This is a genomic window from Cloacibacillus sp. An23 (assembly GCF_002159945.1).
Lineage (GTDB): Bacteria > Synergistota > Synergistia > Synergistales > Synergistaceae > Caccocola.
Genome location: NZ_NFJQ01000001.1, coordinates 226834 through 282692, shown reverse-complemented (window position 1 = coordinate 282692; position 55859 = coordinate 226834). Strand labels below are relative to the sequence as shown.

General features: G+C 61.4%; 54 protein-coding genes and 1 riboswitch (1 of these 55 running past the window's edge). Of the genes, 29 read left to right on the top strand and 25 right to left on the bottom strand.

From position 1 onward, the window contains the following. Window positions 1–2409, bottom strand: partial view of a cation-translocating P-type ATPase gene (locus B5F39_RS01390; RefSeq protein WP_087363075.1) — the 5' portion only. 240 nt of this gene lie to the left of the window's left edge; only the first 2409 of its 2649 coding nucleotides appear in the window; its start codon is at window positions 2407–2409; its stop codon lies off the left edge, out of view. Between the two features lie 530 nt (window positions 2410–2939). On the opposite strand from B5F39_RS01390, the gene B5F39_RS01385 reads away from it, so the two are divergent. Both B5F39_RS01385 and B5F39_RS01380 read left to right on the top strand, forming a co-directional pair. Then, window positions 2940–3719, top strand: a complete 780-nt coding sequence (locus tag B5F39_RS01385; RefSeq protein WP_158095891.1) for a threonine/serine exporter family protein — start codon at window positions 2940–2942, stop codon at window positions 3717–3719. A gap of 14 nt (window positions 3720–3733) precedes the next feature. Beyond that, complete coding sequence (locus tag B5F39_RS01380) at window positions 3734–4201, top strand: threonine/serine exporter family protein (RefSeq protein ID WP_087363071.1); 468 nt, start codon at window positions 3734–3736, stop codon at window positions 4199–4201. Window positions 4202–4328: 127 nt separating this feature from the next. On the opposite strand, the gene B5F39_RS01375 is transcribed toward B5F39_RS01380, so the two are convergent. The 3 genes from B5F39_RS01375 to B5F39_RS01365 are packed head-to-tail and all read right to left on the bottom strand — an operon-like array spanning window position 4329 to window position 7569. Further along, window positions 4329–5759, bottom strand: a complete 1431-nt coding sequence (locus B5F39_RS01375; protein ID WP_087363069.1) for an FAD-binding oxidoreductase — start codon at window positions 5757–5759, stop codon at window positions 4329–4331. After that, window positions 5759–6760: an electron transfer flavoprotein subunit alpha/FixB family protein gene (locus B5F39_RS01370; protein ID WP_087363068.1), complete on the bottom strand. Its 1002-nt coding sequence runs from the start codon at window positions 6758–6760 to the stop codon at window positions 5759–5761. Before B5F39_RS01370 ends, B5F39_RS01375 begins: the two co-directional genes overlap by 1 nt. Then, window positions 6757–7569, bottom strand: coding sequence for an electron transfer flavoprotein subunit beta/FixA family protein (locus tag B5F39_RS01365; protein WP_087363066.1), 813 nt, complete (start codon window positions 7567–7569; stop codon window positions 6757–6759). The genes B5F39_RS01370 and B5F39_RS01365 overlap by 4 nt, the downstream gene beginning before the upstream one ends. Window positions 7570–7809: 240 nt before the next feature. Here B5F39_RS01365 and B5F39_RS01360 point away from each other — a divergent pair, with 240 nt between their 5' ends. The 4 genes from B5F39_RS01360 (at window position 7810) to B5F39_RS01345 (ending at window position 12899) form a co-directional block, all read left to right on the top strand. Further along, entirely contained in the window at window positions 7810–9147 is a 1338-nt protein-coding gene (locus B5F39_RS01360) for a D-serine ammonia-lyase (RefSeq protein ID WP_087363065.1), read from the top strand. Window positions 9148–9338: 191 nt separating this feature from the next. Further along, window positions 9339–9471: riboswitch (cobalamin riboswitch) on the bottom strand. A 137-nt stretch (window positions 9472–9608) separates the two neighbouring features. Then, window positions 9609–10085 carry a transcriptional regulator NrdR gene (nrdR, locus tag B5F39_RS01355; RefSeq protein ID WP_087363063.1) on the top strand — a complete coding sequence of 159 codons (477 nt, stop codon included), beginning with the start codon at window positions 9609–9611 and terminating at the stop codon, window positions 10083–10085. Further along, window positions 10078–12198 (top strand): anaerobic ribonucleoside-triphosphate reductase, encoded by a 2121-nt coding sequence (gene nrdD / locus B5F39_RS01350; protein ID WP_087363061.1) that lies wholly within the window; start codon window positions 10078–10080, stop codon window positions 12196–12198. The genes nrdR and nrdD overlap by 8 nt, the downstream gene beginning before the upstream one ends. A 14-nt stretch (window positions 12199–12212) precedes the next feature. Next, window positions 12213–12899 (top strand): anaerobic ribonucleoside-triphosphate reductase activating protein, encoded by a 687-nt coding sequence (locus tag B5F39_RS01345; RefSeq protein WP_087363059.1) that lies wholly within the window; start codon window positions 12213–12215, stop codon window positions 12897–12899. 431 nt (window positions 12900–13330) lie between these two features. Here the strand turns inward: B5F39_RS01345 and B5F39_RS01340 are convergent, their stop codons facing one another. The 3 genes from B5F39_RS01340 to B5F39_RS01330 all read right to left on the bottom strand — a co-directional run bounded on the left by B5F39_RS01340 (window position 13331) and on the right by B5F39_RS01330 (window position 17340). Beyond that, window positions 13331–15940: a YadA-like family protein gene (locus B5F39_RS01340; protein WP_087363057.1), complete on the bottom strand. Its 2610-nt coding sequence runs from the start codon at window positions 15938–15940 to the stop codon at window positions 13331–13333. Window positions 15941–15974: 34 nt separating this feature from the next. Beyond that, window positions 15975–16433, bottom strand: coding sequence for a hypothetical protein (locus B5F39_RS01335; protein WP_158095890.1), 459 nt, complete (start codon window positions 16431–16433; stop codon window positions 15975–15977). A 388-nt stretch (window positions 16434–16821) separates the two neighbouring features. After that, a complete protein-coding gene (locus B5F39_RS01330; RefSeq protein ID WP_087363053.1) occupies window positions 16822–17340 on the bottom strand; it encodes a sigma-70 family RNA polymerase sigma factor in 519 nt (172 codons plus the stop codon). A 328-nt stretch (window positions 17341–17668) separates the two neighbouring features. Between B5F39_RS01330 and B5F39_RS01325 the strand changes: the two genes are divergently transcribed. The 8 genes from B5F39_RS01325 to B5F39_RS01290 all read left to right on the top strand — a co-directional run bounded on the left by B5F39_RS01325 (window position 17669) and on the right by B5F39_RS01290 (window position 25243). Then, a complete protein-coding gene (locus B5F39_RS01325) occupies window positions 17669–18814 on the top strand; it encodes an ABC transporter substrate-binding protein (protein ID WP_087363051.1) in 1146 nt (381 codons plus the stop codon). Between the two features lie 175 nt (window positions 18815–18989). Beyond that, the gene (locus tag B5F39_RS01320) at window positions 18990–19883 is read left to right on the top strand and encodes a branched-chain amino acid ABC transporter permease (RefSeq protein WP_087363050.1); all 894 of its coding nucleotides are present in this window, start codon (window positions 18990–18992) and stop codon (window positions 19881–19883) included. After that, a complete protein-coding gene (locus B5F39_RS01315; protein WP_087363048.1) occupies window positions 19880–20941 on the top strand; it encodes a branched-chain amino acid ABC transporter permease in 1062 nt (353 codons plus the stop codon). The genes B5F39_RS01320 and B5F39_RS01315 overlap by 4 nt, the downstream gene beginning before the upstream one ends. Beyond that, window positions 20934–21713 carry an ABC transporter ATP-binding protein gene (locus B5F39_RS01310; RefSeq protein ID WP_087363046.1) on the top strand — a complete coding sequence of 260 codons (780 nt, stop codon included), beginning with the start codon at window positions 20934–20936 and terminating at the stop codon, window positions 21711–21713. Before B5F39_RS01315 ends, B5F39_RS01310 begins: the two co-directional genes overlap by 8 nt. Continuing rightward, on the top strand, window positions 21707–22411 hold the full coding sequence (locus B5F39_RS01305; protein ID WP_087363044.1) for an ABC transporter ATP-binding protein: 705 nt from the start codon (window positions 21707–21709) through the stop codon (window positions 22409–22411). The genes B5F39_RS01310 and B5F39_RS01305 overlap by 7 nt, the downstream gene beginning before the upstream one ends. Before the next feature lie 170 nt (window positions 22412–22581). Beyond that, window positions 22582–23895: an amidohydrolase gene (locus B5F39_RS01300; protein WP_239391006.1), complete on the top strand. Its 1314-nt coding sequence runs from the start codon at window positions 22582–22584 to the stop codon at window positions 23893–23895. A gap of 38 nt (window positions 23896–23933) precedes the next feature. Beyond that, on the top strand, window positions 23934–24773 hold the full coding sequence (locus B5F39_RS01295; RefSeq protein WP_087363040.1) for a DUF3100 domain-containing protein: 840 nt from the start codon (window positions 23934–23936) through the stop codon (window positions 24771–24773). Further along, window positions 24770–25243, top strand: a complete 474-nt coding sequence (locus B5F39_RS01290; protein ID WP_087363039.1) for a DUF340 domain-containing protein — start codon at window positions 24770–24772, stop codon at window positions 25241–25243. The genes B5F39_RS01295 and B5F39_RS01290 overlap by 4 nt, the downstream gene beginning before the upstream one ends. Window positions 25244–25333: 90 nt before the next feature. Here the strand turns inward: B5F39_RS01290 and B5F39_RS01285 are convergent, their stop codons facing one another. The 3 genes from B5F39_RS01285 to B5F39_RS01275 form a co-directional block, all read right to left on the bottom strand. Then, a complete protein-coding gene (locus B5F39_RS01285; protein WP_087363037.1) occupies window positions 25334–25759 on the bottom strand; it encodes a DUF2000 domain-containing protein in 426 nt (141 codons plus the stop codon). Window positions 25760–25768: 9 nt separating this feature from the next. Beyond that, window positions 25769–26539, bottom strand: coding sequence for an AraC family transcriptional regulator (locus B5F39_RS01280; protein WP_255376000.1), 771 nt, complete (start codon window positions 26537–26539; stop codon window positions 25769–25771). 142 nt (window positions 26540–26681) lie between these two features. Further along, window positions 26682–27545 carry a M23 family metallopeptidase gene (locus B5F39_RS01275; RefSeq protein ID WP_087363034.1) on the bottom strand — a complete coding sequence of 288 codons (864 nt, stop codon included), beginning with the start codon at window positions 27543–27545 and terminating at the stop codon, window positions 26682–26684. 189 nt (window positions 27546–27734) lie between these two features. Here B5F39_RS01275 and B5F39_RS01270 point away from each other — a divergent pair, with 189 nt between their 5' ends. From B5F39_RS01270 to B5F39_RS01225, 10 genes are all read left to right on the top strand, one after another. Further along, window positions 27735–28760: a BMP family ABC transporter substrate-binding protein gene (locus B5F39_RS01270; protein ID WP_087363033.1), complete on the top strand. Its 1026-nt coding sequence runs from the start codon at window positions 27735–27737 to the stop codon at window positions 28758–28760. A 73-nt stretch (window positions 28761–28833) separates the two neighbouring features. Continuing rightward, window positions 28834–29928 (top strand): redox-regulated ATPase YchF, encoded by a 1095-nt coding sequence (ychF, locus tag B5F39_RS01265; protein WP_087363031.1) that lies wholly within the window; start codon window positions 28834–28836, stop codon window positions 29926–29928. Between the two features lie 83 nt (window positions 29929–30011). Further along, on the top strand, window positions 30012–30848 hold the full coding sequence (locus B5F39_RS01260) for a M55 family metallopeptidase (RefSeq protein WP_158095889.1): 837 nt from the start codon (window positions 30012–30014) through the stop codon (window positions 30846–30848). Next, the gene (locus B5F39_RS01255) at window positions 30849–31760 is read left to right on the top strand and encodes an ROK family protein (RefSeq protein ID WP_087363028.1); all 912 of its coding nucleotides are present in this window, start codon (window positions 30849–30851) and stop codon (window positions 31758–31760) included. It abuts the gene before it with no gap. Between the two features lie 254 nt (window positions 31761–32014). Further along, entirely contained in the window at window positions 32015–33007 is a 993-nt protein-coding gene (locus B5F39_RS01250; protein ID WP_087363026.1) for an ornithine cyclodeaminase family protein, read from the top strand. 103 nt (window positions 33008–33110) lie between these two features. Beyond that, window positions 33111–33770, top strand: coding sequence for a helix-turn-helix transcriptional regulator (locus tag B5F39_RS01245; protein WP_087363024.1), 660 nt, complete (start codon window positions 33111–33113; stop codon window positions 33768–33770). Between the two features lie 14 nt (window positions 33771–33784). Beyond that, the gene (locus B5F39_RS01240; RefSeq protein WP_087363022.1) at window positions 33785–34642 is read left to right on the top strand and encodes a DMT family transporter; all 858 of its coding nucleotides are present in this window, start codon (window positions 33785–33787) and stop codon (window positions 34640–34642) included. A gap of 180 nt (window positions 34643–34822) precedes the next feature. Further along, complete coding sequence (locus B5F39_RS01235) at window positions 34823–36151, top strand: MATE family efflux transporter (RefSeq protein ID WP_087363020.1); 1329 nt, start codon at window positions 34823–34825, stop codon at window positions 36149–36151. A gap of 6 nt (window positions 36152–36157) precedes the next feature. After that, the gene (locus tag B5F39_RS01230) at window positions 36158–36601 is read left to right on the top strand and encodes a GNAT family N-acetyltransferase (protein WP_087363019.1); all 444 of its coding nucleotides are present in this window, start codon (window positions 36158–36160) and stop codon (window positions 36599–36601) included. A gap of 32 nt (window positions 36602–36633) precedes the next feature. Continuing rightward, window positions 36634–37137 (top strand): glutathione reductase, encoded by a 504-nt coding sequence (locus B5F39_RS01225; RefSeq protein WP_087363017.1) that lies wholly within the window; start codon window positions 36634–36636, stop codon window positions 37135–37137. A gap of 71 nt (window positions 37138–37208) precedes the next feature. Here B5F39_RS01225 and B5F39_RS01220 read toward each other — a convergent pair whose 3' ends face one another. The 7 genes from B5F39_RS01220 to B5F39_RS01190 form a co-directional block, all read right to left on the bottom strand. Further along, complete coding sequence (locus B5F39_RS01220) at window positions 37209–38399, bottom strand: aminotransferase class I/II-fold pyridoxal phosphate-dependent enzyme (RefSeq protein ID WP_087363015.1); 1191 nt, start codon at window positions 38397–38399, stop codon at window positions 37209–37211. Then, window positions 38396–38890: an Lrp/AsnC family transcriptional regulator gene (locus B5F39_RS01215; RefSeq protein WP_087363013.1), complete on the bottom strand. Its 495-nt coding sequence runs from the start codon at window positions 38888–38890 to the stop codon at window positions 38396–38398. Before B5F39_RS01215 ends, B5F39_RS01220 begins: the two co-directional genes overlap by 4 nt. Before the next feature lie 152 nt (window positions 38891–39042). Beyond that, window positions 39043–40308 carry an amidohydrolase gene (locus B5F39_RS01210; RefSeq protein ID WP_239391004.1) on the bottom strand — a complete coding sequence of 422 codons (1266 nt, stop codon included), beginning with the start codon at window positions 40306–40308 and terminating at the stop codon, window positions 39043–39045. 2 nt (window positions 40309–40310) lie between these two features. Next, window positions 40311–40661 carry an arsenate reductase family protein gene (locus tag B5F39_RS01205; RefSeq protein WP_087363011.1) on the bottom strand — a complete coding sequence of 117 codons (351 nt, stop codon included), beginning with the start codon at window positions 40659–40661 and terminating at the stop codon, window positions 40311–40313. 20 nt (window positions 40662–40681) lie between these two features. Beyond that, window positions 40682–41890 (bottom strand): GNAT family N-acetyltransferase, encoded by a 1209-nt coding sequence (locus tag B5F39_RS01200; protein ID WP_087363009.1) that lies wholly within the window; start codon window positions 41888–41890, stop codon window positions 40682–40684. Between the two features lie 125 nt (window positions 41891–42015). Further along, entirely contained in the window at window positions 42016–42855 is an 840-nt protein-coding gene (locus B5F39_RS01195; protein ID WP_087363007.1) for an Mrp/NBP35 family ATP-binding protein, read from the bottom strand. 114 nt (window positions 42856–42969) lie between these two features. Further along, the gene (locus tag B5F39_RS01190) at window positions 42970–43494 is read right to left on the bottom strand and encodes a GNAT family N-acetyltransferase (protein WP_087363005.1); all 525 of its coding nucleotides are present in this window, start codon (window positions 43492–43494) and stop codon (window positions 42970–42972) included. Window positions 43495–43616: 122 nt separating this feature from the next. Here B5F39_RS01190 and B5F39_RS01185 point away from each other — a divergent pair, with 122 nt between their 5' ends. The 4 genes from B5F39_RS01185 (at window position 43617) to B5F39_RS01170 (ending at window position 48577) form a co-directional block, all read left to right on the top strand. Then, window positions 43617–43814, top strand: coding sequence for a hypothetical protein (locus tag B5F39_RS01185; RefSeq protein ID WP_239391002.1), 198 nt, complete (start codon window positions 43617–43619; stop codon window positions 43812–43814). A gap of 279 nt (window positions 43815–44093) precedes the next feature. Then, a complete protein-coding gene (locus tag B5F39_RS01180) occupies window positions 44094–45722 on the top strand; it encodes an amidohydrolase (RefSeq protein ID WP_087363004.1) in 1629 nt (542 codons plus the stop codon). Between the two features lie 44 nt (window positions 45723–45766). After that, window positions 45767–47341, top strand: a complete 1575-nt coding sequence (locus B5F39_RS01175) for an AbgT family transporter (protein WP_087363002.1) — start codon at window positions 45767–45769, stop codon at window positions 47339–47341. 105 nt (window positions 47342–47446) lie between these two features. Next, a complete protein-coding gene (locus B5F39_RS01170) occupies window positions 47447–48577 on the top strand; it encodes a C45 family peptidase (protein WP_158095888.1) in 1131 nt (376 codons plus the stop codon). A gap of 92 nt (window positions 48578–48669) precedes the next feature. On the opposite strand, the gene B5F39_RS14535 is transcribed toward B5F39_RS01170, so the two are convergent. The 7 genes from B5F39_RS14535 to B5F39_RS01135 all read right to left on the bottom strand — a co-directional run bounded on the left by B5F39_RS14535 (window position 48670) and on the right by B5F39_RS01135 (window position 54675). Continuing rightward, window positions 48670–49098 carry a TOBE domain-containing protein gene (locus B5F39_RS14535; protein WP_087362999.1) on the bottom strand — a complete coding sequence of 143 codons (429 nt, stop codon included), beginning with the start codon at window positions 49096–49098 and terminating at the stop codon, window positions 48670–48672. 102 nt (window positions 49099–49200) lie between these two features. Further along, window positions 49201–49800, bottom strand: a complete 600-nt coding sequence (locus B5F39_RS01160; protein ID WP_087362998.1) for a hypothetical protein — start codon at window positions 49798–49800, stop codon at window positions 49201–49203. A gap of 124 nt (window positions 49801–49924) precedes the next feature. After that, window positions 49925–52006: a heavy metal translocating P-type ATPase gene (locus B5F39_RS01155; protein WP_087363165.1), complete on the bottom strand. Its 2082-nt coding sequence runs from the start codon at window positions 52004–52006 to the stop codon at window positions 49925–49927. A gap of 55 nt (window positions 52007–52061) precedes the next feature. After that, window positions 52062–52523: an MOSC domain-containing protein gene (locus B5F39_RS01150; RefSeq protein ID WP_087362997.1), complete on the bottom strand. Its 462-nt coding sequence runs from the start codon at window positions 52521–52523 to the stop codon at window positions 52062–52064. Beyond that, complete coding sequence (locus tag B5F39_RS01145; RefSeq protein WP_087362996.1) at window positions 52504–52989, bottom strand: iron-sulfur cluster assembly scaffold protein; 486 nt, start codon at window positions 52987–52989, stop codon at window positions 52504–52506. Before B5F39_RS01145 ends, B5F39_RS01150 begins: the two co-directional genes overlap by 20 nt. Window positions 52990–53012: 23 nt before the next feature. Further along, window positions 53013–54194, bottom strand: coding sequence for a cysteine desulfurase NifS (nifS, locus tag B5F39_RS01140; RefSeq protein WP_087362995.1), 1182 nt, complete (start codon window positions 54192–54194; stop codon window positions 53013–53015). 13 nt (window positions 54195–54207) lie between these two features. Further along, window positions 54208–54675 (bottom strand): Rrf2 family transcriptional regulator, encoded by a 468-nt coding sequence (locus B5F39_RS01135; protein ID WP_087362994.1) that lies wholly within the window; start codon window positions 54673–54675, stop codon window positions 54208–54210. Between the two features lie 274 nt (window positions 54676–54949). Here B5F39_RS01135 and B5F39_RS01130 point away from each other — a divergent pair, with 274 nt between their 5' ends. Then, on the top strand, window positions 54950–55216 hold the full coding sequence (locus B5F39_RS01130) for a hypothetical protein (RefSeq protein ID WP_087362993.1): 267 nt from the start codon (window positions 54950–54952) through the stop codon (window positions 55214–55216). A gap of 86 nt (window positions 55217–55302) precedes the next feature. Here B5F39_RS01130 and B5F39_RS01125 read toward each other — a convergent pair whose 3' ends face one another. Continuing rightward, on the bottom strand, window positions 55303–55812 hold the full coding sequence (locus B5F39_RS01125) for a zinc ribbon domain-containing protein (RefSeq protein ID WP_087362992.1): 510 nt from the start codon (window positions 55810–55812) through the stop codon (window positions 55303–55305). Window positions 55813–55859 lie beyond the last annotated feature (47 nt).

Below are 55859 nucleotides of genomic sequence, written 5' to 3'. Positions count from 1 at the left end.
GAGCGAGTGGAATATCTCCACCATCGAGAGCGTGAGGAAGGCCATCGTCGTCCCGTCGTGGCTGTTGGTGAATTCCCATGTGCCGCTTTCAACATAGTGGCCGACTATATACGACACCATGACGAGCGCCGTTACTATCGCGCCCTGGAAGAATACGTCGAAGCCCATGCCTCCCGCGAATATCCCTTCGCGCGGGTCGCGCGGCGGACGCTTCATTATGTCCGGCTCGCTCTTTTCCATGCCGAGCGCGAGCGCCGGGAAGCAGTCGGTGATGAGGTTTATCCATAGCAGGTGTACCGGCTCGAGTATGGTGAAGCCTATCAGCGTCGCGAAAAATATCGCGAGCACCTCAGCGAGGTTGGATGCGAGCAGGAACTGTATCGCCTTGCGGATGTTCGCGTATATGCGGCGGCCCTCTTCCACAGCGGAGACTATCGTCGCAAAGTTGTCGTCGGCCAGGACCATGTCGGCGACGTTCTTCGTTACGTCCGTCCCCGTGATGCCCATGCCTACGCCTATGTCGGCGCTCTTTATCGAGGGCGCGTCGTTGACGCCGTCGCCGGTCATAGCCGTTATCTTGCCCTTCGCCTTCCACGCCGTCACTATGCGAACCTTGTGCTCGGGCTGTACGCGCGCGTAGACGGAGTATTTCTCTATATCCTCTTTGAACTGCCCGTCGCTTATCTCGTTAAGCTGAGCGCCCGTAATCGCCTGCGAAGCGTCGCTGATTATGCCGAGCTCCTTGGCTATCGCTACGGCCGTGTCCTTGTGGTCGCCGGTTATCATTATCGGGCGGATTCCCGCGCCGCGGCATTCTACTATCGCGGGCTTGACCTCGGGACGGACGGGGTCGATCATGCCGGAGAGGCCGATGTAGGTGAGTTCGCGCTCGAGATAGTCGGGCTCGAAATTGTCCGGGGCCTTGTCCCATTCGCGCATCGCGCCGCAGAGGACGCGCAGCGCCTTGTCCGCCATCTCCTTGTTGCTTTTGATTATCGAGGCGCGTATTTCGTCAGTCATAGGCACGGCTTTGCCGCCTACGAGCGCCGAGGCGCAGCGCTTGAGCACTTCGTCGGGCGCGCCCTTGGTGAACTGGATCATTCTGCCGTCTTTCGTTTTGTGGACGGTGGACATCATTTTGCGCATCGAGTCGAAGGGCGCTTCGCCTATGCGCGGGTATTCCTCCATGAGCTTTGTCTTCGGCAGGCCGTTTTTGTTCGCGTCGTTGACGAGGGCGCATTCCGTCGGCTCGCCTACGGCTTCTCCCGTGTCGGGGTCGATGGATGCGTCGGAGCAGAGCGCCATCGCCGTTTCAAGGATTTTTTCGTCGTCCGCGGAATGTTCGACGACTGTCATCTTGTTCTGAGTCAGCGTGCCCGTCTTGTCGGAGCAGATTATCTGCGTGCAGCCGAGGGTCTCGACGGCGGTGAGCTTGCGTATAATCGCGTTGCGCCGCGACATGTTGGTGACGCCTATGGACAACACTATCGTGACGACTGCGGCGAGCCCCTCCGGGATGGCGGCGACGGCGAGCGATACTGCGACCATGAAGGTCGATAGGACGGCGTCGCCGTTTATCCCACCGTCGGAGCCGTTCGCGCGGAAGAGGCCGACGGCGAAAATCACGGCGCATATCCCGACGACTAGGACGGTGAGGAATTTGCTGAGCTGGTTCAGCTTTATCTGGAGCGGCGTCTCCTCTTCCTTGGCGTTGGCGAGAGCGTCGGCTATCTTGCCCATTTCGGTATTCATGCCCGTGCCTGTGACTACCGCCGCGCCGCGTCCGTAGACTACCGTCGAACCCATATAGACCATATTTTTGCGGTCGCCGAGCGGCACGTCTTTTTCGCCGCCGAGATTGAGTACGTCCGCCGTTTTATTGACAGGGACGGATTCTCCGGTGAGTGCGGCTTCCTCTATCTTCATGCTTGCGCATTCGATTATCCGTCCGTCGGCTGGGACGGAGTCTCCGGCTTCGAGGAGCACCACGTCGCCGGGGACGAGCTCTTCGCTTTTGAGCGTTGTAAGCTTCCCGTCGCGCAGCGCCTTGCTCGTCGCGGCGGCTATCTCCTGCAGCGCGGCGATGGCGGCCTCGGCTTTGCTCTCCTGCACTACTCCGAGCACGGCGTTGATGACGACGACGAACATGATGATTATGACGTCGGCGTAGGACTCGCCCTCGTAAAACGCGGTAACGCCTGAAATGACCGCCGCAACGATGAGGATTATTATCATCGGGTCGGCGAGTTCGTCGAGGAAGCGTCTCCAGAGAGGGGTCTTCTCCCCCTCCTTCAGCTTGTTCCTTCCGAAACGTTCGAGGCGTTCCGCCGCCTCGCGGCCGGAAAGCCCCTCCGGCGAAGAGCCCTGCTCCCTCAGGACTTCTTCGTATGACGATAGATATTCTTTCATAAATTTTCCTCCTTCGCACAAAAACCGGGACGGTCTCCCAAGAGCACATTGTCCCACCGTCTGCGGGAAGCCGCCTCATAATTTTTACCGGGCGCCCCGCCGTAAGGTCAAAAAAAACGAGACTTCCTTGGCGCTCCGTCTCAACGGAAACGGTCAAGTAAGTCTCGTCGTTTCAAACAAGGCCAGAAATCGGCGATTTCAGGGTGTTGACCTTGCTGCGCGCCCGGCCGGGACGCGCCGCCTACTCCCTTACGTGGCGCATAGATTACTATTTTTTCTCCGCGCCGTCAAGTCTAAGCGCCGTTTACAGCGATTTAAGACGCTTCCGTCAAAAAACGACGCTGCCGAATTGTAATAAAAAGGCTGGATTTTAAGCGGGCCCGGCGAGTTTAGCGGCTGCGTGCCGAATTTTAGCGCCGGCGTTAGGACTTCCGCGTATTAACCGAAACGGCGCCTTGTGATATAACTTTACGGGAAAGCGCGAAATTCGCTAACGTATGCCGCGAGAAGCGGTGCGGGAGGAAACTTCTATGACGGTTCCGGCTCCGGACGGACAGCGCGAAAATCAGATGGACAGCCGCCTCTCCATGATAATGGACATGGGCGAGATACTCCTGACCTCCGGGGCTGAAGTCAGCCGCGTAGAGGACACGATCACGCGGCTGTGCCGCGCCTACGGCTTCGAACGCGCCGACGTCTTCACGATAACGTCGAGCATCATCGTCACAGCCGCCGCGCCCGGCGGCGGATCCTGCACGCAGACGCGCCGCATACGCGAACGCGGGACCGACCTGGGCAAGGTGGAAAAGATAAACGCTCTGTCGCGCCGAATATGCGCGGAGCCGCTCGCTCTTTCGGAGCTTGAGCGCGAAATATCGGAGATCCGCGGCGCGAAGGGGACGCCGCGAAGCGTTCAGCTCGCGATGTACGTGACGATCTCCTTCGCGCTATCGGTCTTCTTCGGCGGCTCGTGGGCCGACGGAGCGGCCTCTGCGGTGTCCGGCGCGATACTCTTCGCCGCGCTGTACGCATGTTCCGCGCTGAAGCTCAACGACATCGTTGGAACGACGCTGTGCAGCGCGGCGACAGCGCTCGCCGTGGTGCTGCTCGTAAAAGCCGGCCTCGGAGACCAGCCGGATAAAATAATGATAGGAAACATAATGCTGGTGATCCCGGGACGCCAGCTCACCAACTCGCTGCGCGACATGATAGGCGGCGACACGATAAGCGGACTGCTCAACCTCTCCGAGGCTCTGATGCGCGCCATATTCGTGGCGATGGGGTTCGCGCTCGTGGTATTCGTTATGTAGGGGGGGCGAACGATGTGCAGGCGCAGATAATCCAGACGATAATGGGAATGATAGCCTCGGCATGCTTCGCCGTGCTTTTCGGCGTGCGCGACAGAAAGCTCGCGTGGATCGCCGCCGGAAGCGGCGCGGGCTGGGCGGTGTATCTGGTCTGCGTCGGCCTCGGACACGGCATGTACTGGGGGCTTTTCTGGGCGAGCCTCTTCGTCTCCGCGCTCAGCGAAGTGCTGGCGCGAGTGGTCAGGACGCCGGTCATCCTTCTGCTGGTTCCGATGCTCATCCCGGAATTTCCCGGGAAAGACCTCTACTACACTATGTACCACTTCGTCAGAAACAACTACGACGAATTCGCCGAGACTTCCAACATGGTGCTGCTCGAAGCGGGAGCCATAGCGACGGGCATAATCCTGGCCTCATGCGCCGCGAAACTGGCGTGGAGCATAACGGCCCACGTCTCGCACAGAAACAACGGAAGATGCGGATGACGGCAAGCGTGAAAAGCGCGCGCCGCCGGTTTGCCGCAGGCTCTCCGCCTGCGTCCGTCTGAAACAGTAAAGCGCGCCCGTATGCGGGCGCGCTGTCTCATTTCGGGCTGTGTTTCGTCCGGCCCCGTTAATCCTCTTCGAGCGGGGAGAACATTTTGCCCGGGTTCATTATGCCGAGGGGGTCGAAGGCTTTTTTGACGCCGCGCAGCACTTCGAGCTCTGCGGGCGTTTTGTTCTCGAGCAGTATCTTCTGCTTGACGTGGCCTACGCCGTGCTCGCCGCTTCCGACTCCGCCGAGCGCTATCGCCTCGCGGATGAGCGCGGCGAAGAAGTCTTCGGCGTAGCGCGCCCATTCTTCGGGGCTCATGCCGTCGGGCTTGAGCGGTATAGGGTGGATGTTGCCGTCTCCGATGTGCGCGATTATGCCGATCTCGACGTTCCATTCTTCCGCGATTTTTTTGATGCGGCGCAGCATCTCGGGCACCGCTGAGAGCGGCACCATGAGGTCGCCCGACGAGCAGGCGTATGGGTCTTTTGCGCGCATTCCTTCAAGGCCGTTCTGGCGCACGTTCCACATCGCCGCGGAGTCGGTGCGGCTCTCGGCGACGAATACTTCGAACGCGCCGCCCGCGAGGCATATCTTGCCCACGGTCTCATAGCCGTCTTCGAGCTGCTCGTCGGTGTCGCCCTCGAGCTGTATCAGAAGGTACGCTTCGCTGCGTTCCTGCTCGGGCAGAGTGCAGCCGAGGTATTCCGTAGTGTATTTTACGAGCTTCCTGTCCATGAATTCGCATGATATTATGCGCCGTCCCGAGCCGATGACCTTCGCGACGCTTTCTACGAGCTGTTCGACCGTCGGGTAGCAGGCGAGAAGGTTGACCGTCCTGCCGGGTTTCGGTTCAAGGTTGACTATGAGCTTCGTCGCTACGGCGAGCGTGCCTTCGCTGCCGACGAGAAGGCTGAGCAGGCTGTAGCCCCACGTGTCCTTGCGGTAGCGGCCGCCCAGCTCGAGCACTTCGCCGGAGGGGAGCACGACTTCCGCGCCTAGGATGTGGCGGCGCGTGCTGCCGTAACGTATGACCTTGCCGCCGCCAGCGTTGGTGGCGAAGTTGCCTCCGATGAAGCTCGTCTCCGTGCTCATCGGATATCCGGCGTAGAGGAAGCCGCGCTCCGCCGCGGCGCGGCATAGGTCGTTGGTGACGACGCCCGGCTCGACGACGGCGACGCGGTTGACCGGGTCTATCTCAAGTATCCTGTTCATGCGCTCGAGCGACAGGACGATGCCTCCGGCGCGCGGCACGGCGCCGCCGTTGAGTCCGCTGCCCGCGCCGCGCGGGGTGACCGGGATGCGCTCGCGGCTCGCTATTTTCATTATCTTGGAGACCTGCTCGGTGTCAGCCGGTTTGACTACGGCCTCGGGCATGTGTCCCCAGACGCGTCCCGCCTGATCCCACGCGTAATTGTCGAGCGCTTCTTCGTCCGCCGTGACGCCGCCGGGGCCTGTGACGGCGAGCAGCTCGCCGTATATTTCCTTCGTTATCTTTCCGTATCGCGGCATTATTTCACGCCCTTGAATTTTTTGACGGCGGAGACGAGCGCGTTCAGCACTTCCATCGCGTCGCCCTGCACCGCGAGGTCGGCGACTCGGAATATCGGCGCTTCGGGGTCGGTGTTGACCGCTATCACCGTTTCCGCTCCCGACATTCCCGCTATGTGCTGCACCGCGCCGGATATTCCGAAAGCGAGGTAGAGGCGCGGCGTTACGGATTTGCCTGAGAGTCCGACCTGCGCCGAGTATGGGGCCCAGCCGAGATCAACAGCCATGCGCGATGCCCCGACGGTGCCGCCGAGCAGCTCCGCCAACTCTTCGAGCTTCGCGAAGTTTTTGGCGTTTTTCATTCCTTTGCCGCCGGCGACTATTATTTCCGCCTCCTGCAGCGGCAGGCCGACGCTCTTTTCCGCGTCGAAGCCGATGAACTTTATCATAGAGCGCATAATGTCGGAGGCGGGAGTGAAGCGCACGAGCTCGACGGCGCGCGAGCCGTCCGGCGCGAGCGGGCGCTTCGACTTCGGGCGCACGGTGCACATCTGCGGGTCGCGCCCCTTCGTCTTGATGTCGGCCATGACGTTGCCTCCTATCGCCGGGCGCGTCTGCACGAGGCGCTTGCTTTCCGGGTCGATGGCGAGCTCCGTGCAGTCGGCGGTGAGGCCGCAGCCGAGGCGCGCGCTGAGCATCGGCATTACTGTGCGTCCCTGCGTCGTGGCCGATGCTATCAGTATCGACGGCTTGTATTCCTCTATGAGTTCGGCGAGCGCCGCGCAGGCTATGTCGGCCTTGAAATGCTCAAATTCCGGCTCGTCGGCGACGTAGACCTTGTCCGCGCCGTAGGCCGCGAGCAGAGGCGCCGCCTCGGCGACGCCGCTTCCCATAACGACGCTCGCGAGAGGCGCGCCGAGCGCGTCGGCGAGTTCGCGTCCCCACGCGAGCAGTTCGCGCGACACGGGATGTATCTCCCCGCCGCGCACCTCCGCCAATGTCCAGACTTCGCCGCCGTTCATATCGCCGCCTCCAAACAGTTTTTATCTTCAAGAACTTTCATTATTTCGTCTATCGCGGATTCCAGGCCGTCCGCGGCGTTTATCCTGCGCCCGTGGCGCGTCACCTTCGGATATGTGACGCGCACGACCTGCGTCGCCGAGCCGGCGAGCCCCGTCTCCGAGCCGTCCATGCCGAGGTCGTCGGCCGTCTCCGCCGGTATCTCGGCGGCCTTAGCGCGCAGCTTGCCGCCGAGCGTGCAGAGGCGAGGGATGTTCATCTCCTTGACGGGAATCACTATCGCCGGCAGAGGAGCTTCGACAGTCTCGTGGCCGCCCTCGACCGCGCGCGTGACGCGGACGCAGTCCTCCGTCAGTTCGTCTATAGCGCTGACGTATGAGAGCACGGAGACGCCCATCAGCGCGGCGCAGGCCGGGCCGACCTGTCCCGTCTCGCCGTCGGTCGCGCGCTCTCCGGCGAAGAGCAGGTCGAACGGTCCGGCCTTGAGCAGCGCGCGCGAGAGAGTGCGCGCCGTCGCGAGGGTGTCTGCGCCGCCGAACTTCCTGTCGGAAAGCAGCAGCCCCTTGTCGCATCCCATCGCTATCGCGTAGCGCACCGCCTTGAGCGCGGCTGGCGGCCCCATGGTCACGGCCGTTATCTCGACCTCGCCCTCGGGGCGCGACTCCTTTATGCGGACGGCGGCCTCGACCGCGTGAAGGTCGAGCGGATTCAGCTCCGCCTCGACGCCGTCGCGTATCATCGTGCCGGTCTTCTCGTCTATCTTGACGGTATCGACCGCCGGCACCTGTTTTATCAATACTGCTATACGCAAAATTCTTTCCTCCCTGAACAAGCTTTTTCACGTATCCTTTTACGCGGCGTTCCGCACGCGGAAAGAATAATACACTTCATTATATCGCACAAGCCAGCGCGGCGGTACATTAAGCGCCGGAAATCCGTGAAAAGTGCGCTTCGCTCCGGCTGTCCGCGGCGTGGACGGCCCGCCGCGTGGGCTGTAATATAACGTCATGCTGCGAAATTTTTAAATAAGCAATAAGAGGAGGCGTTGGAAATGGATAAGGAACAGATCAAGAAGCTCGTCGAGGAAAACCCGGCGGTGAAAGCTCTCGCCGAAGAGCGCGAGGTATTCTGGCTCAACCCGAAGCTTGAGAAATTCGACGACGCGCGCGGATCTCTGCCGCTCTCCATGGCGGACGTCGACGACGCGGAGGCGCGGCTCGCGCGATTCGCGCCGTTTATAATGAAGAAATTTCCGGAGACGGCGGCGGCTCGCGGAATCATCGAGTCCGAGCTGCGCGAGATCCCGTCGATGAAGCGCCGCCTCGCCGGCAAGTACGGCGCGGACGTCGAGGGCCGCCTGCTGCTGAAGATGGACGGCGACCTGCCGATAGCCGGCTCGATAAAGGCGCGCGGCGGCATCTACGAGGTGCTCAAACACACGGAGGAGCTTGCGCTCGAGCACGGGCTGCTCAGGGACGGCGATTCGTACGAAAAGCTCGCCTCGGACGAAGCTCGGAAATTTTTCTCACAGTACACGATGCAGGTCGGTTCTACCGGAAATCTCGGCCTCAGCATAGGCATCATGAGCGCCGCCGTAGGCTACAACGCAGTCGTCCACATGTCCGCCGACGCGCGCGAGTGGAAAAAGGCGCTGCTGCGCAGCCACGGCGTAAAAGTGATCGAGTACGAGACGGACTACAGCGAAGCGGTCAAACAGGGGCGCGCGCTCTCCGACGCAGACCCGAAGAGCTATTTTGTAGACGACGAGAACTCGAAAGACCTCTTCCTCGGCTACGCGGTCGCGGCGAAGCGCCTTGTGCCGCAGCTCGCGGCGCTCGGCGTAACTGCGGACGCCGGTCATCCGCTCTTCGTCTACCTGCCGTGCGGCGTCGGCGGAGCGCCGGGCGGCGTGACATTCGGGCTGAAGCAGGTCTTCGGCGACGCCGTGCACTGCTTCTTCGTCGAGCCGACGCAGGCTCCGTGCATGCTGCTCGGCATGGCCAGCGGCCTGCACAGCGGCATAGCGGTCAAGGATATAGGGCTGACGGGGCTGACGCACGCGGACGGCCTCGCCGTCGGGCGCGCCTCGGGCTTCGTCGGCCGCGTTATGGAGCCGCTGCTCTCCGGCGACATGACGCTCTGCGACGCGAAGCTCTACGAATATATGCGCGACCTGCTTGAGACGGAAAACATATTCATAGAGCCGAGCTCGTGCGCCGCGTTCGAAGGACCCGCTCTTCTCGGGCGCGCGGAAGCGTGGCGCGAGTACATAGAAAAACACGGCCTTGCGGACAAAATGAAGAATGCTGCGCACATCGCGTGGGCGACGGGAGGCCGCCTCGTCCCCGAAGATATAAGGAAGGAATATATAGCGACGCGCCTGGCGTAAAGCTCTCTGCCGCGCGTGAAAGTATGGGCGGAGCGCGTCGCGCGCTCCGCCCTTCGTGTGGTGTGGCGGGAGCTGTGCTTCTCCCGTGTGCCCGGATATGTCATGGAGGCGGCAAAAAACATCCCCTTCCGCTATTCGCGAAAGGGGACGCGCCGGTGCCCGCGCCCGCACTCTCCCGTCGTTCGCGGAAACAATGCGTCGTGCCGCGAGGCTGCGTTCTGGCTCTGCTTTAGTGAAAGCATCACAGTTGCGTGACAGCTGCGGAATCTCACCGCATTCCCTGATTTGACTCTCGGAGAGAGCACCTCGCGGTCAATCTTCTTATTTTGGATTATAATACCGACGGCGGGTAAGACGCAAGCGGACGCGCCGCAGATTTCGCGCGTTCCGCTATTTACAACACTATATATAGTGTTATAATCACTTCTGCGAACTACATGTAGTGCTTGGAGGGTCCGACGATGAGATGTCCCGTGTGCGGAGCGCCGGAGACCAGGGTCATAGAGACGCGGAGCGCCGACGAGGGACGCGTCAACCGGAGGCGGCGCGAGTGCCCAGAGTGCCAGAACCGTTTCACAACATACGAGCGGCTCGAGGAAAAGAGCTTCCTCTGGGTCGTCAAGAAGGACGGACGGCGCGAGTCGTTCGACAGGGAGAAGCTCATACGCGGCTTCCAGCACGCCTGCGAGAAGCTGCCGGTGTCGCTCGACACGCTTGAAGCGGCGGCGGCGCGCATAGAAGAGGAGATACGAGCCTCGGGGCAGGGCGAGGTCGCCACGACGCAGCTCGGCGAGATGGCCTCGGACGAGCTCAAGAAAATCAACAAAGTCGCATACGTGCGATTCGCGTCCGTTTACAGGGAATTCACCGACGTCTCAAGCTTCACGAACGAGATAGCCAGACTTTTGGAGGATAAGGAGGCGCACCGCAATGGATAACGAGATAAAGACATTCGGCCGTCAGGAACGGCTTTTCAGCGGCGGCGGGGAATCGACCGACCTCGCGCTGATGGTGGACGCGCTCGCTCAGGAAGAGCGCTCGCCGTGGGACGCGAGCCGCATCCGCGACGCGCTTATGGTGGAGGCCGGCGTAGATCCGGCGACGGCGGAGAGCATAGCGCTCGAGGTCGAGGAGGAGCTGCTCAAATACGGGCGCACGAAAGTGACGACCTCGATAATCCGCGAGATGGTCAACGTCAAGCTGTTCCAGCGCGGCCTCGACGCGAAGCTCGCCGACCACTCGCGCATAGGGCTTCCCGTCCACGACCTCGAGACGATGATGTTCAATAGGAACAAGGAAAACAGCAACACGAGCCACAACCCCGAGTCTATAAACCTTTCGATCGCGGAGATGGTGCTCAAGGAATACGCGCTGACGAAGGTCTTTTCGAAGGACGTCGCAGACGCGCACCTGAAGGGCGACATACACCTGCACGACCTCGGCATGGTGAACCGCCCGTACTGCTCGGGGCAGAGCGTCGCCTACCCCGCGCGCTACGGCCTCAACATCCCGTCGATAACCAGCGTCTCGAACCCGGCGAAGCACGCCGACGTGCTGCTCGCGCACATGCTCAAGATGACCTCCGTGCTGCAGAACCACTTCGCCGGTGCGATAGGCTGGGACGCGGTCAACATGTTCTTCGCGCCCTACACGGTCGGCTGGAGCTACGAGCAGTACCGCCAGCTCGCGCAGCAGCTCATCTTCGAGTTCAACCAGCTCGCGGGCGGACGCGGCGGGCAGGTCGCCTTCACCGACATCAACCTTTACTATGAAATCCCGAACCACTTCCGCGACGTGCCCGCTATAGGGCCTGGCGGCAAATTCACCGGAAAGACATACGCCGACTACGCGCCCGAGGCGAAGATGTTCCTGCGCGCGCTCTTCGACGTCTACATGAGCGGCGACAGCCGCGGGCAGCCTTTCTTCTTCCCGAAGCCGCTGCTCCACATCACCGACTACTTCTTCAAGGAAGATGGCTGGGAAGAGTTCCTCAACCTCGCCTGCACTCTCTCGTCGGAGAAAGGCAACACCTATTTCGTATTCGACCGCGGCGGCGTCGCGAAGCTCTCCGAATGCTGCCGCCTCTCCTTCGAGCTGACGCCGGAGGATCTCGACGAGGCGAAGCACCCGTGGAAGATGCGCTACTGCGCGCTGCAGAACGTCACGCTGAACCTGCCGCGCGCCGCCTACAAGGCCGCGGGCGACGACGAGCTGCTCTTCGACATAATCGACGCGGAGATGGAGCTCGCGGCGAAAGCGCACCTTCAGAAGCGCGCCTTCATAAAGAGCATACTCGACCTCGGCGAGAAGGGGCCGCTCGCCGCGCTCTGCGTCTCGCACGACGACGAGCCGTATCTGCGTATGCGCAAGGCGAGCCACCTGATAGGCATCCTCGGCCTCAACGAGATGGTGCAGGCGATGACCGGCTGCCAGCTCCACGAGAGCGAGGAGGCGGAGAAGCTCGGCCGCGCCGTCATACAGTACATGGACCTCAAGTGCCAGCAGCTCTCCGAGCGTCTCGGCCTCAAGATAGTGCTCGAACAGACGCCCGCAGAGAGCACGGCGCTGCGCTTCGCGAAGCTCGACCTGCGCGCCTACCCGGAAGAGGCGAAGAAATACGTCAAAGGCGACCTCGAAAGCGGCGAGATATACTACACGAACAGCACGCACCTCAACTACAAGCTCGCGCAGGACCCGATAGACAAGGTCATGCGCGAAGGGGCGCTGCACCCGATGATAAAGGCCGGGGCCATCACTCACGTCTGGATGGGCGAGCACAAGCCCGACCCGAGGGCGCTCGCCTCGTTCGTCATAAAGACCTTCAAATATTCGGAGAACGCTCAGGTGGCCTTCAGCCCCGAGTTCACGATATGCAACGAATGCAGCCACATGGAGCGCGGCCTTAGCGACCACTGCGAGCTCTGCGGCTCGGAGGACGTGGACGGCATCACGCGCGTTACGGGATATTTCACGCGCATATCCTCGTGGAACGCCGGCAAGCGCGGCGAGCTTAAAGACCGCGCGCGCACGCCGGTAGGAGCGCCGAAGTAGAGCGCGCGAAAAATATGCAGAACGAAATAGATTTCGCGGCGGGGGGATACCTCCCCGCCTCTTTTTTGGACTGGGAGGCGCACGTCAGCGCAGTCATATTCTGCCTCGGCTGCAACTTCCGCTGCCCGTGGTGCCACAACGGCGGGCTCGCGCTCGGAGAGGGCGAAAGGCTCGACCTCGGTAAAATTTTGGCCGATATAAAAAGGCGCGCAGCCTTCCTCGACGGCATAGTGATAAGCGGAGGCGAGCCCACGCTTTGGCCGGGGCTTCCGGCGCTCGCGCGCGCGATAAGGGAACTCGGCCTTCCCGTCAAGCTCGACACCAACGGCTCGCGCCCAGATGTCATAGCGGCGCTGCTCGGCGAAGGTTTGGTCGAACACGTGGCGATGGACGTGAAAGCGCCGCTAGACGCCGCGGCCTACAGGCGGCTGACCGGCGTCGAAGCCGATGTCGAAAAAATCCGCGCCTCGGTGGAGCTCGTCAAAGGCCGCGCGCCCTCCTACGAGTTCCGCACGACATACGTCCCGCCGCTGCACACGGACGAAGACATGCTCGCGCTGCGCGAAGAGCTGCGCGGCGAGCCGTGGTTCGTCCAGTGCTTCAAGCCTAACGGCTGCCTCGACGCTAATTTCCTATCCGCCGCGCCCGCGCGCGCGGAAGAACTTCGCCGCCTCCTGCCCGGCGCAGAAATACGCGGCTGACGAAAGCGGACGTTTACGCAAATATTATACTTGGATTAACTATATAAAAGAGACCGGCATTTCGTTGCGCCGGGCTTGACAGACGGATCTGGATGCCGTGTCGGGGCGCGGCATGACGGCGGGGCGGTTTCTCTCATAGATGACAGGCGCGTGGAAGGGCGGGCGCATGGTGTGGAAAATTGACGGCGCGGCGTTGGGCTTGTCCTTCTTGCGGCGTTTGCTTGCCACACGGCCATGCACAGCCGCGGGGTTAGCGGCTATTTAACCGGCGGATTTACCTGTGCGGCAAAAAATCGGGCGAGCCGTCAGGCTCGCCCAGATTTTGCCATTATGCGCCCTTTAACGTCTTCGAGCGCCATTGAACGCCTGAGCCGCGCAAGCACAGCAGTTTGATGCCCTTGTACGCCCTCGTACGCCGCGTCCGCGTTTGGCTACTTCTTCGCCTCCAACCGCTTCATCAGTTCCTTTATCAGCTCCGCGTTCTGCTTCATTATCTTTTCGTTCTCGCGCAGGGCCTTTTCGCTGCGTTCGTTCTTTTCACGCAGGGTTGCCAGTTCGCTCAGAGCTTTTTCGCTGCTTTCGTTCTTCTCGCGCAGGGAGGCAAGTTCGGCCTTTATCGCCTTGTTCTCGGAGCGCGCGGTGCGCAGCCCTTCGAGCTCCTTCTGCATCTCGAGCACTTGTTTGCGCAGGCCGCCTATCGTGGCCGCCACCTTCGGCTTGTCGGACGACCTGCCGACCGCGAAGCTCACGCCCATGCGGCCCATTATGTCGCCGTCGGAGCAGAGCGACGCGCCCATGTTGAAGAGCACGTTCTCGCGCACGTAATGGAACACGCCGACCGCGACCGCGTACTCGTCGCGGTACGCACCGACCGCGGCCGAAAGCGTCGTCGGTTCGTACGGGTCGTACTGTATCGGATGCAGGCCGGACAGCGCCGCCGCGTGCGCTCCGACTACGTTGATGCGCTCGCCGAGGTCGTCCATGCGGTTATAGGCCTCCCAGAGCTGTCCGCCCGTCACAGCGTCGGTGCTTCCCGGTGCTATCGCGCCGGGCGCGAGGTTCGTTATCCTGCCGCCGCCCATATCGATGTTGCCGCCGCCGGTATTTATATCCGCGCCGCCCATGTTGATGCCGGAGCCGGAGATATTGATTTTGCCGACGTTTATATCGTTTGCCGTCACCGTGTCGAACATCGGCTTTTTATACCCGTTCTCCGCGCCGCCAAGGACGGAGCCGATCTCCCCAATCGTCGCGGCGTTCTTGTCGATGCCTGCCTTCAGCTCTGAATCGGCCTGTTGGTAGGCTTCGGTAATACTGGCTTCGAGCTTTTTATCCGCATCCTTGTATGCTTCTGTTATCTCCATTTTCAGAGCGTCGTCGGCGGCTGTGTAGCCCTCCTCGATTTCCTCGCGCAGAGCCGGGTCTACGCTGATTGTGTAATCCTTGTCGCCGTTCTGCGTGATATTGATATCGTCGCCGGCATTGACCGTCAGACTGTCGCCCGGTTTGATTGTCGAAGATGCCGGAGGAGTTCCAGCGCCGTCGCCTGTTCCCGCGCCGCCGGACTGCTGAGAATCGTCGACAGGGTTGAACGTCCAGCCCTCGGAGAGCTTGTCCAGCTCGTCGCGTATGCTGTCGAACGCGCCCTGTATCGTGGTTTCATCTCCGTAGGTTATGCCGCCGGTAAGTGCTCCGTTTTCAAATTTGAAATCTCCGCCGAAAGCGTCAGCGATGCTTGCGCCGAGGTTTGATAAATTGGTATTCGTTGTGAAAAGCTGACCGCCGTTGACAGCCTGCATACTGCCGCTTGCGATATTTCCAGCCGCGACCTTGTCTATCGTCGTGCCGTTCGTACCGCCGAGCGTAACGGCGGATTTATCGTCGCCGTCGTAGAGGACGGAGTTGTCGGAACCGCCCGCGAGAGACGATATCGCGTCGGCTACGCTGTCGTACTCATCTTCGCCGACTTTGAACTTCTCGCCCCATTTACCGCCAGTAAGCGTAGAACCGCCGAGCAGGTCGTTCAAACCTTTGAGCTGGCTCACGTTCACCGCGTCGGTGTCGGCCCTGCCTGCCATGAGGTTGACGAGGCGGCGTTGAGTGGTGCTGCTGCCTATCGATATTGTGTTCGACTCCGATGCGACGGCGTTGCTTCCTATCGCGACAGCGTTCGTAAGCCCCATGTTTACCTTTGCCTTGTAGCCGATGGCCAAACTGTTTGAAGACGCTCGGTCTACGGTCGCTTCGTTGCCGAATGCGGAGCTGTTGCCGGCTCCGTCTCTCACGCTTGCCCTGTATCCAACCGCAACGCTGTTTGCCGCCGTCTCTCCTACCTGTGAGTAATAACCGTAAGCCACGCTGTACGTTGATTTAGCCTTTGCACTTACCCCGACGGCGAGGGCGTCTGAGCCCGTTGACTCAGCACTGTATCCTATTGCTGTACTGCGTTCATTTGTAGCGCTTGACGAATGTCCGACGGCGAGGCTGTAATCTCCGGTAGCCTTGAGGTTGCGCCCGAACGCCGAGCTTTCTATGCCTTCGACTGTTATGCTGTGTCCGACGCCGGTGCTGTATCTTCCGGAGGTCGTTACGTTGTAGCCTATCGCGGTGTTGCCTTCGTCGGTTGACATACTGCCTGCCTTGACATTGTTTCCGAGAGCTGTGCTGTACTTCCCGTTCGCAATCGCCTCACGCCCGCCGGCGAAACTGTACTCTCCGTTTGCTGCGGTATTGTTGCCTCCGAACGCCATAGCTTCGCTGCCGCTTGCTGTAACGTAACGCCCGATTGCTACGCTGTAATTGCCTGTCGCTTTTGCATAAACTCCGTATGCGGAGCTGTACTCTCCCGTAGCCTGTGCATAGTAGCCGATGGAGTTGGCGTATCTGTTGGATGCGAGCGTTCCTATGCCTATCGCAAGCGAATCGAGTCCTGTGGCGTTCCCGCCTCCCTCGTCATACGAGGCCGCGCCTGCCGCGCTTGATATGGAGACGAGGCTTGCCGTAGTTATCAAAGCAATGAAGCATTTCAATGATTTTTTCATTATGCCATTTTCCTTTCTTCTGATTTTTGGCCGTTTATTTCGCCGTGAAATCTATCGCCGCGGCGTTGAGCTTCTTCAAAATCTCGCCGCTCACGTCGGCGGCGGGCGAGAAGCCGAGAGTGGTGTGCGCGGGGACCACGACGGATATTCCTTTCTTGTTCGTCTTTATCCACTGCGCGATTACATTTCTGAGCTCGTCCATAACGAGCGCGGTCACGCGGTCGTATTCTGCGGCGAAGCGCGCGTTCAACTCAGCCTGCTTGTCCGCGGCCTTCGCCTGCGCGTCCTTGTCTTTCTCCGTTTTTTTGACGAATCGTTCAAGCTCCTCTTCAAGCGATGATTTCAGATTGTCTACATATTTTTGTCCCGCTTTGCCAGGGGCGCTCGCGTCTATCACGCGCGCCACGTCGACGACGGCGACCTCCGCCAGGGCCGGGGCGGCGATAGCGCACACTGCCAACAGCAGTACCGTCACTGCCTTTATTAAACGCATTATTCTTGTCATCCTTTCAAAAAAAAATTGACGGTGCAGGAAGCGGGGGCGAAGCCCCCTGATTCCCTACCCGTCGTCACAATACGGGAGATACTGCATTGGGAAACGGCACGCGAAAGCAACGGCGTTTTCGCGCCCTTCTTCGCCCGATGTGAAATCAGTTATTGTATAGTTATTGTTGACATGCTTAGAGGAATGTAAAACGGGGGGGGGTTAGTGTAACATATCTAATAGAAATATGTCTTTTAGTTATCATTTCTCCTAGCCCGCCCTTTCTTTGGAAAATTCGCGCGGTCAGCGCTCATTTAGAGGTATTTTACACAAGCTGCAAATTTTTGCAAGACTTTGCTTTTTCGTTCGTCTCGCTTTTTTGTTTTTCTCGCGGCTTTCAGCCGCGTTCGTCGTAGAACGCGCCGCGGAGCTTCGCGCGGATTTTTTTGACGCGTGCGGCGACGGCTTGCTGCGTTACTCCGAGGCCGCGTGCTATCTCGGCCTGCGTGAAGCCTTCCATGAGCGCCTGCGTTATCTCCAGCTCCGCACGTGTCAGCAGGCGTTCGAGCGTTTCGCGGAGCTCCGTCTCTTCGTAGCGTTCTTCGTTTTTTCCGAGCGTCGCCTCAAGTTCTTCCGTCATCGCCACGCCTCTATACGCCGCATGTCTTCTCATTCTCGCCGCCGCGTCGCGCACGAAGCCCGGAAGGTTGACTTTGAGGCAGCGCGCAAGCCACCGCTTGTCCGGGCAGCGTGGTATAAGCACTATCAGCGCGAGGTTGCCCTCTTGCACTAAATCCTCAAAGTCAGCTCCGCGCCCCGCGTAGCGCCATGCGACGGAACGCACGAGCGGCGCGTAGGCCTCGACGTCTTCGTCCACGGCGCGCGCCGCGATTTGGGAATCTTCCATGAATGACATGACTGTGCCCTCCTTTGGATAAATTGCCTCCAATGGTGGGGAAGCGGCGGCAGTTTTACAAAGGCTTGAATTTTATGAAGGCGTGGAACGCGCGGTGGCTGCGGCGATGCGCTTGTGCGGTGGCCGGCGTTTACCGCCTGAGGCTCCGGGCAGAATATTTCCGGAGCGGCACAGGATGGGTATATGGAGCGTGCGGCACGTAGTTTGGCCCAGTGTGCCGGATAATTTAAAAAATACTGTAAAATATGCAGGTGCGGGGCTGAAATTTATACGGAGATACGCTATAATTTCCGACATATTCATATTTTATGGAAGAGAGGTAGTTTTTATGAAGTTGACCAAACGTTTTGCTCTAGCCCTTGCGGCGGTCCTAGCCGCGGCGGGAGTCGCCGCGGCCGCGGAGACGGTCAAGATAGGCGTATATCTGCCGATCACCGGCGGCAACGCGGTCGGCGGGCAGCTCGAGCTCGACGGCGTCAATCTGGCGCACAAGCAGTATCCTGAAGTGGACGGCAAGAAGATAGAGCTCGTCGTCGTGGACAACAAGAGCGACAAAGTAGAGGCGGCGAACGCCGTCAAGCGCCTCGTCGAACGCGAAAAGGTCTGCGCGATAATAGGAACCTACGGCTCGTCGCTCGCGATGGCCGGAGGCGAAGTCGCGGAGAAGGCCGGCGTTCCGATGGTAGGGACCTCCTGCACGAACCCGCTCGTGACGCAGGGCAAGAAGTACGTCTTCCGCGTCTGCTTCATCGACCCGTTCCAGGGCGCTGGAGCCGCGAATTACGCCGTTACGGAACTGAAAGCCAAGACGGCCGCGATGCTCATAGAAGTTACGGAAGATTACAGCGTCGGCCTCGGCAACTTCTTCAAGCAGAATTTTGAGAAGCTCGGCGGCCAGGTCGTATCCGTCATGAACTATCAGAAGGGCGACCAGGACTTCACGGCGCAGCTCACCGAGATAATCAGCAAGAACCCCGACGTTCTCTACATACCCGCCAACTTCGCGGAGGGCGCGATAATCATGCGCCAGGCGCGCGAACTCGGCGCTACCTTCAACATTCTCGGCGGCGACGCGATGGACAACCCGGAGATGGTCTCGATAGGCGGAGACTCGGTCGAGGGCTTCAGCTACACTTCGTTCGCCTATTCGCCGAATATGCCGGAGAGCCTCATGAGCGACATCCAGAAGCAGTTCACGAAGCAGTGGCGCGAGACCTATCCCGACAAGGACCCCGCGGCTCTCACCGGCTGCGGCTACGACGCCTACCTGCTCATCTATAACGCGATAAAGAACGCCAAGAGCACCGACCCAGAGAAGATAACCGCCGCCATCGCCGCGACGAAGGATATGCCCGGCGTTACGGGGACTTTGACTATCAACGCGACTCACGACGCAGAGAAGCCGATAGGCATTATCAAGGTCGAGAACGGCAAGCAGGTGTTCCACGCGATAGTGGACGCGCCCGGCAAATAAAAACGGCCCGCGGCGGGGGGAGGCCGACCGGCTTTCCCCAGCATGACGCTTTGACATTTTCCCGGCGGAGCGCGCCTTCGCCGGACTTTCGCTTTTTTTGCCGGAACCGGCGCGCCGCGTCCGATAGGACGGCGCGCGCGGGTTCCGGCTCCAGCTTCTTAAAAGGGGAGAGCCCATGACTGCAAACATGATGATCCAGCATCTTTTCAACGCTCTGATGCTGGGCAGCCTCTACGGCCTCATAGCCATAGGCTACACGATGGTCTACGGCATACTGAGGCTCATCAACTTCGCGCACGGCGATATTTTTATGATAAGCACGTACTTCGTCTTCGTCGCTATCGCCGCGCTGCACCTGCCGTGGATTCCGGCAGTGATCCTTTCTATAGCGGCGACCGCCGCGTTCGGCTTTATGATAGACAGGGTGGCCTACCGCCCGCTCCGCTCCGCGCCGCGAATATCGGCGCTGATCTCAGCGATAGGCGTTTCGTTCTTCATCGAGAACCTCTGTCTCGTTATATTCACCGGAGTGCCGAAGCCGATGCCTCGCTTCGAGCCGCTCGTCAAGGTTATTTCTCTCGGCAGCGTCAGGATACTGCCGCTCGTCATATTCGTCCCGATCATCACCTTCGCGCTCGTCGGCGCGATGCTCTGGATGCTCTACCGCACGAAGCCCGGGCTGGCGATGCGCGCCATCTCGCGCGACATCGAGACTACGCGGCTGATGGGCGTCAAGGTGGACAGGATTATAGCGCTCACCTTCGCCGTCGGCTCGGCGCTCGCGGCCTGCGCCGGCATCATGTGGGCGCTGCGCTATCCGCAGATACATCCGTTCATGGGAGTCTTCCCCGGGCTCAAGGCGTTCATAGCGGCCGTGCTCGGCGGCATAGGCTCGGTGCAGGGGGCGATGATAGGCGGGCTGCTGCTCGGCTTCATGGAGATACTGCTCGTCGCCTTCTTTCCGGCGCTTTCGGGCTATCGCGACGCCTTCGCCTTCGTCCTGCTCATCGTGATACTCTTCTGCCGCCCGACGGGGCTTATGGGCGAGAAGCTGGAGGATAAGATATGAAGAAATCAACTAAGACCGTCCTCAACCTCGCCTGCCTCGCACTGCTCGCGCTCTTCCTGAAATGGGCCGGGGCGAACCTCGACGGCTACAAGGTGCAGGTGCTGAACCTCATCGCGATAAACGCGATTCTCGCCGTCAGCCTCAACCTCATCTACGGCTTCACCGGGATGTTCTCGCTCGCGCACGCCGGGTTCATGGCGATAGGGGCCTATGTCACGGCGATACTCATCCTGCCACAGGCGCAGAAGGAAATGATGTATATACTCGAGCCTATGATGTGGCCCTTCAACGTGATGCACGCGCCGTTCTTCGCCGCGGTCGTCGCGGGGGGGATAGCCGCGGCCTTCATCGGATTGCTGATGGCGGCTCCGTGCCTTCGCCTCGGCGGCGATTACCTCGGCATAGCGACGCTCGGCTTCGGCGAGATAATCCGCGTCATCTTCACCAACATAACGCCCGTTACAAACGGCGCGCTCGGACTCAAGGGCATACCGGCCTACGCGAATCTCGGCTGGAACTATTTCTGGTGCATACTGACCGTGTACGTGATAGTCAAGTTGCTTTCGAGCAACTTCGGCAACACGTTGCGCGCCGTGCGCGACGACGAGGTCGCGGCCAAGGCGATGGGCATCGACACATTCCGCGCGAAGACCATTTCGTTCGTAGTCGGCGCGTTCTTCGCCGGAATCGGCGGCTCTCTTACCGGCAGCCTCATAACGACGATAGACCCTAAGATGTTCAACTTCCAGCTCACCTTCAACATTCTGATGTTCGTCGTCGTCGGCGGCCTCGGCTCGATAACGGGCTCGCTCGTCGGCGCGGCGGTCGTCACGGTCATGCTCGAGTGGCTGCGCTTCGTAGAGGACACGATACAGATAGGCTCGTGGGAGATAGCGGGCATTCCCGGCATGAGGATGCTGATCTTCTCGCTGCTGCTGCTCTTCATAATCCTTTACAGGCGCGAGGGCATCATAGGAGGATGCGAATTCAGCTGGGAGGGCGCGGCGCGCTTCCTGCGCAGGCTCGGAAAAGGGAAAGGGGGCGCGGCGAATGGCTGACGCGATACTCAAGACCGAGGACGTAGTGATAAAGTTCGGCGGCCTCACGGCGGTCAGCGGCTTCAGCATAGAGGCCGAGCGCGGCTCGATAAGCAGCCTCATAGGGCCGAACGGAGCCGGCAAGACTACCTGCTTCAACATAATCACCGGCTTCTACAAGCCGACCTCGGGGCGCGTGATATTCAACGGCAAGGACGTTACGGGAATGGCGCCGCACCTCGTCTGCAAGACGGGCATCGCGCGCACCTTCCAGAACATAAGGCTTTTCACTGGCGGCACTGTGCTCCAGAACGTCATGACGGCCTGCTGGGTGCGCCAGCGAGCGCCGTGGTGGAGCGCTCCGCTGCAGCTCCCGATTTTCCGCCGCGAGGAGCGCGAAATACGCGAGCGCTCGATGGAGCTGCTCGAGTCCGTCGGCCTAGGCTCCCTCGCCTCGGAGGTGGCTACGGGGCTGCCCTACGGCGCGCAGCGGCGGCTCGAGATAGCGCGCGCGCTCGCGACGGGGCCGGAGCTCCTTCTGCTCGACGAGCCGGCGGCCGGCATGAATCCGCAGGAGAGCCTCGAGCTTATGGACTTCATCAGGAGCATACGCGACCGCTTCAAGGTCACGATATTGATGATAGAGCACGACATGAAGGTCGTCATGGGCGTTTCGGAGTGGATTCGCGTCCTCGACTACGGCCAGCTCATAGCGGAAGGGACGCCGGACGAAATAAAGAAAAATCCTCGTGTCATAGAGGCCTATCTCGGAAAGGAGGCGGCGAGATGCTGAAGGTGAAGGACCTTTCCGTAAGCTACGGCGGCATACGCGCGCTGCGCGGGATCTCGCTCGAGGTGCCGGAGGGGAAGATAGTCACGCTCATCGGCGCGAACGGCGCGGGCAAGAGCAGCACGCTGCGCGCGATAGCTGGGCTCGTCAAAACGTCGGGCGGCACTGTGACGTGGGACGAGAAGCACCTGCTCGGCCTCCCGCCCGAGGACGTCCTCGCGCGCGGCGTTGCGCTCTGCCCCGAAGGGCGGCGCATCTTCCCGCACCTCACGGTGCTCGAGAACCTGCAGCTCGGCGGCTACGGCTGCAAGAACAAGGCCGAGGTCGAGGCGGGCGTCGAGCGCGCTTTCGATCTTTTCCCGCGCCTCAAGGAGCGTTCATGGCAGAAGGGCGGCACACTCTCCGGCGGAGAACAGCAGATGCTCGCGGTCGGGCGCGCGCTCATGAGCGACCCGCAGCTCATCATGCTCGACGAGCCGTCGATGGGGCTCGCTCCGATACTTGTCGAAGAAGTCTTTCACATAATCGCGCAGATAAACGCGGAGGGCAAAACCGTCCTGCTCGTCGAGCAGAACGCCTTCGCCGCGCTTCGCATCGCCGACTACGCCTATGTGCTCGAGGTCGGCGAGATAACGCTCGAAGGCACGGGGCGCGAGCTGTTGGACGACCCGCGCGTCGTCGAGGCCTATCTCGGCGGCTAAAGCCCGAGCCGCGCAAAACAGATTGACACGGAGGCGCTTTTCTTTGTATTAAGAAAGCGTCTCTTTTTTATTCTTCGCTTGAAATTTACCGATGTTTTGAATAAATATTGCGCCGTATATTGTATAATCGGGAGGTAAGTCTTTATAACATTCAGCAAGGAGCAATGCGTATGGACAAAAACGAAGTGAAGAGACTGCTGTGCGAAGCCGTGGATTCCGTCAGGGAAGAGACGAAAGCCTTCGCTGACGACATAGGCGCGCACGCCGAGCTCGGATTTTTCGAGACGCGCACCTCTGACAAACTCGCGGCGGCGCTCGAAGGGCTCGGCCTCGACGTGAAGCGCGGCCTCGCGCGCACCGGGCTGCGCGCCGACATGGAGGGCGGAGCGGAAGGGCCGAAAGTCGCAGTCATAGGCGAGCTCGACGGCATAGTCTGCCGCCAGCATCCGCTCGCCGTGGAAGAGACCGGCGCGTCGCACGCCTGCGGCCACAACCTCCAGATTTCCGCGGTCTACGCGATGGCCGCGGCGCTCAAAAAGACCGGGCTGATGAAGGAGCTCGCGGGCTCCGTCGCCTTCCTCGGACTGCCCGCGGAGGAGTTCATAGAGGTGGGCCGCCGCACCGAAATGCGCGACAGGGGCGAGCTCGTCTACTACGGCGGCAAGCAGGAGTTCGTGCGCCTCGGCGTGTTCGACGACATAGATATGAGCATGATGGTACACGCGGGCGACGACGCGCCCGAGCCGGGCTTCACAGTCCCGGACGGAGGCAACGGCTTCCGCATCTTCATGCTACGCTACGAGGGCAAACAGGCGCACGCCGCCGCGGCTCCGCACCTCGGGATAAACGCGCTCTACGCCGCGGTCGCCGGCATCAACGCCGTCAACGCGCTGCGCGAGACGTTCCGCGACGACGACCACGTCCGCGTCCACTACATCATCACGAAGGGCGGCGATTCGGTCAACAGCGTCCCAGACGACGTGCGCCTCGAAGGCTACGTCCGCGCGGGAAGCATCGAGAGGATAGACGAAACGTTCGCCAAGGTCGTCCGCGCCTTCAAGGCCGGCGGCGAAGCGCTCGGCGCGAAGTGTCACGTCCGCAGCATCGCCGGCTACCTGCCGCTCAACGCGAGCAAGGAGCTCAACAGGATATTCGCCGGCAACGCCGACGTGCTCGTCGGGGCGGAACACGTTCAGCGCGGCACGTATTTCTCCGCTTCTACAGACCTCGGCGACATAGCGCACCTCATGCCAGCGATACAGCCCTCCGGCGGCGGCACGGTAGGCGCGCTCCACGCGAAGGAGTTCGCAGCCGTCGACTTCGACGCAGCCGTCCTCGCCCCAGCGAAGGTCATGCTCATGACGCTCGTCGATCTGCTCTCCGACGGAGCCAAAGAAGCGAAGGAAGTGCTCGCGAACTTCAAACCCGTCTATACGAAGGAAGAATATCTCGCGGCTATGGACAGCCGCTTCTTCTCCGAGTAACGGAAAAATTTTTATCTCTCTAAGGAGGCGTATTCATCATGGACATCGTCGACAAGGCGATACGGAACTGGAAGCTCCACGTTCTCGCGCTGGTGCTGACGGTCGTCGCCGAACTCATCGGGGCCAAGACCTTCAAGGTCGGCCCCGGCATCCTCGTGCTCGTCCCGCTGCTTTACTCCTTCGCGCTCGGCGCGCTCTGCGGACTGCCGAAGCTGAAGATACTCAAGCGCGACGATATGTTCGAGGCGTCCTCGCTCGTCGGGGTCACATTCTTCTTCCTCATGGCGCGCTACGGCACGCTCGTCGGCCCCAGCTTCTGGAAGGTCGTCGAATCGGGCCCGGCGCTCATTCTTCAGGAATTCGGGAACCTCGGCACCGTCTTCTTCGGCGTGCCGATCGCCGTCCTGCTCGGCCTCAAGCGCGAAGCCGTCGGCGCGGCCTTCTCCAACGCGCGCGAGCCGAATATCGCTATAATCGGTGAGAAATACGGCCTCGACACGCCGGAGGGACGCGGCGTCATGGGCGTCTACGTGACCGGGACGGTCTTCGGCGCGGTATTCTGCAGCCTTCTCAGCTCCTTCGTCGCCTCCACTATGCCGTTCTTCAGCCCGCAGGCGCTCGCTATGGCGACCGGCACGGGCAGCGCAGGAATGATGACCGCGGCGCTCGCTCCGCTCGTCGAGATGTATCCGCAGATACAGGACGAACTGACGGCGCTCGCCGCCGCCAGCAACATGTTCTCCGGCCTCGACGGGGTCTATATGTGCGTCTTTATCAGCATACCGCTCGCCAACTGGCTCGTGCGCAAAATGGGCGTGACCGACCCGCCCAGCGTCCCGGCCAAGGCCGGAGCGCAGGAAGGAGGCAAAAAACAATGAAATACGGTCAGATGGCGGTATTCCTAATGATATGCGGCCTCCAGATTCTCGTCGGCAACTGGGTCGGGGCCAAGGGCTGGTCGGGCGGCGCGGCCGCGGCGGCTCAGGCCTTCGCCGCTTCGATACCGGGCTTCCTCGTCCTGCTCGGCATAATAGCGGGCGGCGTGTTCATCGCGCACATCATGCCGTGGAAAGGCCTCCCCGCAGTCGCCTACATCGTGACACTCGGCTGCGTCGTCACGATACCGGGCTTCCCGGGCTCCGAGATACTGACGGCTTACGTCTCGAAGATAAGCTTCATCGGCCTCTGCACTCCGATACTCGCCTACGCGGGGCTCGCCGTCGGCAAAGACATCGACGCGCTCAAGTCGCAGGGCTGGAAGATAGTCGTCGTCGGCCTCTTCGTATTCGTCGGCACCTTTATCGGCTCCGCCGTAATAGCGGAAGTAGTACTGCGCATAATGAACTGACGCGGAAGCGCGTTTTTTACGAAAACGCCGCAGATTTAAGGCCGCTCCTCAAAAGGCGGCCTTTTTTACTGTTCTTTGACGGCGGCGGCCTCAGCGGAGCAGAGGCAGGCTTCCGGTGAGTTTCTTTACCGTCCTGCGGGGGCCGAAGATGCCTAGCCCTATGTAGGTGAAGTCGCGCTCGGCTATGCGCGCGGTTTTTTCCGTGTATTCCTCGTAGGTGCGGCAGTGCTGCGCGACGTCGGAGAAATCCACGAAGTCCGCGTCGTTTCCGGCCTCCCGCATTTTTTCGCGCAGCGTGCGAAGAGTTTCCGTCTTAGCCTTGAGCACCGGCACTGGGATCATTATTATGCCGCCGTGTGCCGTTCCGTCGCCGTCGGTCACGTCTGGGCCGACGGCTTCCGGGTGTCTTTTCCCGAGAGTTACGCCTATTATCGCGGCCGTGTTCGCCGCGGTGCCGGGCGGGAGTGTCTCGTCTATCACAATGACGCAGCTTTTTTCTTCTATTTTTTCGTCCATCTGCAAGCCTCATTCCGAAAAAATTTTCTGGTACTGCTTCGGCGTGAGGCCGGTGAATTCGCGGAAGTAGTTGGTGAGATGGCTCTGGTCGGCGAAGCCGGCGGCGTCCGCAGCCTCGGCCGGCGTCATGCCGCCGCGCAGGAAAACTTTCGCCATTTCGAGCCGCTCGGCCTGAAGGTACCGGTATGGCGTGAGCCCGGTCTCTTTGGCGAAAGCGCGTATCATGGCGAATTTCGAGAGGTTCGTCATAGCGAGCAGTCCGTCGAGCGACAGGCTTTCCGCGTAGTGGCGTTCGATGTAGCGGCGCAGCGCCGACACCTGAGCGGACGTTTCGCGCGCCGTCTTTTCGCTTTCACTGCGCGCGGGGCGGGGCGCCAGAAGCCGCGTGAGCAGCCCGTCGAACAGATTTTGCTGTTTTTCTCCCGGCACGCCCTCCATGACCGCGCGGTGCAGCGCGTCGAGAAGCTCTCCGGCCTCCGCGCGCGGCATGACGTTCGCCGCGAATCTCGGCGTTTCTGTAAGTCCCAAGCGGGCGGCGGCCTTTTCCATCGCGGCGCGGCTTATGTTGAGCGCGCGGTATTCGAGCGGCGCGCCGCCGAGCGGGGAACAGCCGTGGCTGTCGCCCGGGTTGAGCAGCATCACGTCGCCGGCGCGAAGCTCCGCGCTCCGTCCCGCGCAGCGCAGCGCGCGCCGCCCGTCCGCGACGATGCCGGCGACGTAGTGCGCGTGGAAATGATCCGGGAAGCCGCGCCCGTTCCCGTGCAGCGAGTAGGCCTCTATGCCGAGCGCCGTGCTGAAGCGGGCCTCTCCGTTTTCGCGTTTCGCCGCCGTTTTTCACCGCCTCCAGCCTTTAGCAGTACGCGGCCTATTTTAGCGCCGCCGCCGCGGGATTTATTGAAAGATATTGCGCGCGGCCGCTCGGCTATTTGGCGAGAAGCGGCTCCGGGTCGAAGTATATGCCGCGCCACGCGGTGCTGAAATGCAGGTGCGGCCCGGTGACGCGCCCGCTGCTGCCCGAGAGCCCTATCGTCTGTCCGGCCTTCACCTCGCCTCCGGCCTTGACGGAGATCTTCGAGAGGTGGCAGTAAAATGTCGTGAAGCCCGCGCCGTGATCGACGTAGACGCAGCGCCCAGCGAAGTAGAAATCCCCCGCGAGCGTCACGACGCCGTCCGCCGCGGCCTTGACCTGAGTGCCTGTCTTGGCGCGCATGTCCGCGCCGCCGTGGCGTCCGCTGAATTTGCCGTTGAACCACCGGCTCTTGCCGTAATTCGAGGTGAATATCCCCGGCACGGGACGGACGAGCGGCAGCGATGGAGCGTGCCCCGGACGCGTACTCATCACGGCGGCGCGCCCGAGCTCCGCTTCTCGTTTTATGCGCTCCGCCTCCTTAGACGGAGGCGACGCCTTCGACGGCGCGACGGTCAATTTTTCGGCGGGATAGCTGTGCGGCAGCAGCTTCACGCGATGCGCGACGCGCTCCTCGTCTCCGCCGCCGGAGCGGAACGTAACGGCGAGCTCGGCCTCGCCGGGCTCCGTCCCCTTTACGTCGCTTCCGAGCAGAACTGAATATACCCCGTCCGGCGCGGCGGAAAGCGGCGCTTCCTGCCCGAGCCACGACACCTTTACGTCGGAGAGCGTCTCTGCGCGCGCCTCTACGCGTACAAGGAACGGCCTGCCGATTTTTACCTCTGACGGCGCTTTCACCGCGACGTCGGCGGCTCCGCAGCCCGCCGCCAAAAGCACGGCTAAAGCCGCCGCCGCGCATAATTTCATGAATTTTCTCATCGTGATACCTCCAATGTCAGCCTCAGACTATGATAGTTAAGCGGCGCGGAATTTGTCAAACGCGCGCCGCGCCGGCGGAAACGCGCTTTTTACGCCGTTTCGCGTTGGAGTGCAGGGAGGGATATAATATAATGGTAAGACGGACTACGGCGCGGCGGCCGCCGCCGTTTCGCGCGAAGAGGTGGACGGATGAAAAAAATTTTCTGTTTCATGCTTTCGGCTCTGATTATCGTTTTCTCCGCCGGCGGATGTCTTGCGGCGGAAAGGATAGCCCTTATGCTCGAAGGGGCCGACCCCGTGGCTATGCCTAATAGCTTCAACGGGATATGCTGCAGCGGGCTCGAGATGGCGCGCGAGCGCTACGGCAGGAAGATACAGACGGAGGTCTACAACGCCTACGGCGACGCGGCCCTGCTCGAGCCGCTGCTGCGCGAAGCCTCGAGCGAGTCCGACCTCGTTATAATAACGTCGTCCCTCTACGTTCCGGCGCTCAGGGCCGTCAAGGACGAATTCCCCGACTGCACCTACGTGGTCTTCGACAGCCGCGGCATGGAGGGCGTCACCAACATCGTCTTCCGCGAGGAGGAGGGAGGCTTCCTCGCCGGAGTCCTCGCCGCGATGATGACGGGCGAAAAAGACATGGCGCGGATCAACGGAGACTTCGTGATAGGCATAATACTCGGGGAGGACGTGCCTCCGGCGCGGCGCTTCAAGCTCGGCTACAGGGCCGGCTCGTGGTACACGTCGCCCGGCGTCGAGGTGCTGTGCGAATACACGGGCAGCTTCACCGACGCCTCGAAGGTAGCCGCAGCGGCGAGGAAGCTCAGCCGCGGCGGGGCCGACGTGATATTCTGCGCCGCGGGCCCGGCCTCTCTGTCTGCGATAAAGGACGCTGTTTCCGGAGGATGGTGGTGCATCGGAGTTGACAGCGAGCTTGAGACGGAATTTCCAGACGCGGTGCTCGCGAGCGTGGTGAAGCGGAGCGGGCACGTAGTCGCGCGCGTCATCGAGAACTATATGGACGGCAAGCTGCCGAAGGACAGCTTCTCGATAGGCCTCGCCGAAGGGTGCATGGACATATCGACGTGGACGCGCGAATCGAAGATGAACGTGCCGGTAGAGATCCGCGATAAAATAGACGAGATAGCCGAAAAAATAAAAAACGGCCTCATAGTAATAAACGAAAAAAGCTACGGCGGCGTCTCCGCGAGCTGAATGAGATTTGCGGCGCGCGCCGCGTTATAGTAAACTCTTACGAAAAGAAAAAATATCTGTGGAGCTGATATAGATGCTGCATTGCGGAATTATCGGGCTGCCGTTGAGCGGCAAGAGCACTGTTTTCAACGTTATAACGAGGGCCGGCGCCGAGGTGAAGCCATACGCCGGAGGCAAGACGGACCCGAACAAGGCCGTCGTCCCCGTGCCGGACAAGCGCTTCGACGCTCTTGTCGGGATACATGCGCCGCGCAAGGAGACCCCGGCGCAGGTGGAATTCGTAGACCTCGCCGGACTTTCGCGCGGGGCCGGCAAGGGCGAGGGGCTCGGCAACGCCTTCCTTTCGTTCGTAGCCGACGCCGACGCTTTGATACACGTCATCCGATGCTTCGCGAACCCGGCGGTCGAGCATCCGGAGGGGAGCATAGACCCCGTACGCGACTGGGACATAGTGGACAACGAACTTATCTTCCGCGACCTCGGCGTGATAGACAACCGCCTCTCGAAGCTGCGCGCGAAGAAGAAGCTCACGCCGGACGAAGACAAGGAAAAGGCGTTGCTTGAAAAATGCTACGACTGCCTCATGGAGGAAAAGCCGCTTTCGAGCATCGAGCTGAAGCCCGAGGAGACGCGCCAGCTTCGCGGCTTCGCCTTCGTCACGTCGAAGCCGCAGATAATTCTGCTGAACCTCGACGAGAGCCAGAACGAAGAGACGAAGATCCCGAAGTGGGATGAGCTTAAAAAGCGCGCGGAAGAGCGCGGGGCGAAGCTTTGCACGCTCTACGGCAGCCTCGAGATGGACGTCATGGACCTCGACCCCGAGGAGGCGAAGGAGTTCACCGAAGGGCTCAACATCACGGAGCCGGGGCGCGAACGCCTCATCGAAGAGGCCTACCGCGTGCTCGGCCTCATCAGCTTCTTCACCTGCGGCCCGGACGAGGTGCGCGCCTGGACGCTGCACAAGGGAGAGACCGCCGTGGACGCGGCGGGGACGATACACTCCGACCTCGCGCGCGGCTTCATCAGGGCGCAGGTCGTCGCCTTCGACGACTACATGGCGCACGGCCACTCCTTCGACGAATGCCGCAAGGCCGGGGTGCTGAGGCTCGAAGGCAAGGAATATATAGTCAAAGACGGAGACATGATAGAGATACGCTTCAACGTCTAACATTCGGCCACACGCCGCGCCGCCGCGTTTCTCACGAAACGGCGGCGCGTATTTTATTTCCGCATGAAACGGAGGCTCTTGCCGTGAAAATATTTATAAGCTCAGATATGGAGGGCTCGACCGGCGTCGTCAGCACGGCGCAGGTGACGGCGGGCCGTCCCGAATATCCCTTCGGGCGCGCGCGCCAGCTCGGCGACGTGAGCGCGGCCGTGCGCGGCGCGCTCGACGCCGGGGCGGAGCGCGTGATAATCTGCGACGCCCACTGCTCCATGACGAACCTCGACGTCGCGGAGTTCGGAGGCTCCGTACTTCTCGCTAGCGGCTCTCCGAAGGTGCTCGGCATGGTCGAGGGCGCGGAGGGCTGCGACGCGGCGTTCTTCACCGGCTATCACGCGATGGCCGGGACGGAGAAGGCCGTGCTCGACCACAGCTACGACAGACACACTATCTACGGCATCGCGGTCAACGGCGTAAAAATGGGCGAGACCGGCGTGAACGCGCTGCTCTGCGGAGCGCTGGGCGTCCCCGTCGCGTTCGTCTCCGGCGACGACGCGCTCTGCGCCGAGGCGCGCAGTCTGCTCGGACCGCAGGCGCGGCTCTGCTCGGTAAAAGAGGGGCTCGGGCGAGGCGCGGCGCTCTGCCGCACGCCGGAGGAGACGGAGGCTGAAATTTACGCCGCCGCTAAAGAAGCTGCAGAGGCTGCGCGGCGCGGCGAGCTTCGTCCGTTCACGCTTGAAGGGCCATACGTCTTGGAAATATCCTTCATGAACACGTTACAGACCGACGCGGCGGCTCTCGTCCCGGGCGCTCGCCGCGTCTCGGGACGCGCGCTGCGCTTCGAATGCGAAGAGGTATTCGAGCTGCGGCGCTTCATTTGCACGTCGTGTGACATTGCGAACGCCGCGAAGGAGAGCTATTAAATGAAGTATATCGGCCTCGACGTCGGCGGACACACGATAACGGCGGGCGCGGCCGATTTTTCGCAGAGTCCCGCGCGTCTGCTGCGCGCCGAAACCTGCGCCGCGCCGTCGCCGCGCACGGCTGAGAATCTCGTCGAGACCGCCGCCGCGCTCGTCCTGCGCCTTGCGGAAAACGGCGAAGAGTGCTTCGTCGGCATGGGGCTGCCGGGCTTCGTGGCGAAAGACCGTAAAACCGCCGCGCGGCTCACGAATTACGAAAACTGCGACGGCCTCGCGCTCGGCGCTATGGTCGAGAGGCGTCTCGCGTCCCTTGGCCTGCGCGCCGAAGCGGCGATCGAGAACGACGCTAACTGCGCGGCGCTCGGCGAGGGCATGGCGGGCGCTGCCGCAGGGATGGAGGACTACGTCGTACTGACGCTCGGCACCGGCATCGGCGCGGGCATAGTCTCGGGCGGGCGGCTCGTGCGCGGGGCGCACGGCATGGCCGCGGAATGCGGACACATGGCGCTCTGCGGCGCGGAGCTCACGGGCTGCGGCTGCGGCGGCGCGGGCCATCTCGAAGAGGCCGCATCGGCGGATTGGCTCGAACGACGCGCTAAGGCCGCCGGACTTCCCGCCGATTTCAAAAAGCTCTGGCAAATGCGCGCCGCGCCCGAAGCCAGCGCGATGCTATCTCCCGCGCTCGAAACGCTTGCGCGCGGCATAGTTTCCGTCGCCGTCGCGCTCGACCCGGAAGCCGTGATACTGAGCGGCGGAATGAGCCGCGCGGAAGGCATAGCGGAAGAGCTTGCGGAGCGCGCGCAAAAGTACCTGCCCGCGCCCTTCCGTCCGTATTTCCGCCTGAAGACCTCGAAACTCGGCGGAGACGCAGCCGTGATAGGCGCCGCCTCTCTGTACAAAAGCGCGGCGTGACGGACGCGCCGTCCCCTGAAATATTCGATGAAACGCCGCCCTTCCGCGAGAGCCTGCGCGAGAGGGGCCGTTTCCTTTTTTGCCGTAGTTTAGTAAGCGTAATAAAAACCGGCGGCGTCCGACGCGAAGGCTGCCCGTTCTGCTTTGCGCACCGTGTCCCACGCATTATACAAAATTTTGTATCATTGACAAAAAAGTTTTTCTGCGTATGCTAATGATAAAGGCTTTTTCAATCGCTGAAAGGGGCGTGCGTTATGCTTATTCTTACAAGGGAAGATATTCTTAAGGTTTTTTCGATGCGCGACGCGATAGAGGCCGACAAGAAGGCCTTCGTGCTGCACACGGAGGGCAGCGCCGTCGTGCCGCTGCGCATAAACATCGACAACGACGCGCGCGACGGGCAGATAATGTTCATGCCGGCCTACGTCGGCGGCGCGCTGAACGCGGGCGGCGTGAAGATCGTCTCCTGCTTCACCGGCAACCGCGAAAAGGGGCTGCCCGTCATCCCCGCGACGATGGCGGTCGTGGACGGCGAGACGGGCGTTGTGTCGGCGATACTCGACGGCACGACTCTGACGCAGCTCAGAACGGCGGCGATCTCCGGCGCGGCGATAGAGCTGCTGGCGAACCCGGATGCGAGCGTAGGCGCGCTATTCGGCACCGGAGGCCAGGCCCCCGCGCAGCTCGAAGCTCTTATGACGGCGCGCAGGCTTTCAGAGGTGCGCGTGTACGACGCGCTCGAGGGGCGCGCGCGGACGTTCGCGGAACAGTACGCGCCGCTTGCCGGGAAGTTCGGTACGAAGCTGATTCCAGCCGCTACGCCGAAGGAGGCGGTGACCGGCGCGGACGTAGTGACCGCCGTGACGACCTCGCGCGAACCGGTATTCGACGCCGCGGACATAAAGGACGGCTGCCACGTGACCGGCGTCGGGGCCTACACGCCCGAGATGCGCGAGATACCCGCGGAGCTTTTCGCGCGCGCGTCGCGCATTTTCGTGGACAACCGCGAGGCGGTGCTCGCCGAGGCGGGAGACTTTATAATAGCGGAGCGCGAGGGTAAATTCTCGCCCGATATGATTTCCGGCGAGCTCGGCGAGCTGATACTCGGGCGCGTCGAAGGACGCCGCTCGCCGCAGGACGTCACGATCATGAAGACAGTGGGCTTCGCGACGCTCGACGTGGTCGCCGCCGCCGAGATAGTGAAAAAGGCGAAGGCCGCGGGCGCGGGCGTCGAAGTGGCGATGTAGCGAAGGCACGGCGCCGGCGCGCCGAACTTCCGCCGCGCCGCGCGCGTGGGTATAATAGGCGGAGAGAAAGGCTCTTCGCCTTATTTTTGTATGGAGGCTTTTTATGTCAGAGATTTGTCATCCGCTGCTCGCGCCTTTCGTGCCGCTCGTCGGTATGCTCGGCGAGACGCTCGGCCCTGATTACGAGGTAATACTGCACGACCTGACGCCGGAGGGTACGAGGATAATCGCCTCCGCGAACGAGCGTCTTTCGGGGCGCGGCGCGGACGCGCCTATGTCGGACTTCGGGCGCTTTCTCATGACCAGCTCCGAGGTGGAGACGCTGGACTATATCGCTAACTACCCGGCGGAGGCGCGGAACGGGCGGCAGCTCCGTTCGAGCGTCCTGCTGATACGCGACGCGGGGCGGAAGCTCGTCGGGATGCTCTGCGTCAATTACGATACGACGAAGGCGAGGATGCTTCTCGACGCGGCTTCCTTCCTGACCGCGGTAAAGCCGCTTTCCTTCGACGGCCCCAGGGTGGAGAGGTTCGGAGGCCCCGAGGACGAGGCGTCTTTCGTCGAAGAGGCGCGCCGCCGCATGGGCCGCCCGCTCGAGTATCTCACGAGCGGGGAACGCCGGGAGTGCGTGGAATTTCTCGACGGGCGCGGCTTCTTCCGTCTCAAGGGCTCGATAGACTATCTCGCGCGCGAGATGGGGAAGAGCCGCTACACCCTGTACGCCGACCTGCGCGCCGTCAGGAAGCGCTGCGGCGCGGAATAGGGAGGAAGCGCTGCGTGGACGTCAGGACGCGGAATCTTCTGGAAATTCATCTTTCAGTCGTACTTTTCGGCCTTACGGGGCTTTTCGGCAAATTCATAAGCCTGCCCGCGCCGTACATCGTGCTCGGGCGCGTGTTCTTCGCCTCCGCGTCGATGGGGCTTTTCTTCTTTTTAAGGAAAAAGAATGTGCGTCTGGCCCGCGCCGCCGATTACGCGGCGATCGCCGCGGTCGGGGCGGTGCTCGCGCTCCACTGGACCGCCTTTTATCTTTCAGTCAAGCTCTCGACAGTCGCGATAGGCGTGCTGACCTTCGCCGCTTACCCTATTTTCGTCACTTTCCTCGAGCCGCTGCTGTTCCGTGAAAGGCTGCGCGGCGCTGACGTGCTCGCCGCGTTCGTGATGTTCGGCGGAGTGCTGCTCGTCGTGCCCGGCTTCGATGCGGGGCCCGGCATGATTGCGGGGATGATCTGGGGCATGGCCGGGAGCCTCTCTTACGCGGTGATGTCGCTGCTCAACAGGAAGTTCGTCGCGCGCTACGACGGCAGCGTCGTGGCCTTCTACGAGCAGGGGACTGCGGCGCTTCTGATGCTGCCGGTCCTGCTTTTCGACAGGCCGCACGTCACGCCGGCGGACTGGGCGCTTCTCGCCGTGCTCGGCGTCGTGCTCACAGGCGTCGCGCACTCGCTTTTTATCAGCGGCATGAAGAGCGTGCGCGCGCAGACGGCGGGCGTGATAGCGAGCCTCGAAAGCGTCTACGGCATCGCTGCGGCGGCGCTTTTTATCGGCGAGTTCCCGACGCTTCGCGAGCTCGCGGGCGGAGCGGTGATTTTAGGCACGGCACTGCTTTCGACTCTGCGATCTTCGAAGGAATAGCGGAGCTGCCGGAGGCGCGGCGGCGGTACGATTTGCGCGTTTCGCCCCTATTGAGTTTTTCGCCCGCGCTTGATATAGTTTCCTCGGATTTTCAATAACAACCTCGGGTTGAGTACCTTACCGTATGCAAGGCTGCATACGGTTTTTTTGCGTTAAAGCATATCGACGGAGGGTGCGCGGATGAACGGCGATTTAAGAAAAACGGCGCGCGAGCTGGCGGATTTCAGCCTGCCGCTGATACTGAGCGGAGTTCTTCAGCAGCTTTACAACTGGGCCGACGCCTTTATCGTCGGCAACGTCGAGGGCGAGGCGGCGCTCGCAGCCGTCGGTGCTACTGCGACCGCGGTCGGCTTCTTCGTCTATCTCATAGCCGGATTTTCCGTCGGCCTCTCCGTCATGTTCGCGCAGACCTACGGAAGCGGCGAGACGGACAAGCTGCCGCGGCAGCTCTCGACCTTCTCCGTCGTGCTCTTCGCCGTATTCTCCGCCCTCGCGGCTCTCGGCATGGCCGCTGCGCCGGCTCTGCTGCGCCTCCTGCACACGACGGAGGACACCTTCGCGATGGCTGAGGAGTATCTCGTCATCGTGCTCGCCGGCGTTCCTTTTCTTGCGCTCTACAACGTTTATTCCGCCGCGCTGCGCGGCGTCGGAGACAGCCGCGCGCCGTTCTGCGCCGTGCTCGTATCCTCCGCCGTGAACGTCGCGCTCGACCTGCTGTTCGTCGCCGTGTTCCGCTGGAGCGTCGCGGGAGCCGCCGCGGCTACGGTCGCCTCGCAGGCGGCTATGGCGGTTTTCCTCGTCTTTTACGGCGCGCGCAGGCATCCCGCGCTCCGCTTCGCGCGCGGCGGGCCTCTGATAGACCGCGCGGCGCTCGCCGAGGGCTGCCGCCTAGGCGTTCCGCCTACGGTGCAGTTCAGCGTCACGTCGGTGGGCAACCTCGTGCTGCAGAATTTCATGAACGGCTTCGGCACGCCGACGGTCGCGGCGATAACGACGGCCTACAGGATAGACACAATCATACTGCTGCCGGTAATCAACCTCGGCTCGGCTATATCGACGCTCGTCGCGCAGGCCCGCGGCGCGCGCGACACGGAGCGCGCCGGCAGGATATTGACTGCCGGCGCGGCGCTCATGGCGGCGGTCTCGGTAATGCTGACGCTGCTCGTAATCCCGACGGGGAGCCGCCTCATCGCGGCATTCGGAGCGGGCGGAGAGGCCGTCGCCATCGGGCGCGACTTTTTCCTGCGCATCGCGAGCTTCTACTGGGCATTCGGGCTCGCGACCGCCTTCCGCGGCTTTATCGAAGGGCTCGGAGACGTGCTGTGGTCGAGCGCTGCGGGCGTAGGGACGCTGGCTTTCCGCATCGCAGCCTCCTACGCGCTCCTTCCGCTCTTCGGCAACATGTCCATAGCGTTCGCCGAGGCTTTTCAGTGGCTGCTGCAGCTCGCGCTCTACGCGTCGCGCGCTGTTTATAAGAAAAAATCTCAGGATAATTACGGAAAGGCGTGAATTTTTATGGAGCTCAGAGAAATCGACGTAAAAAGAGAAATCGCCGAAGTTATGGAAATTATACGCGGGGCCTTCGCTCAGTCTCCGTGGAACGAAACGTGGGACGACGAGGCGGCGCTGCGCGAGTATATCGACGGGCTGACCGGAGCGCCCGATTCATTATCGCTCGGCCTTTACGACGAAGGGCGGCTCGCCGCCGTGTCGCTCGGGCGTATAAAACGCTGGTACTGGGGCGCGGAATACTGCATAGACGACCTCTGCGTACACCCGTCGGCGCAGGGCCGCGGCGCTGGTACGGAGCTCCTGAAGCTCATGGAACCGTGGCTGAAAGAGCGCGGCGTGAAAAGCCTTTCGCTCTGGACGAAGCGGGACGCGCCGGCCTGCGGCTTTTATAGAAAGAACGGATTTCACGAGGGCGAGGACAAGGTGATATTCGAGAAGGAGCTTTAGCGCGACGGCGCAGAATCAAAGGAGGAAACGCTATGGATGAGATAAGAAAATTCCTGTCAGCCCCCGACAAAAACGAAGATGAGTTCTGGGAAAGCGACGCGCTCATCTGGGTTGACTGGGGAGACGAGGACGAATCCGTAATCGAGTATTTCAACGACGAGCTGCCGGAAAAGGATAAAATCCGTTTCGAGTGCGTTGATTCGGACAAAGAACGCGGCGTAGACATAGTTCTTGAAAAGGACGGCGTAAAGCTCCCTATTCCCTACGAGGACGACTGCACGGACAGAGACACGACGCTGAAGAGCATTCAGGAATATCTATCGCCCGACTATCAAATCCGCTGGTACATGGGCTCGCTCGGTGGCGACACGCTCGCCTTCTGCATTCTCACAGCTTCGCAGTGGAACGAACTGGAGCGCGAGTTCGGCGCGGAGAAGGCCGCCTACTACTTCGCGCCGGTGCGTGAGGACAGCAGAATGTTCGACCTCGGCGCTGACGAGGTTTGCGACTGGCTGGAGCAGAGGGAGAAGGCGTAAATTCCGAACAGCAAAAAATGCGCCGTCCTCTGTAAAAAGGGCGGCGCGCTCTGTTTGAGTTTTTGCGGCGTTTATCTTTCCTTCGCCTTGTCTTTCTCTTCCGAGCGCAGCTTATCGACGAAGCGCGCTATGCGCGTCATAGCCTCTTTGAGTTCCTCGACGGAGTAGCAGTAGGAGATGCGCACGTGTTTGTCGCCGGACTTGCCGAAGGCGGAGCCGGGGACGACCGCGACGTTCTCGGCCTTCAGAAGCTTCTCGCAGAACTCTTCCGAGCCCATGCCGAATTCCGAAATGTCGGGGAACACGTAGAAGGCTCCGTAAGGCTCGAAGCACGGCAGCCCCATTTCGGCGAAAGCCTCCATCAGGAAGCGGCGGCGCTGGTTGTATGACTCGGCCATCATCTCCGTATCCTTGTCGCCGCTGCGCAGCGCCGATATAGCCGCGTACTGGCTCATCGTCGGCGCGGACATGATGCCGAACTGGTGTATCTTGAGCATATACTCCATGAGGTGCGCCGGCGCGCAGACCCAGCCCAGACGCCAGCCGGTCATCGCGAAGGACTTCGAGAAGCCGTTTATGACTATCGTGCGCTCGTGCATCCCGGGCAGCGACGCTATGCTGACGTGGCGCTCCTTGTAGCAGAGCTCGCTGTATATCTCGTCGGAGATGACGAGCAGGTCGTGCTTGAGTATCACCGGGACGAGCTTTTCAAGGTCGGCTCGCTCCATTATCGCTCCGGTCGGATTGTTCGGGTACGATATGAGCAGGACCTTCGTCCTCGGCGTGATCGCCGCCTCGAGCTGCTCGGGCTGGAGGCGGAACTCGGTCTCCGCCGAGAGCTCTATCGAGACGGGCCTGCCGTCGGCGAGCAGTATGCACGGCTCGTAGGATACGTAGCCCGGCTCGGGGTAGACCACCTCGTCGCCCGGGTTCAGCGTCGCGCGGAAGGCTATGTCTATCGCCTCGCTGCCGCCGACGGTGAGGATTATCTCGTTCTTCGGGTCGTAGACGAGGCCGTACTTGCGGTACATGTAGTTCGCTATTTCTTCGCGCAGCTCCGGCAGGCCTGAGTTGGAGGTGTAGAATGTGCGTCCCTTCTGGAGCGCGTAGATGCCCTCCTCGCGGATGTGCCACGGCGTATCGAAATCCGGCTCGCCGACGCCGAGCGATATGACGTCAGGTATCTCGTTCGCGATGTCGAAGAGGCGGCGGATGCCCGACGGCTTTATCCGCTTTATCTTGTCGCAGATGAAATCTCTCATGGCATCACCATCACGCGCTGGTCTTTTTTCGTCTCGGCGAAGGTCGTGCCGTGGTCCTTGTAGCGGACGAGGACGATGTGCGTCGCGGTGCTCTGGACCTCTTCCATGACGGCGAGGCGCGTGGAGACGAAGTTCGCTATCTCCTTCATCGTCGCTTTTTTGAGGATGACTGAGAAGTCGTATGCCCCGGACATGAGGTACAGCGATTCGACCTCGGGGTACTGGTATATCTTCTCGGCTATGCTGTCGTAGCCGTGCCCGCGCTGCGGCATGACCTTGAGCTCGACGAGCGCGGAGATCTTTTCGTCGTCTGTCTTGTCCCAGTCCACGAGAGCGTGGTAGCCGCAGATGATGCGCTCCTTCTCCATCTGCTTTATCTCTTTTTCGGTCTCTTCTACGCCGAGACCGAGCATCACGGCGATGTCCTTCGGCGTGTATCTCGCGTTGGCCTCGAGCAGGCGGAGTATTTCTTCTCTCTTTTTGTTGTCCATCGAATACCCTCCGAACTTAAGCGGTATAAAATACAATTCTGAACGCTGGCGCGCCGCGCGTCAAGCGGTAATTTTGAAAAGCGCGCGAAAAGCGGTATTTTTTATAAAAAGCGCCGCGTCCGGAATTTCCGGCGCGGCGGCGGCGTTTAGCGTTATTCCGCGGCGTTCAGCCGCGCGGCGGTTTTGTATAAGGTTTCGAGAGCTATGGGCAGAGCCGCCTCGTCGAGGTCGAAGGCTCCGTTGTGGTGGCCCGCCGGCGCGTCCGCGCCGAAGCATGCGTATGCCGCGAGGCCGCCGCTTTTCTGCGTCTCGCGCATGAGCCAGCAGGCGTCGTCGCTCACGGATATCCGCCTGTGAAGCCGCGTCCCGGTCACGCCTGGGACTGAGGCGGCCTCGTCGGTTATTATGCGCGCCAGCTTTTCGTCGCTTTCCGCCGCCGTCGTCTCGCCCCGCTTCGTCACGGCCAGCTCCGCGCCGTACATCAGAGCCGCCCCCTTGAGCGCCGCTTCCGCGCGCTCGTAGGCGTAGGCGGCTATCCCGTCGTTTTCGCCGCGCGTCTCTATCTTCATCAGCGCGTGCGGCGGCACGACGTTGCGCCCCTCGCCCGCGCTCAGCACGCCGACGTTGACTCGCATGACGCCGCCCGAATGCGGCGCTATTGAGTGTATCGCGAGAGCCGCCTGCGCCGCGGCGAGCAGCGCGTTGCGCCCGCGCTCCGGCTCGCCGCCCGCGTGGGCGGCCCGGCCCGTGAACTCCGCGTCGAACTTCGTCGAGCAGAGGAAGCCGCCCATGCCGCCGCATACGACGCCAGTAGGCAGGCCGAGGCCGAGATGCGAGGCTATGAAATGATCCGCGCCGCGCGCGAGCGGCGCGAAGGCGTATCCGCCGCGCACTCCCTCCTCGGCGGGCTGGAAGAGCAAACGCACCGTGCCGCGCAGATTCTGTCGTTCGTTCGCAAGCATTTCCGCGAGCGCCAAGCCTATCGCCGCGTGTCCGTCGTGTCCGCAGGAGTGCGAAAGCCCCGCGTTGACGGAGGCGAAGCCGAGCGCCGCTGGACGGTGCGAAGGTTCTGCGCTCTCCGCCGTCTCCACGCAGTCTATGTCGAAGCGCATGACTGTAAGAGGCGAGCCCTCGCCGAGCTCGGCGCAGAGCCCCGTGTATTCGCCGATGCGCGACATGGCCTCCGCGGGCGCGCCCTGCGCGAGAGCGCGCCGCTTTTCCGCCGCGGCGTCGATATCGCGCCCCATGACGCGCGCCGGCTCTATAAATTCGTCCGCGAAGCGCACGCGCCAGCCGAGCCGCTCAAGCGCCGCCGCGCAGATCGCCGTCGTGCGGAATTCAGTCCATCCGCGCTCCGGGTATTTGTGGAAGTCGCGGCGGCGCGCCGTCATTTCTTCGGTTATTTTTTGCGGAATCACCGTTATTTGAGCGCCTCGCTCCATTCGGCCTCGCGGAAGCCGGTCAGCACCCGCGTATCCGTGACGAGCAGCGGGCGCTTGACGAGCATCCCGTCCGTAGCGAGCAGCTCTATCTGCTCGTCCTCGCTCATCGCCGGAAGTTTGTCTTTGAGGCCGAGATTTTTATAGGAATTGCCGCTTGTGTTGAAGAATTTTTTCAGCGGCAGGCCGGAGAGCTTGTGCCACGCGCGCAGCTCGTCCGCGCTCGGGTTCTCCGTCTTGATGTCGCGCTCCTCATAGGCTATGCCCTTTTCGTCGAGCCATTTCTTCGCCTTCTGGCATGTCGTGCATTTGGGGTAGCAGAGCAGAAGCATGAAAAATTTCCTCCTTAAATTTAGAAATAATCGGATATATACGGCGTCTGCTGTTCTATGGCGTCTTCGAGCATGTCTATAACGCCGCCGCCGGCGCGCAGGCGCCCTATCTTCGCGAGGTAGTCCGGGCGCTTGTAGCCCATCAGCATCGTCGTCATTGTCTGTATGTTTATCTCGTCGCCGCACTGCTCGGCTATCCGCTCGGCGCGTCCCTCGCCCTCCTTCGATATGGTTAGGCGGAAGGTCCCCTGGTTGCACTCCATTATCGGGTCGGAGAGGGTGAATTTCCACTCGCGCTCGACGATGTCGGCCTTGAACGGGTAATCGGCTATGAACGACGGGAAGTCCACGATGCGCGCCATGTAGTAGGGTGAGATCGTCTCCTTTATGCTCGCGTCCTCGAGCAGGAAGGCGAGCGGCTCGTCGGTGTACGTGTCGCCCTGCACCGCGTCTATCATCGAGAAGTGCGCCGAGACGAAATTCCACAGCCCCGCGCGCGCGTCCTCGTTGTTGAAGATCATGTCCTTGATGTGGAAGATTTCGTTCGCTATCCAGTATATGACGTAGCCGTCGGGCTCGTTGCGCTCGTTGTAATAGACCGCCGCCATGATGTCGTCGGGGTCCCACAGCCAGTATTCGTTCCATGCCAGCTCGTCGCGAAGCACAGCGCCGTGCGTGCGCATCGCGTAGCGCTCGTAGGTCTCCTTGAGCTCCGGGCCGTCCGTCTTGACGCGGCGCACGTCGCCCGCGACCTGGCGGCTCTTGGGAAGCTGGTAGTCTTCTATCTCGTAGGAGATTTTGTCGGAAATTATCTCCCAGCCCTTGCGCCGGTAATAGGGGATGGAATAGGGGTAGAGGTACGAAATGTACTGCCCGCGCTTCTTCATGTTCTTGAGAGCCTGTTCGAGCAGTTTGTGCATCAGCCCCATGTTGGAATACTCTGGGTAGGTGCCGACGCCCGTCAGCCCTCCCATCTTGTACGTCCTGTCGAATACGCGCACCTGCATGGGGTAGACGGCGGCCTGCGATACGAGCATGTCGTTGTCGAACCAGCCTATCACGTCCGCCTTCTTCATCGTCGGGAACTTCGCGTGTATTATTTCCTTCTCCTGCCAGCCGACGGAATGCAGCTCCTGGTCCGTCACCTGGAACACATAGCGCAGCAGCGCGTTGTACTGCTCCATGTATTCGCTGCCGACCGGCTTCATCTTAAGATTTTTTTTATTCATCGCAAGCCTCTTTTCACGCCGTTATTTTCGCCCGCCTCAGGCGCTTTCGCGTTCGTCTTAAAATTATACACTCAGGCGGCGGATGATAAAAAATCCGGCTCGCTTGAGCCGGACGATTTTTTTCGTTATTTTTTATTCCCCGCCGATTCTATCTTTTCTATGGCTTTGTCCATAAAATCCGCCGAGTAGTATTCGATGTTGCCCGCGTCGCATAGGGCCGCGAGCTCGGGGATGATCGGGATCTCGCCGAGGAAGTCTATGCCGTACTTCGCCGCCGTCTCCGCCGTGCGCCCCTCGCCGAAAATCTTGATTTTTTTGCCGCAGTCCGGGCACTGGACGTAGCTCATGTTTTCTATCACGCCGAGTATCGGGATGTTCATCTCCTTAGCCATGCGCAGCGCCTTCTCGACGATGAGCGAGACCAGCTCCTGCGGAGAGGCGACGATGACGATGCCGTCCACCGGCAGCGACTGGAAGACCGTCAGCGGCACGTCGCCCGTTCCCGGCGGCATGTCGACGAGCAGGCAGTCCTCATAGCTCCATATTACGTCGCTCCAGAACTGCTGAACGACTCCCGCAATCGCGGGGCCGCGCCATATGACCGGCGTCGCCTTGTCCTCCATCAGCAGGTTGACGGACATTATGTCGATGCCGCCGCGCGTGCGGCAGGGCAGTATGCCCGACTCGTTCGAGGTCGCGAGCGCGTCCACGCCGAACATCTTCGGTATCGACGGCCCCGTTATGTCGGCGTCCAGTATTCCGCACTGAAGTCCCTTCTTCTGCATCGCGGAGGCGAGCAGCGCCGTGACGAGCGACTTTCCTACGCCGCCCTTGCCGCTGACGACTCCTATCACCTTTTTGACGTCGCTGAGCGGATTCGCCACTACGCGAAAATCCGGCTTCTCAGCCTCGGAGCATTTCTGCTGGCAGCTCCCGCAGTCGTGGGAGCAGTTTTCCTGAGCCATAGAGCGCATCTCCCTTTTATCTCAAATTCAACGGACGCCCTTCCTCATGCGTCCGGCATATACTACGGATGAATATTAGCCGCGCGCGGCTAAGCTGTCAAATATAGTCAGAGGTTACAGCGCGTACTCGTAAAGCAGGAAATCCGCGACGCCCGTGTCTTCGTAGAAAAGCTTTATCGTCTCCACGTAGCGGAAGCCCTCCGATTCGTAGAGCCGCAGCGCAGGGACGTTGCCCGAAAGCACGTCGAGGCGCAGCGCCTTCATGCCGCGCGCCCGCGATTCCGCTATCGCCCTTCGCACGAGCTCTCGCGCGAAGCCGCGCCCCTGAAACGCAGGGTGTACGCCGAGCGCGTGGACGACGGAAAATTCCCCGCGCGCGGCGGGAACGCGCCACGGCGCGCCGTCGTAACCCTCAGCGCCATCGCCGTTTATCGCCATCGCAGCCGCCGGTTCTCCTCCGTCGAAGCCGAGATACATTTCGCCGCGCCCGACCGACGAACGCAGGAAATCGTCGGAGGGATAGACGTATTTCTCCCATTTCGGATGAAATTCCGCCCCCTCCATAGCGTCTATGAGGCTGTGGTAAAAAGCGCGCACCGTCTCAAATTCCCCGGCCCGCGCGGCGCGTATCGTAAGCATCCGCTCGTCTCCTTCCCTGCGGCGCGCTTATGCCGCGCCGCGGCGTTTGTCTCTTCGTATTATAACGTTCCGCCTTGTACGCCGCGCGCTGCTGTGGTAATTTATCCGCGCTTGCGAGCGGCATGAAGAGCTTCCCTCTGCCCTACGTCCTCACGAACTGCCATAATTCGCTATGCGCCGTCGGCGGCACGATCAACGAGGACGACCATGCGTTCGGCCTCTTCGCGGCGGGAAAGTTCAGCTGCGGCTTCGTGCCGGCGCATCTCGCGGTCATTCATTCCTACTTGAGGGAGACGGCGGCGGGGATAAAACGCGGATAACGGTGAGAATGCCCGAGGTGAGCGAAGAAGACAGAAAAATCTTGTCCGACAGATGCCTTATAAATTATTATAAGAATAAAAAATAAACTTTATATAAATAAAACATTTGTATAAAGCTATGATATAAAGATAAAATAGTGGTTTTCCCTTATTATCGCCGGCGATTGGCATAAAGTGTTAGACATTTTCGCTGAACCTCTTTATACTACCGGTGTCGTGTTTACGTTGATTCATTATCGGCACGTTTTTTTATTTTCATCGGCAAAAGGGGACTGGTACATGAGAAAGCCTGACGCAGCATTTGTGAACGGAAAGGTCTACACCGCAGACGGGGACTTCTCCGTCGTTTCCGCGTTCTGCGTTTCCGGCGACCGTTTCGTCGCCGCCGGAACAGACGAGGAGATACGCGCGCTCTGCGCGCCGGAGACTAAGATAGTGGATTTGAAGGGCCGCTGCGTCCTTCCCGGGCTCATCGACTCGCATCTGCACGTCAACAACACCGGCGCTATGAAGATGGAGCTGAACCTCGTCGGCAAAGGGCGTGAAGAGATCGTCGCGATGGTCGCGGAAGCCTACGGGCGCGCGAAGCCGGGCGAGTGGATAGTCGGACGCGGCTGGCTCAACGACGAGTGGAGCGACGCGTCGTTCCCTACGAAGGAGGAGCTCGACGCCGTCGCCCCGGACATCCCGGTTTATCTCAAGCGCGCCTGTGGGCACGCCGCGTGGGTGAACAGCGCGGCCTTCGCCGCGGCCGGAGTGACTTGCGAAACGCCGGACCCAGCGGGCGGCGAATACCTGAGAGCCGGGGACGGTTCGCTGCTGGGCACGGTGACGGATCAGGCGCAGGATCCTTTCAACAAAGCGATCCCACCGTACAATAAAGAGCAGCTTCAGCGCATCGTGCTGCTTGCGCAGGAGGGCTTCGTATCGGCGGGGCTGACGACCGTCCACGACGCCGGGACGGCCGAGGAATGGATACAGGCGTGGGAGGAGCTCTACCAGAAGCGCGAGCTTAAGATACGCATCTACGCGAGCATGCGCGTCGTCGGGCGTCCGAACTACGAGGAGCTGATGGAGGGCTCGCTGCGCTATTTCCAGAAGGGGCTGCGCATAGGCATGTACGGCAACAGGCTGACTGCGCGCGCTTACAAGATATCCGGCGACGGCTCACTCGGCGCCAGAAGCGCGTGGATGCTCGAGGACTACGGCGACCGTCCCGGGCATCGCGGCAACGGCAAGTGGACGGACGAGCAGCTTTACAACGTCCTCTACGAAGCGCGCCGCGCAGGCTTTCAGATATGGATTCACGCAATAGGGGACGCGGCGAACCGCCAGGCGCTCGACGTGTACGAGCGGCTGCTCTCCGAGATCCCCGACGGCGACGCGCGGCTGCGTATAGAACACGCGCAGATACTTTCACCGCACGATATACCGCGTTTCAGGAAGCTCGGCGTCATACCGACGCATCAGACCGTATTCCTGCGCACCGACAAGAAGGTCGCGGAGGCGCGGCTCGGCGCGGAGCGCATGAAAGGGGCGTATGCGTGGCGCACTCTCATCGACGGCGGCAACGTCGTGCCGAACGGAACGGACTCGCCGGTCGAAAGCTACAATCCTTTCCTCAGTATGTACTGCGCGGTGTCGCGCAAAGACGAGCACGGGCAGCCTGAAGGGGGCTGGTATCCGAGCGAGGCGATGACGAGGGAGGAGGCGCTGCGCTCTTACACGACGTGGGGGGCGTACGCCGGATTCGAGGAGAAGCTGAAGGGCAGCATCGAGCCAGGCAAGCTCGCTGACTTCGTCGTGATAGACAGGGACTTTATGACCTGCCCCGAAGACGAGATAAAGGATATACGGGTACTGCGCACCGTCATCGGCGGCGAGACCGTTTATGAAAAGGCGCTCTAATAAAGGCGCTGAAGATTTTTGTGTGTCGGAAGTGAATTATTCAAATGGGACAATCTGTAACTAGCGAGAAAAAAAGCCTCTTCTTCCGTTTTATCAACGGCGTCGAGGTGGTCGGCAACAAGTTGCCGCATCCGTTCTATCTGTTCTGCATACTCTGCGTCATCGCTGTCGCGCTTTCGGTGATATTCGGCGGCGCTTCGATAAGCTATATGTCGGCGTCCAGCTCCGGCGGCGGCGAGAAGATGGTCACCGCCACGGTGCGCAATCTCCTGAACAGGGAGACCATCACATATGTCACCGAGAATATGTATAAGATATATTACAACTTCGCGCCGATGATGATGGTCGGGCTGCTCATGCTCTCTATCGGGCTGGCCGACCAGGTCGGATTCTTCAGCGCGCTCATACGCCGCACGATACTCGGCGCTCGTCCGTCGCTCGTCTTCGCCGTCGTTTCGTTCATCGCCATCAACGCGCACATCGCGTCAAACGCGGGCGTCCTCGGCTGCACGACGGTCGCGGCCGCCGTCTTCGCCCTGCTCGGCTACAACCCGTGGCTCGGCATCATACTCGCTTACGCGGCGGGCAACGCGGGAATGGCTGCGAGCATCTTCGCCGGCAACCTCGACGTGCTCATCAGCGGCATCAACGTCTCGGTCTGCACCTCGCTCGGCATCGACCCTTCGACGGTGCACGTACTCGAGCATTGGTACTTCCTTATCGCCAGCCTTGTAGTCCTGACCGTGGCGTACACTCTTATAACGACGAAGTTCGTGCGCGGCTTCATAGGCGAGCCGAAAGACCTGAGCCTCGTGCTCGGCAAGGAGACAGAGCACGAGCTGACGCCGGTCGAGCGCAGAGGGCTGCGCAACGCGGGGATAGCCGCCGTGCTTTTCTTCGTAGTGCTTTTCGCGCTCTGCTTCCCGCAGGATTCGTTCTTCCGCGCGGCGGACGGCAGCATAGTGCCGAACTCGCCGCTGCTTAAGAGCGTGCTTACGCTGCTCTTCCTCTTCTTCCAGATCACGGCGATGGTCTACGGACGCACGACCGGCGCCATCGCGAAATGGAACGATATGCCGAAGATGATGTCGAAAAGCATAGGACTCGTCACGAGCTTCATGGTCATAGCGCTTCCCGCGTCGCTCTTCATCTACCTCTTCAACGCTTCGAACATTCCGACCGTGTTGGGGGCGACCGGCGCGCAGTGGCTTAAGGAGGCCGGCTTCAACGGGCTGCTGCTGCTCATAGTCGTCGCCGTCATGACATGCTTCCTCGACCTCTTCATGACCTCCGGCTCGTCGAAGTGGATGATACTCGCGCCGATACTCATACCGATGTTCTACGCGGTGGACATAAGCCCCGCGCTGACGGCGCTCGCCTACCGCATAGGCGACTCCGCGATGAACGCGGTCGCGCCGATATCGTCCGACGTCGCGCTCATCGTCGGCCTTCTAGTCGCATACAACACCGACAAGGACAAGACGCCCGGCATGGGCACGGTCTTCGCCGGCTGTATGCCATACGCGATAGTCACGATAGCCATTCAGATAATACTGCTCTGCGTCTGGTGGGTGTTCGAGCTGCCGCTCGGCCCGGGCGTGACGCTGTTCGTCAAATGAGCGGTACTGGGGTAAAATAATCAGGCCGCCCCGCTTCCACGCCGGCGCCATGCGCGCGGACGGAGCGGGGCTTTTTCCATATTTTGCAAAAAGGAGATGCGGCAGATGGCTTATATGCCTTTTTTTACGATTCAGGGGAGGACTCCGCGCGAGCGCGGGGCGGACTACGGCTCGCAGTGCCGAGAGCTTATCGGCGGCGTTCTCGAACGCTACATGACCTTCTTCAACAGCGGCCACGCTGCGGTAAGCTGGGACGACGCGCGCGAGATATCTAAGAAGTTCCTTCCGTTCATAGAGGCGTACTCGCCGGAGCTTCTCGAGGAGCTCCGCGGCGTGGCCGAGGGCTCGGGAGCGTCTTTCGACGACCTGCTGACGCTCAACTCGCGCTCCGAGGCTATGACGCTCGTGCGCCGTCCGGCCTCGGACGAGGAGGAGCTTGACGGCTGCTCGAGCGTCGCGGTGCTGCCAGAGGCGTCGGCTGACGGCCATACGATTCTCGCTCAGAACTGGGATACATATACGTGGCAGGAATACGGCACCGTCATTTTACAGGTACTTAAAGACGGCGGCGCCGACATGATGATAGTGACGGAGGCCGGACAGCTCGCGCGCTACGGCATGAACCAGGCCGGGCTCGCGCTCGGCGTCAACAGCCTGCACAAGACGAGCAACACGAAGGTATTCGGCGTCCCGTCCGTGTTCGTCCGCCGCAAGTTCCTCGAGCAGGACCGCTATGTGGACGCTGTGAACAAGATATTCGGCGCCGAGGCGATGCTGCCGATGTACTACGCCGCCGCTTACGGCGCGGGAGACGCGATGGGCTTTGAAAAGCTCGCGCGCGGGCAGCTGGTGCTCTATCCTGAGAACGGCCTCATCTCGCACAGCAATCACATCAAGCATCCGAAATACGGCTATCAGGTGGACGCGCTCGGCGGGACGCTCTACAGGGACCGCCGCATACTGCGCCGTCTCGCGCCGAAGGCCGGGGCGATAACGCGCGCGGATATAATAGAGGCATTCAAGGATCATTTCGGATTCCCGTTCAGCGTCTGCCGCCACGGCGACGAGCGCAAGAAGGAGCTGGACAAGATAAGCACGCTCGGCTGCATCGTCATGGACGCGACGGACAAGCGTCTCTGGGCCTGCAAGGGGACGCCGTGCTGCGGCCAGTTCCGCGAGTACGCATGGGACCGTCCCGCAAAGCTCGCTCAGTGGAGCGGCGCCGTCGAGTGGTGATTGAGCCGAAGGCGTGAAAAAGCGGCCCTGGCGTTACGCCGGGGCCGCTTTCACTATAGCGCGCGGCCTGCGCCGCGTCGCAGAAGGCTTGGTTATTCCGCCACGCCGACCATGATGTCCGAGGCTTTGATCACGGCGCGGACTTCCTTGCCGGGGACCAGGCCGAGGCGCTTGGCGCTCGACATCGTGATGATGGAGACGATCTTCTCTCCGCCCTCGAGCTTTACGTCCACTTCGCAGTTCACCGCTCCGTCCCTGACTGATTCGACGACGCCCTTGAGCTGGTTGCGGGCCGAGAGCCTGAGTCCTCCGTCGCCCTCGCCGATCATTACGTTCGACGCCTTGATTACAGCGTAGGCCTCGGCGCCTTCCTTGAGGCCGAGGTTCTCGCAGCTCGTCTCGGTGATTATCGAGGTGAGCGTGGTGCCGTCCGCGAGGCGGAGCGAAACTTCGTCGTTGACCGCGCCTTTTTTGACTCCGGCGACGGTCGCTTTAAGCTGGTTGCGTGCGCTTAGATTCATTTGTAATTTCTTCCTTCCACATAAAATTTTGCAAAGCCTATATTATGCTGGGATTGTAACGGGTCAAGTTTTTGCTCAATAAAAACGAGATATTGTCTAAAATCAGCGCGCCGCTTTCTCGGCGGCCTGCTCTTCGAGCATTTTTATGCGCAGCGGATATTCTTTAGCCGCGAGGTCGCTTTCGGGATGCGGCAGCCCGCTGAGCGTCTCCAGCGATTTCAGCGCGGCCTGCGCGCTGGTGTGGCGCACGGCGAAGGCCTCCGCGTCTAGCGACGCGGCGCTGAGTTCTCCTGCCTCGAGCGCCTTTTCGCGCGCCGGGCGGATGTGGTTCATCGTTTCGCCGTTCGTCAGAGCGTAATGTACTAGCCCCAGCTCGTACCATAGCGAGTACATCGTCTCGGGGCGCAGCGCCTGTATGTTCGAGTAGGTGTCGAGGTCCACGTATATGCTGTTGATGTAGGTCCTGCCGTTCACCTCCTGCGTCGCGAAAGTCTTCATTTCCTCGTCGGAGAGTCCGATGCCCCACGGGCGCAGGCAGGTCGTCATGCGCGCGTCGCCCGACTGGCGCAGTATCTCGCCGTTGAGCCTCACGAAAGCCGCTATCTTCGCCGTGCGTATCTCTATCGCGCCGGCTACGGCCTGGTTAGGCTTTATCTGAGTTACCGGAATGTGTGAGAATTTGATTGTGTAGATTTTGCTCATGATTCCCATCCTTATGTAAAAGTCAAACAGCGTTTGATTATAGCAAAAATTCCGCGCCAGTAAAGCGCGCGAAAAAGGCGCGGCTTCGTCCGCCGCGCCCCGCTTTTCTTTGCGCTTCGCCGCGTTATTTCAGCCGAGCGGCCCGCGTCGAGTTCAGTATAGCCATCAGGGCGACGCCGACGTCGGCGAAGGCCGCCTCCCACAGCCCAGCGTGGCCCGACGCGCCGAGCAGCAGGAATACTCCCTTGACGCCGAGCGCGAGCGCGACGTTTTCCCATACTATCGCCCGCGTTTTGCGCGCTATGCGCACGAGGACTGCGGCCTTGGCTGGAGAGCCGCCGAGTATCACCGCGTCCGCAGTCTCGGCCGACGCCTGCTGGCCGAAGCCCCCGGCTTCGAGTCCCTCTTCCGTAGCCGCTATGACGGGGCCGCGGGCTATACCGTCTCCCACGTAGAGCGCTTTTTCCGCGCCGCCGCAGAGCTCCGCGAGAGCGGCCGCTTTTTCGCCGGGGCGCAGTCCGGCGCGCCAGCCGTCGAGGCGGAGCGCGCGCGCGGCGCTTTCGGCGGCCTCGGCGCGGTCTCCGGTCAGCATGTAGACTCCGTTCATGCCTAGCTCGCGCAGCTTTGCGACGGCCTCCGCCGCCTCGGGGCGAAGTTCGTCATCGGCCGTTATCGCGCCTATACACAGACCGTTTTGAGCGACGTAGGTGACTGTCGCCCCGCCTCCTATCACCGGCGCCTCGACGCCGTGCTCCTCGAGCAGCGCCTTGCTGCCCGAGATTATCGTGTCGCCGCCGGCGCGGTATATCATGCCCTTGCCGGGTATCTGCGTTATCGCCGCGCCCTCGGGGGCGAGGCCGGCTCCCGCGGCTTCGGCTATCGCGCGCCCGGCCGGGTGCGTAGAGCCGCTTTCGGCGAGAGCCGCCGCGGCGAGCACGTCTCCGGCGGAGATGCCGCCGTATGGGATTATCCCGGATATTTTGAAATTTCCGTAGGTGAGCACGCCCGTCTTGTCGAATACCGCCGCGCGCACCCTGCCGAGCGCGTCGAACACGTCCGCGCCCTTGACGAGCACGCCGTTTTTCGAGGCCGCGCCTATGCCGCCGAAGTAGCCGAGCGGTATCGATATGACGAGCGCGCAGGGGCAGGAGACTACGAGCAGCACGAGCCCGCGGTATATCCACTCGTGCCATTCGCCGCGCCCCGCGAGCGGCGGGACGAGCATCACTGCCGCGGAGATGAAGAAGACCGCCGGGGTGTACCATTTTGCGAACTTCGTGATGAAGCGCTCGGTCGGGGCCTTGCGCTCCGCCGCGCATCGCGCCGCCTCGAGCAGCCGCTCCGCGCCGCCGTCGGAGAACGGGCCGTCGGCCTCGACCAGAAGCAGCCCGTCGAGCGAGAGCGTCCCGCCGCGCACGCGCGAGCCTGCGCTTACGCGCTCCGTCGCCGCCTCGCCGCCCGTCCGCGTCTCGACGGTCGCCTCGCCGCTTACGACGCGCCCATCGGCTGGGATAGGCTCGCCCGGCATTATCTGGAGGATGTCGCCCTTTTTGAGGCTGCGCGGGTCCGCCGTCTCCGCCGTCCCGTCTTTGACTACGCGCGCCGTCACCGGCTTGCGCGCGAGCAGCGACTTTATCGAACGGCGCGAGTTCGCCGCGGCGCGCTCCTGAAATGCCTCGCCGAGCCGGTAGAAGAGCATGACGCCGACCGTCTCGCAGGTCTCGCCTATAGCGAAGGCCGCGAGCGTCGCGCCGCCCATCAGGGTGAATTCGTTGAAAATATTGCCGCGCCGCAGCGCGCGTACCGCGTTCGCGAGCACGGGCCGTCCCGTGACGATGTATAAAATCGCGAAAAGTACGTGAAGCGCCGTGTGCGTGCGCTCGTCGTGAAAAAGGTGCAGCTCCTCGACGGCGAAGGCTGCGAAGAATATCGCGCCGGTTATCGCGAGAAACGTTATCTCGCGGCGAAATTCTTCGCCCGCGCGCCGCGCGTCCTCCTCCGTCTCCTGAAAAAGCTCCTCGGTCGTGTGGCACGAGGCGCAGCAGCACTCGCCGTCGTGGCCTACCGAATGATGATGCTTATGCGGGTCTCCGAATTCGCATCCGGCGTTCTCTCCGTGTTTGTGTACGTGGCCGCAGCCGCATTTTTTCTCCGATTCGCCGCTGCGGCGCTCATGTTCATGTACGTGGTCGTGTTCGTGTTCCATATCGAGCCTTCCTGAATGAAAAAGGCCGCCCTTCGGCGGCCTCGTGTGCCTCATGTTATTCCGCGAATTCTATCTCGTCGCCTTTTTTTACCCGTCCGCCCTTGAGCACCTTTGTGAAGACGCCCTTCTTGGGCATTATGCACTCGCCGGTCTGCTTGAAGACCTCGCAGTGCGAGTGGCATTCCTTGCCGATCTGCGAGACCTCGAGCAACGTCTCGCCGACGCGCAGCCTGTCGCCTATCTTCAGCGCGCCGAGGTCGAATCCCTCGGTCGTCAGGTTTTCCGCGAAACTTCCCGGCACGAGGTTCGGCAGCTTAGCCATCATCGTCCTGATGTCCTCCATCGAGATGAGGCTCACCTGCCGGTGCATGAATCCGGCGTGCGCGTCTCCCTCGAGGCCTATCCCCTCGATCAGCGTGCCTTCGCCTATGTCGTGCTTGATCATGCCCTTTTTGGGGGCGCTGCATACCGCGATTATACGTCCTTTGGCGTTTGCGCTATTCTGCGACTCTGTCATGTTCGCTCACGAACCTTTCTTCCTCTTCTTCCCCGGCCTCGCAGCCGCAGGCTATGCAGGTCTTCGGCATCGTGAGGCCGTCGGGGAGCTTTCCGTCCCGGCGCATATAGTAATCCGCGGCGGCTGCCTGTATCCCCTCCTGCGCGAGCAGAGAGCAGTGCAGCTTCGCTGGCGGCAGTCCGCCTAGCTCGTCGGCGACCTCCTTGTTGGTTATTTTGAGAGCGTCGCTCAGCGTGCGCCCTTTCGCGAGCTCCGTCACCATCGAGCTGGTCGCTATCGCGGCGGCGCAGCCGAAGGTCTCGAACTTTATGTCCTCGACGACCTCGCTCTGCGGATTTATCTTCAGGTATATCTTCATCACGTCGCCGCACTTCGGGTTGCCGACTTCGCCGACCGCGTCCGCGTCCTCGATGCGCCCCGCGTTGCGCGGATTCATGAAGTAATCTACCACTTTCTGATTATACATCTTTCTTCCTCCCTTTCCCCTTATTATCTTTTATTCCAGAACGGGGACATCGAACGCAGCCGCTCCACAATCGGCGGGAATTTCTCAAGCACGTAGTCGATATCCTCTCTCGTAGTCTCGTGGCTCATCGTCAGGCGCAGAGAGCCGTGCGCAGTCGCGTGGTCGAGCCCAGTCGCGAGCAGCACGTAGCTCGGCTCTAGGCTGCCGGAGGTGCAGGCCGAGCCGCTCGATGCGTAGATGCCAGCCGCGTCGAGAAGCAGCAGCATCCCTTCGCCCTCGATGTACTTTATCGTGAAGCTCGCGTGGAAGGGCAGACGGCCGTCTCCCGCAGCGCCGGTGAGCTGCGACTCCGGGACGCGCGAGAGTACGCCTTCGATGAGATAGTCGCGAAGCGCGGCGATTTTCTTGTCCTCGCCCGCGTCGAGGCGCTCTTTCGCGAGCTCTGCCGCTTTGCCGAAGCCGACGATTCCAGGCACGTTCTCAGTGCCGGAGCGCAGGCCGAACTCCTGGCCGCCGCCGTGAAGCGTGGGGATGAGCTTTATGCCGCGGCGCACGTAGAGAGCGCCGAGCCCCTTGGGGCCGTACATCTTGTGCGCCGCCATCGTCATCATATCGACGGGTAGCTCCTTCACGTCCACCTTTATATGCCCCGCGGCCTGCACGCCGTCGGTGTGGAACATCACGCCGTGCGCGCGGCAGACCTCGCCGAGCTCGCGCACCGGCTGTATCGTGCCTATCTCGTTGTTCGCCGCCATTATTGTCGCAAGAATCGTGTCTGGGCGTATCGCCTTTTCCAAGTCCTCAGGCGACACCATGCCGCGCGAATCGACCGGCAGTATCGTGTACTCGAAACCCATTTTGCCGAGCCACTTGACCGTGTCGAGGATAGCGTGGTGCTCTATGGCGCTCGTGATTATGTGGCAGCCTTTGCCGCGCTCGCGCAGGGCCCACGCCGCGCCCTTGATCGCGAGGTTGTCCGCCTCGCTGCCGGCCCCGGTGAAAATTATGTCCGTCGGCTCAGCGTTTATCAGCGCCGCCACCTTCGCGCGCGCCTCGTCCACCGCCTCGCGCGCCTCGCGCCCGAGCCTGTGCAGGCTGTTCGGGTTGCCGTAGCGCTGCGAGAAGTACGGCAGCATCGCCTCCGTAACTTTCGGGTCCACCCTCGTCGTCGCAGAATTGTCTAAATAAACCTCGCGTGGTTCCATTTCCGTCACCTCATCATGCTTTCTGTATTTTATTCTTCCTCCCGCAGCGGCACTCCGGGCCGTGGCGGTTCTCTTCCGATTTGTCCACCAAATCCTGAAACGTCGTGCCGTCGTAGACTGCTTCGAGCGCCGCCTGCGCCTCCTCCCACAGCGGACGGAAGACGCAGCTCCCGTAGAGCGAGCACTCGTCGAACTCCCCCTCGCCGCACTCGACCGGCCTGAAGCCGCCCTGCACGAAGCGTATGACCTCGCCGACGGTTATCGAAGAGGCCGGACGCGCGAGGAAATATCCGCCGTCCTTGCCGCGCGCGGAATCGACGAAGCCCGCGCCTTTGAGACCGTTCAGGATGTTCTCGAGAAAGCGCACGGGAATGCCCTGCGCCTCGGCCACCGCGCCTATCTTGCACGGCCCTTCACCCTGGCGGACGGCGAGCTCGTATATCGCTCGCAGCGCGTATTGGCATTTCTGTGTGATCGCCATAAACATCACCTTCTCTATCAACTTAGTGAAGATTACAATGCGCGCGCCCTTTTGTCAATAGCGTGCCGGACGCGGCGCGCAGGCCGTCAGCGGAAGGGCGCGCGTCGGGCGGCGTATGTTTTCCGCCGCTTTAGGCGCGGAAGTTTCCCGCAGGCGGAAAAGTTTCTTGCACAGAATAATATGGAGCGGAAAGCGGCGCGTTTGCATCGGGCCGCGTTTTGCGAGCGGCGCGTTATAATTGTCGTCGGACGATATCTGAGCGGAGGTGTTGTGTATGAAACTCGTAACGATCGAATACAGGGGACGGCGCTCGGCCGCGGTCGCAGTGGAGCGCGGCTACGTCGCGCTCGACATGCTGAACGAAGAAAAACGTTCGGACTGGCCGACGGAGCTGGAGAAGCTCGTCGCGTCGGGCGACGCGGCGCGGCTCGCCTCGTGGTATCGCGCGGGCGGAAAGACGATACTAGAGAACATGAGCCGCGCGCTCATAGTCACGCGCGAAGAGGCGCGCGAGACCGGCGAACCGTACGAAACGGACTAAACCTGCATATCCGCGCCGCCTGATATATTGACGCGCCGGCCTTCCGCCTGATAATCCTCCGTGCGCGTCAGCGGAGCGCGCTGAATCTAAAAGCCGCCGTGTGCGGTCTGCATATACTGGAAGAATTTCGAGACTTCCTCAGCGAGCGTGACCGCGGTGAGCATCAGGAGCAGGACCGCGGCGGCGCGGAGCAGGCGCGAGCTCCCGTCCCTGAGGACGGACGCGCCGAGCACGAGCATGACGGCGAACATCGAGACGAACCCCGGCACGCAGCTCAGCGTCCATACGGCGCGCGGGTTCGGAGAATAAGCCGGGCTTACGGCCTGGACGGCGTAAAAGTACGCTTTGAGCAGCCAGACGCGCACGGCCGGATTCAGCAGCAGGCCGGCGGCTATGACGGCGAAAGGCAGTGGAACGGCGAAGAAGCCGCCGCCGCGCCGCGCGCGCCCGTCTTCGGCGCGTCTTTTATCAAACGAAGGACGGGGCGCGGCGAAGAGCCCCTTCGCTTGGTCCTCCGGCTGTCCGCATTTAGGACAGTAACGCGCGCCGTCCGAGTATATAGTCCCGCATCTTCCGCAGCGCGGCATGAATACCATCCCCTTCACCTGGTTTTGCAGAAAATTCTATCGCGGCCTATCGCCAC

Coding starts and splice junctions, on each gene's coding strand:
- B5F39_RS01385 (WP_158095891.1), top strand. CDS start 2,940: ATGACGGTTCCGGCTCCGGACGGACAGCGCGAAAATCAGATGGACAGC.
- B5F39_RS01375 (WP_087363069.1), bottom strand. CDS start 5,759: ATGCCGCGATACGGAAAGATAACGAAGGAAATATACGGCGAGCTGCTC.
- B5F39_RS01370 (WP_087363068.1), bottom strand. CDS start 6,760: ATGAACGGCGGCGAAGTCTGGACATTGGCGGAGGTGCGCGGCGGGGAG.
- B5F39_RS01360 (WP_087363065.1), top strand. CDS start 7,810: ATGGATAAGGAACAGATCAAGAAGCTCGTCGAGGAAAACCCGGCGGTG.
- nrdR (WP_087363063.1), top strand. CDS start 9,609: ATGAGATGTCCCGTGTGCGGAGCGCCGGAGACCAGGGTCATAGAGACG.
- nrdD (WP_087363061.1), top strand. CDS start 10,078: ATGGATAACGAGATAAAGACATTCGGCCGTCAGGAACGGCTTTTCAGC.
- B5F39_RS01345 (WP_087363059.1), top strand. CDS start 12,213: ATGCAGAACGAAATAGATTTCGCGGCGGGGGGATACCTCCCCGCCTCT.
- B5F39_RS01340 (WP_087363057.1), bottom strand. CDS start 15,940: ATGAAAAAATCATTGAAATGCTTCATTGCTTTGATAACTACGGCAAGC.
- B5F39_RS01335 (WP_158095890.1), bottom strand. CDS start 16,433: ATGCGTTTAATAAAGGCAGTGACGGTACTGCTGTTGGCAGTGTGCGCT.
- B5F39_RS01330 (WP_087363053.1), bottom strand. CDS start 17,340: ATGTCATTCATGGAAGATTCCCAAATCGCGGCGCGCGCCGTGGACGAA.
- B5F39_RS01325 (WP_087363051.1), top strand. CDS start 17,669: ATGAAGTTGACCAAACGTTTTGCTCTAGCCCTTGCGGCGGTCCTAGCC.
- B5F39_RS01320 (WP_087363050.1), top strand. CDS start 18,990: ATGACTGCAAACATGATGATCCAGCATCTTTTCAACGCTCTGATGCTG.
- B5F39_RS01315 (WP_087363048.1), top strand. CDS start 19,880: ATGAAGAAATCAACTAAGACCGTCCTCAACCTCGCCTGCCTCGCACTG.
- B5F39_RS01310 (WP_087363046.1), top strand. CDS start 20,934: ATGGCTGACGCGATACTCAAGACCGAGGACGTAGTGATAAAGTTCGGC.
- B5F39_RS01305 (WP_087363044.1), top strand. CDS start 21,707: ATGCTGAAGGTGAAGGACCTTTCCGTAAGCTACGGCGGCATACGCGCG.
- B5F39_RS01300 (WP_239391006.1), top strand. CDS start 22,582: ATGGACAAAAACGAAGTGAAGAGACTGCTGTGCGAAGCCGTGGATTCC.
- B5F39_RS01295 (WP_087363040.1), top strand. CDS start 23,934: ATGGACATCGTCGACAAGGCGATACGGAACTGGAAGCTCCACGTTCTC.
- B5F39_RS01290 (WP_087363039.1), top strand. CDS start 24,770: ATGAAATACGGTCAGATGGCGGTATTCCTAATGATATGCGGCCTCCAG.
- B5F39_RS01285 (WP_087363037.1), bottom strand. CDS start 25,759: ATGGACGAAAAAATAGAAGAAAAAAGCTGCGTCATTGTGATAGACGAG.
- B5F39_RS01275 (WP_087363034.1), bottom strand. CDS start 27,545: ATGAGAAAATTCATGAAATTATGCGCGGCGGCGGCTTTAGCCGTGCTT.
- B5F39_RS01270 (WP_087363033.1), top strand. CDS start 27,735: ATGAAAAAAATTTTCTGTTTCATGCTTTCGGCTCTGATTATCGTTTTC.
- ychF (WP_087363031.1), top strand. CDS start 28,834: ATGCTGCATTGCGGAATTATCGGGCTGCCGTTGAGCGGCAAGAGCACT.
- B5F39_RS01255 (WP_087363028.1), top strand. CDS start 30,849: ATGAAGTATATCGGCCTCGACGTCGGCGGACACACGATAACGGCGGGC.
- B5F39_RS01250 (WP_087363026.1), top strand. CDS start 32,015: ATGCTTATTCTTACAAGGGAAGATATTCTTAAGGTTTTTTCGATGCGC.
- B5F39_RS01245 (WP_087363024.1), top strand. CDS start 33,111: ATGTCAGAGATTTGTCATCCGCTGCTCGCGCCTTTCGTGCCGCTCGTC.
- B5F39_RS01235 (WP_087363020.1), top strand. CDS start 34,823: ATGAACGGCGATTTAAGAAAAACGGCGCGCGAGCTGGCGGATTTCAGC.
- B5F39_RS01230 (WP_087363019.1), top strand. CDS start 36,158: ATGGAGCTCAGAGAAATCGACGTAAAAAGAGAAATCGCCGAAGTTATG.
- B5F39_RS01225 (WP_087363017.1), top strand. CDS start 36,634: ATGGATGAGATAAGAAAATTCCTGTCAGCCCCCGACAAAAACGAAGAT.
- B5F39_RS01220 (WP_087363015.1), bottom strand. CDS start 38,399: ATGAGAGATTTCATCTGCGACAAGATAAAGCGGATAAAGCCGTCGGGC.
- B5F39_RS01215 (WP_087363013.1), bottom strand. CDS start 38,890: ATGGACAACAAAAAGAGAGAAGAAATACTCCGCCTGCTCGAGGCCAAC.
- B5F39_RS01205 (WP_087363011.1), bottom strand. CDS start 40,661: ATGCTTCTGCTCTGCTACCCCAAATGCACGACATGCCAGAAGGCGAAG.
- B5F39_RS01200 (WP_087363009.1), bottom strand. CDS start 41,890: ATGAATAAAAAAAATCTTAAGATGAAGCCGGTCGGCAGCGAATACATG.
- B5F39_RS01195 (WP_087363007.1), bottom strand. CDS start 42,855: ATGGCTCAGGAAAACTGCTCCCACGACTGCGGGAGCTGCCAGCAGAAA.
- B5F39_RS01190 (WP_087363005.1), bottom strand. CDS start 43,494: ATGCTTACGATACGCGCCGCGCGGGCCGGGGAATTTGAGACGGTGCGC.
- B5F39_RS01185 (WP_239391002.1), top strand. CDS start 43,617: ATGAAGAGCTTCCCTCTGCCCTACGTCCTCACGAACTGCCATAATTCG.
- B5F39_RS01180 (WP_087363004.1), top strand. CDS start 44,094: ATGAGAAAGCCTGACGCAGCATTTGTGAACGGAAAGGTCTACACCGCA.
- B5F39_RS01175 (WP_087363002.1), top strand. CDS start 45,767: ATGGGACAATCTGTAACTAGCGAGAAAAAAAGCCTCTTCTTCCGTTTT.
- B5F39_RS01170 (WP_158095888.1), top strand. CDS start 47,447: ATGGCTTATATGCCTTTTTTTACGATTCAGGGGAGGACTCCGCGCGAG.
- B5F39_RS14535 (WP_087362999.1), bottom strand. CDS start 49,098: ATGAATCTAAGCGCACGCAACCAGCTTAAAGCGACCGTCGCCGGAGTC.
- B5F39_RS01160 (WP_087362998.1), bottom strand. CDS start 49,800: ATGAGCAAAATCTACACAATCAAATTCTCACACATTCCGGTAACTCAG.
- B5F39_RS01155 (WP_087363165.1), bottom strand. CDS start 52,006: ATGGAACACGAACACGACCACGTACATGAACATGAGCGCCGCAGCGGC.
- B5F39_RS01150 (WP_087362997.1), bottom strand. CDS start 52,523: ATGACAGAGTCGCAGAATAGCGCAAACGCCAAAGGACGTATAATCGCG.
- B5F39_RS01145 (WP_087362996.1), bottom strand. CDS start 52,989: ATGTATAATCAGAAAGTGGTAGATTACTTCATGAATCCGCGCAACGCG.
- nifS (WP_087362995.1), bottom strand. CDS start 54,194: ATGGAACCACGCGAGGTTTATTTAGACAATTCTGCGACGACGAGGGTG.
- B5F39_RS01135 (WP_087362994.1), bottom strand. CDS start 54,675: ATGGCGATCACACAGAAATGCCAATACGCGCTGCGAGCGATATACGAG.
- B5F39_RS01130 (WP_087362993.1), top strand. CDS start 54,950: ATGAAACTCGTAACGATCGAATACAGGGGACGGCGCTCGGCCGCGGTC.
- B5F39_RS01125 (WP_087362992.1), bottom strand. CDS start 55,812: ATGGTATTCATGCCGCGCTGCGGAAGATGCGGGACTATATACTCGGAC.